Below are 57,671 nucleotides of genomic sequence, written 5' to 3'. Positions count from 1 at the left end.
ACAGCTTCAAATACGAGTCAAACATCAGCGAAACTTATGTCAAACCAAACCCTATCACACACCTTTCATATTCCTGTCATGGGACTTGGATACACAGTCGATACACCTATAAAAGTAGCAAAATATGGAATCTCCAGCGTGGTCTCCATTATGGATGATCATCTGCTGGAAGACATGCGTAAAATCTACTCGAAAAAATATGTGCGAGAATTCATTCCCATCCCAGATTCAGAAGATGACTACCGGGCAAAGCGGATCACAGCATACTTGGATTTGACCCAATCTTTAGTAGATGAACAGTTCAAAAAACTGATAAATGAAGACTGGAAAAGTAACATAGAATTTAGAAAATACCTGGAACTTTTACCTGACAAATCTACAGTCGCTTCACTTTTTTCCCGACTAGCCACTGCATCCTCTACTGAGCATTTACAGTTAAAAGAGTCAATCAAATCTCAGCTTACCATCGGTTCCATCGATGTCAATATTATGACCAAAGTAGACAAGATTAACATCGATAAATCTGGCTATGAATTACCAAGAGAATACTCCGATGCGTTGTCAGCTTTGAGAGGATTTGCCAAGAGCAAAGTAAAGGGATCGGTGGTTTTCTCAGCCGGTATGAACCCAGCATTGTATGGATATGCAGCTCAGTTTTCAGAATTTTACCCAGATCAAAATGGAGAGATTTCCAAAGGAATTATTCTAAAAGTCAGTGATTATAGATCAGCTTTGATTCAAGGGAAATTCCTAGCCAAGAAAGGACTTTGGGTTTCAGAATTCAGAATTGAGTCTGGCCTGAACTGCGGAGGTCATGCCTTTGCCACAGATGGATTTTTAATCGGGCCGATTCTGGAAGAGTTCAAAACCAAGAGAAAAGAGCTTTACCAATCACTTTATCAAACTTGCCAAAATTCATTGATTTCTAATAATCTAAATAACCTTAAAGAAAGCCACACTTTTAAGGTCACTTATCAAGGTGGATTGGGAACAGCCACCGAAGACAGTTTCATCCGGAAGTATTTTGAGCTTGAAGGAACCGGCTGGGGAAGTCCATTTTTGCTCGTACCCGAAGCGACCTCAGTGGATGAAGAAACCCTGGATCGCCTGCACAAAGCCAAGAAATCTGACTTCTTTCTCAGCCATGCATCACCACTTGGAGTACCTTTCAACAACCTCCAAACTTCCTCCGGAGAAGCCCAACGTCGGGAGCGTATTGAGAAAAACCGGCCGGGATCTCCATGCTACAAAAAATTTCTATCTAACAATACTGAGTTCACTGAGAACCCAATTTGCACCGCTTCCAGACAGTACCAAATTCTCAAAACCAAGCAATTTGAAGACGGTGAAATAGAGGTTGACGAATTGGAAAAAGTGAAAGAAAAAGACTGCCTTTGCGAAGGCTTAAGTGCTCCTGCTATTTTGTCAGCGGGAGAAACTCCGAGAAGGAATCTAACTGCAGTTACCATTTGCCCTGGACCGAATCTAGCTTACTTCAAAGGCACCTTCTCATTGAAAGAAATGGCTGATCATATTTATGGAAAATTCTCGCTAACTACTGACGCAGAAAGACCACATGTCTTTGTGAAGGAATTGCAACTCTACGCGAGTTATTTGAAGAAAGAATTTGAAACAAAAATCACTGAAAAAGTCGCTAAAAAGGAAGCTTATTTAGAGAAATTCAGAAGCAATTTGATTGAAGGAGTTAGCTATTATCAAGAATTGATCTGCTCAGTTCAACTCGATTCCGAAGAGATTTTGCAGAAAATGAAGGAGCAATTTTCCAAAATTAAAAGCGAAATAGAACTCTCAAGTAAGTCTGTTGAGGCTAGTCTTACCTAAGAGTTCGAGCTGTTTCAAAACTCACTTATAACCAAGATAAGCTGAAAGCTAATCCAGCCATTTTTCGGCTAATTCCCGCTCTCGCAAAGGAAATGCTTTCAGCTTACTTTTTGGCACCAATCTAGTTAAGACAGCCACTAGGAAGCTTAGCCAGAAACTGTCTGTAAGCATCGCGTATTTGGAAAGCTTTGGTAGCATTTGAATGTCTCCGTGAATGGCATTTTTGAATGCTTCTAGGCTTTCATATCCCTTGAATGAGGTTACGATTGCCAAAACTTTTATAGTCTTATTGGCAGCAAGCTTATCTCTCGCTAGCTGTAACTCGCGCGTGTCATCAACTGTGATGACTCCATCGATCACATAGCGTAGCAGCCCTTCTTCTATAGAATAATTTACCTCCATCTACCTTACTAACAACGATTGAGGCTGTTTTGATTATCGGTCAATAAATATCTAAGAATACTTACTCGGATTTAAGAATGACGGCTGGATTCGCTTTGACTATTTTCCAAATCTGCGAACCAACAGTACCTGCGACTACCAGCAATAGAAGCACCAAACCAGTACCTATTGGCAAAACGCCCACTCCAGAATGGAAAGCAAAAAAACTATCTAGAAAGTTAGAGATAATCAGGATAGAAAAAGCTCCTCCTAATACTCCTGCAATTCCCCAAATAATCAGGTAACGCTTGTACAATTTCACGGACAAATCTCCCATATCGGCTCCAAAAACCTTTCTGACACAGTAATCCTTGATGTGCGAATTCATATTCAAGGAAACCAATCCAAAAAGCCCCAGCGCTGCCAATAGGACGGCAAGAATGGCCGAGAATAATAGAATATTCCTAACTCCCTCCACATCTGAAAATTCCCGCTCAAATACCTCGGTTTGCAATTTTCCCTCAAAAAGTCCTCTAGGAACTGTCTCATGCCAAATCTTTTTGACAGATGCCATAGTCGTCTCAGCACTTCCATCTGTCACTTGGAGGGTTAGGTAGTTAAATGTCGTGTCTGGAGAAGCTCTGATAACCATGGGGTCAATAGCACTTTGGAAGAAAATCGTATGAAAATCCTCCACCACCCCTACGACTGTATAGCTCACACTGTCGAGCGTTATCTTTTCGGACAGAGGAAATTCCAGTCCCAGTTGATTTAAGAAAGTTTGGTTCACAATAACCGATTCCTGCGTATCAGAAATTAAATCAGAATTGAACAAGCGGCCTTGTTTGAGCTGCAGACCCAGTAGTTCAGGATAATTAGCTTCTGCATTTAGGAGGCTTATTTCATACTTTTCTTGGCCAAAATCCAACACTTCTTCCCGTATCCAATTCCCCACATAATCCTGACTTCCGCTAACTTCTGTCACAGTAGCAAGTGCGGAAAGCTTGTTTTTGAGTGGCAAATAGTCCTCCTGATTTGGCACATTCACGATGATCTTATCTGCACTATCGTATCCCCAGTCCCTATTCGAATTGATGTAGTTTGTCTGCACAAAAGCAATTCCGGCTACAATACTTATGATCGCCAAGGTAAATTGAAAAGTGAGCAATACACTGGTAAAAGTACTTTTACTGCCTATTTTCTGATTGCCTTTTAGTATGTTGATAGGCTTAAAAGATGACACATAGATCGCTGGATAAAGACCAGAAATGAGGGTAATAGACACTAACATACCACCCATAAACATCCAGATAAACGGATCTCCAAGCAGATCAATTTTCAGGTTTTTGGAGGCTATTTCATTAAAACCTGGAAGGAAAATAAAGCCAGCTAACAAACAACCCAAAATCATGGCAAATAAGCAGACCATCAGATTTTCGTTCAAAAATTGGAATACCAACTGGCTTCTTCTACTACCTATTACCTTTCGAATACCAATTTCCTTAAGTCTTTTGGAAGCCATTAACACCGAAATGTTGACGTAATTGAAAATTGCGAGAATCAGAATGAATAACCCTATCGCACCAAGCAGTATCTGTGGCCCCAGCCCTAAAAAATCTCTGACACCATTTTCAATTTCACCCACTTTATAAACTAAATCAGAGAAGGCTACCAGTTCTAGTTTCTGATATGGCTTTTCCGGGTTAACTTGATTTTGAATCTTAGTCAAAGAAATAAGTCCTGCCTCCATTTGTGCAATATCAGCTCCCTTCTCCACTTGAATAAAAGTCCATAATTCATCTCTCCAGCTATCTTTAAGCGGGATATCATCCGTAGAAACAGGATGCGTCTCAATATTAACCAAGAGGTCAAAGGTGAACATATCCATATCATGCAGATCAGCCAACACTCCCCCGACTTTGTATAATTTCTCCTCCCCATTTGTCACCAAGGAAAGCTCCTGTCCTATCGGATGTGTATCACCAAAAAGTTTATCTGAAAGTTCATGGGTCAAAATCACTTGATCTGGATCTTCCAATGCGCCCGGATATCCATACTCCATTCGGTACACAAACATCTCCATAAATGTGGGATCTACATATAAGGAACGTTGATTGTAACTTTCATTCTTTTGAATCAAAATAGGAAAGTCGCGCATCACTTGGGTAGTCCGCTGAATCATGTTCAACTTATCAGGAATCATCTCTGCTAGTGGGCGTCCTACTGATCCATAAGTAACCAACCCATTCTCGCCTTCAGCGGTATAGGTCAGTTGATAAATCTCATCCTTGTTGGGCTGGTGAAGGCCTTTGAACCAAATATTTGCTATAAACAAGTAAGCCACCATGCAGCATCCCACTGCAGCGGCAAGGCCAAACACAGAGATGAATGTGGTTCCTTTTTGCTTAACTAGATTTCTCCAGCCAATTTTAAAGTAGTTCTTCAGCATAGCACCTTGATTATAGGATTGATAAGTTGAGTTGGACTTTTTGATATTATTCCATCTGAAAAAGCTGAGTACATGGATAAAAAATCTAAAACGGGCGAAAGCGAGCCCCTTTTCTTCCAGATTCATGTAGAAAAGCTCATAAGCATCTCCTTGAATCTGCTCCAATCGACTGGGAGTGCAGTAGAACTCCAGAAATCGGTCAGGCCATTTGGGAGGAAAATGCTTCTGTTTAGTGTCCATAGGAAAAGTCTAAAGCAAGCGGAGGAATCTGGTCGTACATTTTATTTCGGAGAGTTTTCACTTCCTCAATAGCTGCTCGACCCGTAGCAGACAGCGTAAACAATCGTTTTCTCCTACCACCTCTTTCTTCAGTTGCCCCACCCATTTCTGATTTGAGAAATCCTTTATCCTCCAGACGATTCAAAACCGTATGAATAGCCGAAATGTTAACCTTTCTTCCTGTCTGGTTTTTGATTTCCTCCAATACGGAAACACCATAAGCTTCCTGATCTAAAATCCCTACAGTCAAAAGAATCAACTCTTCCAATTCACCCAAATGATAACCTTTCATATTCGTAATCTATTTTATTTACAAAAGTAAATGTAATATATTACTTTCATATTTGTAGAATTAATGGGTATAAAATAAAAAAGACTACCTCATTACTGAAGTAGTCTTCCAAAACTCATTGTAAACTATAAATTCTGAATTAGTTCTTCTTTACGATCTCTTCTAATTCCTTCTTCATGTTTGCCATTATTTCAGCTTCCGAAGTAGATAGATCTTTCGTTTCTTTAGCATCAAGCTTAATATTGAACAGTTGATCTTCCTTGTCAAAACCTGTTTCAATAATCGGTCCCCAAGGCACCATGTCAGGCCCAGTATTTCCTGGAATGAATTTATAACCATCATTTCGGAGATAAGCTAAATTGCTGAAAAGTGCTTCCTGTACTAAGCCATACCGACCTTGCCCCTCTTTTCCGATCAATACTTCCCAGTGGTTTTCTGTATCAATAGCCTGAGCAGAATCATAAGAAATATTATTCACTGCCGCGAAGGAAGCCAACAAATCCACCTGACTGAATAGTACATCCGATGTGGTCCCAGCCTTGACTGACTTTGGCCACTTTACTATAAACGGCACTCGGGTTCCAGCTTCGAACGCACTGTATTTTCCTCCTCTCAAATCTCCCGCAGCGTCGTGATCAGCGATCAATTCTCTCGCCTGATCCACATAGCCGTCATCTAATACAGGTCCATTATCACTGGAGAAAATCACAATCGTATTTTCTTCCAAACCCTGCTCCTGCAGCAGCTTCATCAGCTCACCTACTGTCCAATCTAGCTGAACAATTACGTCGCCTCTTGGACCGAAATCAGTAGCTCCTTGGAAGCGCTCGTGAGCAATTCTAGGTACATGAATATCGTGGGTAGAAAAGTACATGAAGAATGGTTTATCGGATTCTGCTTTGATAAAATCCGTAGCCTTATCTACAAAAGTCTGTGCAAAGTCCTCATCTCGCCACATAGCTGCTTCCCCACCGGACTGATAACCAATACGGCTGACTCCATTCACAATGCTATGATTGTGCCCATGTGACCACATCATTTTTAAGAGCTCAGGATTATCCTTTCCCGTAGGGCCGTCTCCTATTTTCTCACGATAATTTACGGAAATCGGATCGGCTGGATCTAATCCAACAATATGGTGATCTTCTACAAATACCGTAGGAACCCTATCTCCAGTAGCTGGAATGATGAATGAATAATCAAAACCTATTTCCAAGGGGCCAGGATTCAATTCCCCATTCCAATCAGGCCCTTCGTCACCACCAAGGCCAAGATGCCATTTCCCAATCGCAGCTGTTCTATAACCTGCTCGCTGAACGACTGAGGGTAATGTCTCGACCCCTGGCCGGATTAAAGCAGAAGCATCTCCAGCTGCTACTCCTCGTCCTTTTGCTCGCCAAGCATACTCACCGGTAAGCAGGGAATAGCGAGATGGTGTGCAAGTAGCAGCTGACGCATAGGCATTGGAAAATAGTAAGCCATCAGCAGCTAACTTATCGATATTTGGAGTAGGGATTTTACCTCCATAAACGGAAATATCCCCATACCCTACATCATCTGTATAGATAATTAGGATGTTCGGTTTGTCTTCTAAAACCTCCTCCCTACTTGGCTTGCCGGCGCAGGATACTAAAAGGGAAAACCCTACCAGGGATAGAAAAGAGAAGCGTTTTTTCAATAATGAATTCATGAAATATGACGAATTAATTAGTAATGGATAAGGCCAGAACTAGTCTGGCCTTATCATTTTAGCTATTCTGGTTGATATGAAATCAATAACCAGGGTTTTTTGAAACCTAGATCCAAGTATATTGCTCGTGCAACTCAAGTGGAAACTGCTCATTTTTAAATGCTCCTAGATAGAGCCCTGATTTAGGTGAATTTCATTGAATTAGATATCAATCTAGAAGTGCTCACTTCAATGAGCTATTCTCATGATTATTAAAAATTTAATAGAGAGAATAACATTTGTACTTTTGCACTAATCTAGTGCAATTGTTGAATTTTAAGGCAAACGTCCTAAAAAATTTATTAAAAAATTTAAAGAAGATGTATATTCTTTTTAAAATTAATACCAAAACCAAATATAATTTTACGGATATTCATCCTTGTATACAGAATTAGGTCCTAATAATCGGAATAGCATTAAAGGTTTGCTGCCCTTTGCCCATTGGCCTTTACATTTTGTTATTCTTACTAATTCAACTCAGAATTATTAACAATAAGGCTCATCCTGCCATTAGATGTTATTCTAAGTAATGCATGGAAAATAAGTGGGTCAGCTACTAAAACACACGGATATCATCCCCCTTGGAAAAACCCGGAGTAATCAAAGCAAAATCAACTACTATAAGCTGTTTCTATAAAAAGTTATTTGGCAAGAACCTGCTTTTCATCCAGCAGTACTTTCTCCAATTTCTCATACTGCAAATCCTGCACAGCCACATCTCCATCAATAGCCAGCGATGCCGCCGCTGCTGCAGATTGACCTAGAATCATAAAAACAGGCTCCATTCTGATAGAACCAAAGGCAGTATGTGAACTAGAAACACACACCGGAACGAGCAAATTAGAACATTCTTCTTTTTTCGGAACAAGTGTTCCATAGGAAATCGAATAAGGGTTTTTCGGGTGAACTCCTATATCTCCTTCATTCTGCACATAGCCATCCAACGTCACAAATCGCTGAGCATTGTGCGAATCCAGTGAATAAGATCCCATCCCCACAGGCTCCGGAACTTCCTTTGCTCCAAGTACATCATGCTCAGTCATCACATAGGCACCTATCATTCTTCGGGCTTCGCGCACATAGATCTGGTGAGGCCAGTTGTTATTATCGACAAATTCATCTTTTGCCAAACCCCAATTTGCCATCTCTGCTCTCACCGAATCTGGCACTTTTTCATTATGAGACATGAAGTAAAGTAAGCCTTGTTGGTAGTCGGTATGCTCCTTTAAGATTTGCTTTCTTTCAGCGTAACTCGCTTCTGGATAAGCATAGTTTTTCCCTATATAATCTGTAGAAAATGGCCCATGATTATTGGTGTCCGTCTTCAAATTTGGGATTGGATCGTATTTATCAAAAGTTTCATCCCAACCAGCAGCATAGACTCTAGCAAGCAATTCATAGCGTGCAGGATCATATCCTTCAGGTTTTGGGAAAGGAACACGATTGTCGGGGTGCCTACTCATCGCCAGACGATAAGTATAGGCCTGAAGACGTTTGTCAACTGATCCGTTTTCCCCCGGTGGATCTGCTGAGATCTCCGGCAATAAGCCGCTGGTAGAATCTCCGGGAATCATATAAGCACTGATGTCATTTTTGAAATAGTGTCCGTGTTGATAAACACCCACCTGTACCCCGTTCCAGGTCTCGCCATAAGTATCATTTGATTCCCGTCCCACGTGGTAGCTAACTCCAGCTGCTGCCATTAGATCACCTTCGTAGGTTGCATCTATAAAAACTTTTCCCTGATAGATATGACCAGAAAGTGTTGAGATCTGCATGATTTTGCCATTTTCCAGTTTAACTCCAGCTTCTCGATCCAGCCATTCATCACGATGGATTTCCAGGTCATTCTCTTTTACAAAATCCTCAAACACACGTTCTGCTGCATGGGGCTCAAAAATCCACATAGTTCTATTCTCCCCATCCATCGCTGGCGTACCTTGACCTTTATTTCCGTATTCCTCTTTTTTCTGCCACTTCCAAGCCGAATCCTGCTGATAATGAAGGTAGATTCGATGATAAAACTCCCTAGCCAATCCTCCTATCACAGACTTATTTCCAGTATCCGTGAAACCTAGACCTCCGGAAGACAATCCTCCTAAATGCATATCAGGAGAAACAACAATGACTGATTTGCCCATTTTTTTTGCCTGAACTGCAGCGGTAATCGCTGCCGAGGTCCCTCCATATATAATGATGTCAGCCTCAAACTCGGAGGTATTCTCAGGTTTGCAGGAAAATAGAATTAAGAGGATAAGAAGGCTAGGTAAAAATCTCATGATGAGTGGATCTTGGGAAAATTGATTTTAACAGTACTCGAGTTCAACTTCCAAAATAATCTATTTTATCCAAGTCTGCTAAAAGATTGCTTCTAAGTCACCAAAGATCAATTACACCTAGATGATCAAGCCAATAGTATAGAAACGAGACTTCAGAGATTACCTAAATCTTTTTTACCCTACATTATCTCCCTCTTAGAGAGAACTCTAAAAGAGAATTTATACCCTTCATAGGCTGCTATTCCATAAAACAACAAATCCATTGGAGCAAATGCTTCAGCCATGATTATAAACGTATAGGAATAATCAAAAAGAAAAAGCGTCTCTAAATACCCAAGTCCTTCTTGATTGGCAACAAACCCCAAAACGCTTAAAAAATTACCTAAAACACAGGTGAAAAGTGCGATGGCGCCGCCTGCTATTCCAAAAGATTGATCAACTCCTTTTCCTAAATGTCGGATAGCGAATCCAACTCCAGCTCCAATTGCAATAGCCATATATCCAATTTGAAAATTGGTGGCTACTGTAATCAATCCCCAAAGCACAGCTCCTAACAAACCGGTCAAAATACCACCCGTTATAGCTAAAGGGAAATTTTGATCCATCTGTAACTCTCTGAGCTTAGACGCTGATATATTCTCCACCTGAAATGCAGGCTCATGCAGCTCACTATTTTCCATTTCCAAAGCCGCTCTTTCATCTAGTGTAAAAGTAGGGCAAGCAGCAGTAAAACTTGCTTTATCCCCTGTGAGACCACATACTAATCCTATTTGCATATCCATTTCTCGATGAATACATTTTTTACAATACTGAAGTTGAGCGTCTCTAGTCATAAGATTTATTGGAGTATTTTCTGACGAAAATATGTAAGAGAAAAGCATTAAAAAATACCCTATGAAGGGTATTTTTTAATGCTTTTCATAAACTCTCAAACTAGAATTAATCCACTTTCAATTTCAACTTATAAAGAACAATACCATCATCTTCGGTTTCGGACAACCCTGCGACTTTGGACACCACAAATTCTCCATTTTTATTGACCACCATGGGGCGATTGCTGGCTGCAGGAAAAGGTACATCCGTGGCAAGCTGATTAAAGTCCTTATCGAAAATTGCTGCAAAATACGGATCCAATTTTTGAACGGCCAACCTAAAAGCATTCTGATCTGAAGTTTGATCCGGCACCTTTTCTTCAGGAATGCCTTTAGTATAAACAGCGATGTAATAATCATCTGATACTAGAATCTCAACCAGATTTCCGCTCTTTTGATTGCTATTCTGCTGGTAAAACTGACCTGGGTCTTCAGATGAATTTGGGATATAAGCAACCCAATCTTGAATAGATAAATCCACTGTTCTCTCGTAGTCAAATCCACGCCCTCCATCTTTAAACACATATATTTTAGGTTCAATCCAGTTACTCAACAGCAGCAAATCCTCTGTTTGAGTGTAGATCGGAAATAGCATACCGTGCATTTGTCCATCCAACAGGGCAGAAGTCTCTGGCAGTTTGACCGATTTAATGGTGTCTCCAGTAGCGAGGTCTTGCCCCTCTATGATCGCTGATCTATAAAGTGCCTGATAAAATTCACCTCCACCCGGTGATAAATTGGAAGAACTTGGCAACGGCTTTGGGTAATATGTTTTACCCTCATAATTGAAAACTCCCAGCTTCGGATAAAAAGTATAAGGCTGAAAAGAATACGGAACTGTGATCTCTCCTACTTTCTTTCCATCCCGAAACTTCATGTATTTCCCAGTTTCGGAAAGAATCGTCACATCTCCCTCCAAATAGCCAAATCCGAGCACTGAAGCCACAGCATCTATGCCGTCTGGAGTAAGTTCATGATGATTGCGAATTTCACCAGAGGTATTTACTTCAAGGTATTTATCAAATGCATCAGTGGAAAGCAGGTATTTATCTTGCTTGCCATCATAACCCATCAGCATCATTTCACCCAGAAAATCCACCTGAACAGAGTCAGTGATTTCAAAAGAGAAATTGAGGGGATCATTTACTTTTTCGGAATTACCTCCACATGAAAACAATGCTAAAGCTACTAAGCCTTTTGCCAGGTGATTTTTAAAAAAATTCATTGAAAAGAATTGAAATGGTTTTTAGATTAATCAACTAAAAACCAATTTAACCAATTTGAAGGCTTATCAAAAATTAACTAATCAACTTTCAATTTCAGCTTATAAAGTATAATCCCTTCATCCTCGGTTTCGGACAACCCAGCGACTTTGGAAACGACAAGCTCACCTTTTTTATTAACCACATTTGGAAAATTGCTGGTGATTGGAAAAGGGACATTCGTGGCCAATTGATTGAAATCCTTGTCGAAAATCGCTGCGTAGTTAGGGTCTTTTTTGCGTGCAGCTAGTCCATCTCTAGTCGGAGGCCCAAGCTGAGCTTTATCCTCTTCCGAAAGTCCTTTATTGTAGATAGCAATGTAATAGTCTCCTGACACCAAAATATTAGTAAGATTGCCAGGTCTTTTCTTCTGATTTTCTATAAAAAACTGCTCTGCTTTATCCAATGGAACAGAAGTAGTGGGAATCCAATCAGGAATATTTACATCCACTGTTTTTTCATACTCAAATTTATCACCCACCTTATTATACACATAAATCTCTGGCGTAAACCACATGCTAAGCAACAGCTTTTCTCCATCCACCGTGTACACTGGAATAGGAAAACCTTTCACTTCATCATCTAATAATGCCGAAGACTCTGGCAAACTTAATACCCCTAGCGTATCTCCAGTCTCCGTATCCTGAGCTTCTATGATAGGTAGATGAAGCAAAGATTGGTAGAATTCCCCCTCCTCAAAGTTAACAGCCAAAGTCTCAGGCCAAGGCTTTGGGTAATAGATTTTACCCTCTGACTCGAACATCCCAAGTTTGGGATACATCATAAAAACCTGATGAGGATAGGGAATCGTCACCTCACCAACTTTACTAGAATCCTGAAATCTATAGTAGCCCTTTGGTGGGTTAAAAACCGTCACATCTCCATTGAAATATCCCAAACCTAGCGCTTGCCCCACAGGATCGATTCCTTCTTCACTGAATTTATTGTGATTAAGAATCTTTCCATCCTCATCCACTTCTACGTATTCATAATAAGAATCCGTCGCAAGCAAGTACTTATCAGTCTTGGGATCATAGTCTAGCAACATCATTTCTCCCAAGTAATCTATCTGAACAGAATCAGTGATTTCTAGAGAAAAGGATTTTGTAATGGAATTATTTTCTGTTTTCTCTCCACAGGAAAGAAGACTTATAGCTATTGAGCTGATAAGAAAATGAGTGAATTGGAGTTTCATGGCAAAAATTAAAAAGGGGTTGTAGTGGTATGATTTTCAGAATCCTACCTAAAAAGCTAAATACTAAGAATAACTACAACTAAATAAGAATTTTTAACAAAATCTAGCTAGCGATCAATTCATGAACGCGCTCACGAAGTGTAGGCACTACTTCCTCCTCAAACCAAGGATTTCTTCGCCTCCACATGAGATTTCGCGGAGAGGGGTGTACTAGTGGAATAAACTCCGGTAAGTACAATTCGAAATTTTTAACAGTCTCCGTCAGTGTCTTCTTTTTCCTATTCCCCAAGTAATATTTCAAAGCATACTGCCCAATAAGTAAGGTCAATTTCACCTCCGGCATACGCTCATTCATTTGCTGGTGCCATAAAGGAGCGCATTCAGGTCTTGGTGGCAAATCCCCTCCTTTTCCCCTGCCAGGATAACAGAAACCCATAGGCATGATCCCAAAGATCTTAGGATCATAAAATTGCTCACGATCCACACCCAACCATCTTCTTAATTCATTTCCGCTCGCATCATTCCAAGGGATCCCAGTTGCATGAACTTTGGTGCCAGGAGCCTGTCCTATAATCAAAATCTTACTTTTTGGATGTATAGAAAAAACAGGCCTTGGTCCAAGAGGCAAAAACTCCTTACAAATTTTACAAGCCTGAGCATCAATAACTAAAGACTCAAAACTATCCATCAGACGACATTTATCTTATTTATCACCACTTTTTGAATATAAAATAGAAATTATATGAAAATCGGTTAATTATTGTAGGGAAATTATATTAAATTATTAGGCTAGTTTATTGAACAACAACAATTTACTCTAAACAATGAGATGTTAATTCTAGTTAAATCCACCTGACCATCTTTGTTCGTATCTTATTGACATACCAATCAACCATCTACTCCCATATGCCATGAAAAATACCTATTTACTCTTTGCACTCATTATTTTTATTTGTGCAGGATGTTTTTCCTCCAAAGATTATGTAACCGATTACGATTACAATTATCAGGCTTCCTTTAAAAGGTATAAAACTTTCGCTTTTGTGGTTCCTACTGAAAAGGACACCAGCCTGATCTCACCCGTATTGAGCGCTACAATTGGCGCTAGACTCGGATCTCAGGGATTCAGAGAGCAAGACACCAAACCTGATTTATTGGTTAGTTACAAGATCTTCATGGACTCTATAAAATACCGTGGATACGTTCAACCTGAGTTTGACTACTGGCTCACTCGGGTGGGTAACGTACCTGAGAAAGCTGACGGAGAACTAGACAAGGAACAGGAAAAAGATGAGACCTACAATCAAGTGAGATACACTCAAAATCAAGGTATGCTGGTAATCTATGTAATCGATAGCAAGAGAGGAAATACGATTTGGCAAGGGTATACCGCTGCAAACTTCGATGCTGAGTCTCCAAACTTTCAATCTGACATCACTAGGGCAGCCTACCGTGTCATGAATGAGTTCAAAGTATTGAATAGGCAACTTGAATAAACGGAAATTCCACTGAGTATTTAATTAATCAACCTGTGGATGCATTCCCCAGTTTTTTGAAGAGGTCCTGTATTAAGTTCAGGGCCTCTTCTTTTTGCAAAAACTAGCTTCAGCTTCTCTACTGGCCTATGTTAGGGGCTTTGGGGAGAAATAGTAGACGAAATTCAGTTGTGGCAATTCCTTTGAAATAGTTGATTCAAATACAAAGAAATCAACTATGAAAAAATCACTTATTGTTACCGGACTTTTGAGCGCCACAGTGATGGTGTCCTGTGTTTCCAAAAAGAAATACACCGAACTAGAAGGCAATCTGTACAAAACCCAAACCGAACTTGCAACTACTGAGCAGGAGAAAGCGGAGCTTGAAGAGAAAATGCAGATCATTGAGAATAGAGTTGCAGAATACAATGCAAGAATCAATTCTCTACGTGATACAAATGATGCGTTGACTGTACAGAATGAAGGAATGTATTCTTTGGAAGGAGCTACGATGATGTCAAAAACATCAAAAGAGAAAATGAAGCAAACACTAGCCAATGTGGACCAAGCTAAACTTGCTCAAGCTCAAACTTTGGAAGATTCTGTGAATCTTGCCGTAGAATACAATTTGAAAAAGAACATCACAGAAACTACCGTAGATGGTGAAGAAGATGATGTGAACATCAGCATCGACCAAACCGTGGTTATGATCTCTGTATCTGACAAGTTACTTTTCAATACAGGCAGCTACAGAATCAATTCTAAAGCCGATCCGCTTTTGCAGAAGCTTGCTGAAGTGATTAATGCTGAGCCTAGCCTACAAGTAATGATCGAAGGTCACACTGACCCAAGAACAATCTCTACCGGAGTAGTTCAGGATAACTGGGATCTTTCTGTGAAAAGAGCTACAAGTATTGTGAGAAAACTTCAGGAAAGCTATGATGTAGCACCAGAGAAAATGATTGCTGCAGGTAGAGCTAGCTACATGCCTATCGTAGAAAATGATTCTCCTGAAAATATGGCTCTCAATAGAAGAACAAGAATCGTTTTGATTCCAGATTTGGACATGTTCTTTGCGATGCTTTAATATCGAATTACCAAGTTGCTTTAACCACCACACCCTAAAAAGCAGGCTCTAGAGCCTGCTTTTTTTGTTTGAATTTTAGTGAATTTTATGAACTTGTGGTTTTTTGTGGTAAATAAAAACACCTCATAACAACTAGAAAGCATTGCTTAAATTATCAACATTAAAACCATGAAATCTATGCGGATCCTATGTGGTCAAACATGTAAACGAATTCAATCCAACACATCAAGTGTGCCCAACGCATGCTGCATCAATACCTCCTGGAAGAACAAGGTATAAACCGCCTGAGCCTGATCAGCCTGAGCACTTACCAGTTGCTGATTGGCGGTAGCTAAGTCTACGAAATTGGAAATACCCAATCGAAAACGCTCTGATATCGCATTTTTCGCTTCTTCAGCTGCCAAAACCTGCACACCGGTATTCCCCTGTTTTTTCACAGCCGCCAAGTAATTTAAGTAGGCAAGTTTCACATCCTGATATATTTTTCTATCCAGAGACTCCTTCTGCAAAATCTGATTCTTATAGGCAACTTTACTACTGGCTACACTTAGCTTATTCTGGAAATTATTGAAGATTGGAATATTAAGACTAAGCCCCAAGGTATTTTGAGGGTAAACTTTAAGAAGCTGATCCTGTAGATTTCTATCATCTAAGGAAGTGAAAAAAGTATTGTAATTATAAAACGCTCCAAGTCTAGGATAATACATTGCTTTAATTGCTTGCATATCCTTTTTATAAGAAGTTACCAAAAGATCCTGTTGCGTTCCATCAGCACGGTTTAATTGAGCTATTTCATACAACTCCTGCATATTCATTCCTTCATATCTCAACCCTTCGCTTCTAGGATCCACTGAATCCAAAACAGGAACTACTCCAGGCTCCAATTGCAAATATTCCGACAAATCCCATACATCATTTTGGTATTGCAATTCTGCATCTACCAACACAGATTCCAATCTTGCTACTTCTGATTGCTGATTATACTTGTCTGATAATGTGCGAAGTCCGGCTTGTACAAAACCATCTATCTGACGCAAAGTCTCCTTTTGATTCTCAAGATTTTCAATTGAAATTCTCAACAGCTCTTCATCCAACAACACTTGCAGATATCTTCTGGCTACATCAAACATCACTTGCTGGGAAGCTCTATCAAGACCCTTCTCGCCTGCTTCATAAGCCAATTTTGCAGATTGGGTATCCAATATTCTTCTGCCAGCATTAAAAATTGGCATATTCATATTCAGCCCAGCATTGACCACTTCATTTTTCACATTGGTCACCACTATCTCCCCTTCTATCTGCTGGAACTGCTGCCCAGACTGCTGGGAAAATGAGCTACTTATGTTTGCATTTGGAAAATGTGAGAGCAATGCTGACTGCTTCTGCACCTTCAACACTTCCATATTGTTCGAAAGCACTTGGTAATCCACATTTGCGGCCAACGCCAAATCTACAGCCTCACGAAAATTAAGTCTAAGGGTGTCTTGAGCCTGAATTTTCCCCACTATAAGTGCTACTACAAGTAGCGTTATGTACTTTTTATACATGAACAATCGCTTCATCTTTTTCTATTTTACCATCCAGCATATCGATCAATCGAGTCCCATAATCCGCATTTTCCCGGGCATGAGTTGCCTGAATTAGTGTAGTTCCTTCTCTGTGCAATTCCTGAAATACTTCCATGATTTCCTTTGCTTGTCCAGAGTGCAAATTTCCCGTAGGCTCATCAGCCAAAAGCACTCTAGGCTTACCAGCCACTGCTCTGGCTATACCTACCAACTGCTGCTGACCTCCGGATAATTGAGCAGGGAAAAGATCCTTTTTGGCCACCATGTTAAAGCGATCAAGCAAATTTGCAATAATACTTTTCCGCTCGTTGGAAGACACGCCTCTATACAAAAGTGGCGTCTCAATGTTTTCATACACCGTCAATTCATCAATCAGATGATAGGCTTGAAAGATATATCCAAACTCATTCTTATGTAGGGCTGAACGCTCGCGTTCTTTCATTTTGGCCAGATTTCTATCACCAAACCAATATTCTCCTTCGTAGTCTTCATCCAGTAAGCCTAGGATATTTAATAGCGTAGATTTTCCCGCTCCGCTTGGCCCCATTATGGTTACAAACTCTCCCTCGTTGATCGTAAGGTTTATTCCCTTGAGCAAAAATATCCGCTGAAAACGTGATTCTATATACTTGTCTAAATTCTTAAGTTCTATCATTAATGTATTGGAAGATTGTAAAATTGAAATATTGTAAAATTAAACTAACCCGACATCTCACCTAGTTCAAATATATTCACAAACGAAATGGCAGCCTGTTTTCCTTACTACTTTAGACTGCTCCTGACCCCTATGATAACTATCGGGACATCACTCCTCTTTTCCACTTTTATGCCATAAAAAAATGCCTCTGAATAAACTCCAGAGGCATTTTTATACTTTTCTCCTATTTACTTTCTCGAACATTTTTGTTCGCTGGCGAACAAAATAAATTATCAATGGTCAAGTTTCAAATTCAATGTTCAAGTATAAAGTCAACTATCAAAGCAAGCGTCCCAAGCTATAAGTATCGCGTATTAAAGACTTGAGCATAATTGAAAGGTCCTCAACTCCGTTCGGACTGACACTTCTTACCCTTTCTAAAACCTTGACTTTTGATTCTTTATTCTCAATACTTGGCTCTCAACTCTTGAATCTATAATCTTATGTCTTGATACTATTGTCTTGTTACTAGAATTTGCGATACTTTCCTTTCAAGAATTCATTCGCTTCTTTCTCATCGAACTTGGCTTTTTTGCTATTCCAGTGAAGTGTTTGATTTGGGAATCTACCTGCAATCACACCAAGCAAAATCGTCTCAGTCAATCGGGCAGCGTATGAGAATGGCGCACTAGTTTCCGCTTTGCCCATACATGCATCGACGAACTGATGGTAATGCTTTTTGCTTTCTCCCTCGTAATCCTTCACTGGTTTGCCCAAATTGAAAGATTCAATATCCATCTCCACGTACTTTCCGTCCACGATTTTACGTGGAAGCTGCTGGAAGTGAGGCAAAAGTAATCTCCCCTTGTCACCCATAAACATCGCTCCCTGATCCGGTAATTCATCACCATTTGGAAGTATCAAATCTGGATGCTCAGAAGGTGCTCCAGGTCCATCGTACCATATCCACTTAAGTTTCTCAGCAGTATATTCTGTACCCGGAAATTCGTAAGTCACCATATTGTGCTCTGGAAATCCAAAACCTGTAGATAGACGACATTCGTTGAGAATCGTCTCTGGTACATCAAGCTGAAGCGCATTGTATGGGGTGTCAAAAATATGGACTCCCATATCTCCTAAGGTTCCACAACCATAATCCATTATTTTTCTCCAGTTTCCTGGGTGATAATAGCCTTCCTTGAATGGTCTTTCAGGAGCAGTCCCCTGCCATAAGTTCCAGTCTAATGTAGCTGGCACAGGATCAGATCCCGTTGGTTCTGGACCATCATACCCCCAATTTTTAGGAGACCAAGCACGAACTGTATGAACTTTACCAATAATCCCAGACTGAATTAATAGCGTGGCAAGCTTATAATCATAGAACGAGTGAACCTGAATTCCCATTTGGGTGACGAGGTTCTTCTTTTCTGCAATTTTCTTCATTTTACGAGCCTCTGAAACATGATGCGTCAATGGCTTTTGACAATAAACAGGCTTGTTCATTTTCATTGCCATCAAGGAAGCAGGTGCATGGGTATGGTCTGGAGTAGACACGACTACTGCGTCGATCTCGTTTTTCATGTCCTTCAGCATGATTCTATAATCAGTATAGATCTTTGCGTTCGGATGTAGTGCATGAGCTTTCGCCAGATTTTCGCTATCCACATCACATAGGAAAGCTACATCTACTAATTCATGGGATGAAATGGCTCCCAAATCAGCCATCCCCATACTTCCAAGACCGATGTGCGCAGTTCTCAAACGCTCTCCAGCTTTCAAATTGGCTAAAAATGACGGTGCTAGAGCGGCAGTCAATAAGCCTAAACCACTCTTCTTGACAAACTCCCTACGGTCAATACTTTCTATATTTTTACTCATGTTTCGGTAAATTTATTACTGGGTTATTTTATAATTCTTTAATGCTGATATTTCTAAAACGGACTACATCCCCATGACCTAAAAAGCCAATGTGTCCCGAGCTACGCTGCAATCCCGGATGATCTTTGTGGTCTCGTGTGCCATTTTTGCTGGCTTCCAAATAGTCTCCATCCACGATGGTCTCTCCATTCAGAATGATTTTAATATGAGGATGATTTACAATTACTTCCTGCGTGTTCCATTCTCCTACAGGCTTCAAAAATCCACGTTTAGCCGCTATCACGCCATATACCGAGCCATGGTACTGGTATTCTTGCAGGTCTGCGAATTTATCTGCCGTATTATCCAAAATCTGCAATTCCTTACCAACATAGGCAGCATCTCCTTCCAAAGGCGCATGGATTCCCAAGCCATTGTTGGCTCCGGGAGTCAATTGAAACTCAAAGCGAAACACAAAATCTCCATATTCCTTTTCAGTGAAGAGATTTCCTCCACCAGTGCCTTTTGGATCAATGACTATCATACCGTTCTCTGCCCGGTAGGAAGTCTTATTGCCTACCCAGCCGTCAAGATTTTCTCCGTTGAAAAGAGAGGTAAAACCAGCTGTGGAACTGCTTTTTTGACTACTGCACCCTACTAGGATATAGCTTAATAGAAATACTGAAAAAATAAAAGAATTTGATTTGGTCATAAGGTGAAATTTAACCTAAATAATTGGCACAAGGATATTTTTGAAATGCAATTTAATGGTTCATATCAATTTGAGGACAAAAAACTTAATTAAAAATTTTATTTACTTCATTGGTTATTTATTGATTTTTTTGGAAAAGATGGATTGGCAATAAATCTCTCTTATCCCATTTAATAAAAAATAGACACCTTCCGTCCGGATCATTTCATCTCCTTTTTCGTAAGCTAAACTGCCAGTATATTGAAAGCAAATGGAGAAAACAGAGGCAGAAAACTATTTCAAGGGGCGTGGTTCTCAGATCAAACCAGTCAATAAATTCCTGAAAAACCGATACGTGAGCGAGCATATCGAGGGAATTGATGAACCTCTAATTGAATCTCCGCAGACGAAAGTTTTTCATGAACACTCGAAGACCATCGTCAATAAAGTGACGAGTCCAGATGTGGGAATGATTTATTCGCTCAATCCTTATCAGGGTTGTGAGCATGGATGTAGCTATTGCTATGCCCGAAATACACATGAATATTATGGTTTCGATGCTGGGTTGGACTTTGAGAGCAAAATCATCGTCAAAGAAAATGCTGCCCAATTGCTTGAAAAGCTACTTCTAAGCCCCAAATGGCAACCTGCTCCTATCAGTCTCTCGGGTAATACGGATTGCTATCAACCGCTGGAGCGAAAGAAGGAGATGACCCGAAGCTTATTGAAGGTATTTGCCCGCTACCGTCATCCCGTAGGAATGATCACCAAAAACAGTCTAATTCTCAGGGATCTTGATTTGCTAAAGGATCTGGCGGAAGACAGGTTAATTAAGGTCTATATCTCTATCACTACACTTGAAGAAAATGTGAGACGGGCGATGGAGCCACGAACTGCCAGTGCAGCAAAGCGACTCCAAACTATTGAGGAGCTTTCAAAAGCTGGAGTTCCCGTTGGGGTCATGTGTGCTCCGATTATTCCTGGGCTTACAGATCATGAGGTTCCAGCCATTCTCAAAGCTGCTGCAGACCATGGCGCTCTTATGGCAGGAATGACAATAGTCAGACTGAATGGAAGTGTGGGGCAGATCTTTGAAGACTGGATCTACAAAAACTTCCCAGACCGAGCTCCAAAAGTCATCGCTCAAATAAAATCCGTGCATGGCGGTCAGCTGAATGACTCGGATTTCGGAAGGCGGATGCGCGGAGAAGGAAAAGTCGCCGAGATGATCAATCAACTGTTTAAGACCTCCCAAAGGAAATATTTCGCAGGCAGAACTATGCCTGAATATGATCTAAGCAAGTTCAGACGGGGCGGGAATTTGAATTTGTTTTAGAATAGATAAGTACAAAGTATTATGTACAAGGTACCAAGTAGTCTTAAAGCTCCTTCTTCTGTCCCCTTAAAAAAGGGGAATTGGCTCAGAAGTACCTATAAACTTAAATTTCAAAGGTGACAAATTTCAGTAGATCTGATTGAAGTTCAATTGAGGCAATTCCCCCTTTACAATGGGGGTTAGGGGGATTAATAATTAAAAGATTTATAAATTGATTAATGCATTTTTTACCCTATAACAAATCTCTAAAAGAGTTTTCCCGCGAGCTTAGAGCACATAGCACACTCTCTGAAGTTTTACTGTGGCAAAAATTGAGAGCAAGCCAATTCCGGGGTTATAGTTTTAATAGGCAAAAGCCATTAGATAATTACATAGTAGATTTTTATTGTAAAAAATTGAATCTGGTTATTGAAATTGACGGCGATTCACACTTCAGTGAAGAAGCAATAATAGAAGATCAAAAGCGTCAGAAAATTTTAGAAGATTTTGATATAAAATTCTTAAGGTTTATAGATATAGATGTTAAAAAAAATATGGGATTTGTATTGAATGAATTAAACTATTATGTGGATGAATGGGAGGATAAAAATGAAATTTCAAGAAGTTTTTTTCAGTAGTAAATCCCCCTTGTCCCCTTAATAAGGGTGAGTCACCTCAACTGAACCTCAATGCTAAACTTCAAAATTGGATCATTAAGAAGTTGATGACAAAAGTTACGTTGAGCCTATTCCCCCTTTACAAAGGGGGTTAGGGGGATTACAATCCGACATCTGACATCAAAAACCCCAAATACACCTACTCACTTTTCAGCACCTTTGCTGGGTTGGTTTGCGAAGCTATATAAGAATGAATGCCGACGATAAGCAAGCAAATCGCCATCACTCCTAAGCCTGCAGCAACAAATAACAGATAAGGCATATCTACCCGGGTATTGAATCCTTTTAGCCAATCATTGAGGAAATAATATGCAGGGAATATTGCAATTAGGAATGAAACTCCCACTAAGCTCATATACTCTCTTGAAATCAGGAAAAGAATCTGCTGTAGAGTAGCTCCCAATACTTTTCTTATGCTAATCTCTTTGGTACGCTGAGCAATGGTAAAACTGGAAAGTCCAAATAATCCCAGACAGGAAATCAAAATCGCCAAGCCACAGGCAAAACCCAGGACATTTTTGATTTTCACATCTTCCTGATAAAACCTATCGATTTGAGCATCGAGAAAGTTGAACGAGACAGTTTCGTATGGATAGACTTCCAGATAGATCTGCTCCAATCTCTCCTTAGCAATCGCCAGATTTTGGTCTGAATTCAGCTTCACGTTCACTGACTGAAAATATTCTGGATTGTAGGTAAACAATAAGGGACGTATTTCTTCACGCAAGGTCCTTGAATGAAAATCTGCAACCACACCAATAATCTTCACTTTCTCTTGGCTATAGGTGACTTCTGAACCTACTGCAGCCTCCGCAGTTCCAAACCCTGCTTCTTTTACAAACTGCTCATTTACCAATATCTCATCTGCTCTATCTATTGCATCAGTACCAGCCAGCAGAGGAATTCCATTCACTTTCACAAAAGAGGAATCCACATTCATCACCTGAATGTACATCTCTTTTTCTGTGGTGTCCGCAGGTACTTTGACATCCGAAGTCCAAAGGCTCGTAGACGATACAAGGCTACCGCTTAGACTTGCACCCTTCACAATTGCTTCCTGATTGAAGCGATCCTGGAGTTGCAGCATTTTATCCGGATCGGACATAAATGGCAGTCTGGCGTACATCACAGCTTCCTTATCGAATCCCAGTGGCTGGCTAGTCACAAAATTGAGCTGGTAGTTCAATACCATCACTAGAATAATGAAAGCAATGGAAGATGATAATTGAATGACGGTAAGATTTTTTCTCAAAAACACCCCCAAAGAGAACTTTCCACTTCTGATCACTTCCCCTTTCAAGGCGCGCTGAGGATCATAGTTGGACAGGATCAAAGCAGGATAAATCCCTGTGATCAGCGTTAATAGTATTGGGAATGCTGCATAAAACAGCATGTTGGAAAGTGAAAAGTATTCAATCCTGAAATCCCTCGGTAAGTAAGTTGAAAACAGCAATTTCAGCCCTTCTACTATGCCTAGAGCTAGTATAGTGCTAATCAAAATAATCATAAATGTCTCTGCGAGAAACTGGGAAATTAATTGAAATCGCGTTCCTCCAATCGTCTTCCGTATGCCAACTTCCTTAGATCGGCTGATCGCTTGAGCTGTTTCCAAATTCACAAAATTCAAGGTAGCCAGCACCAGAATAATCATACCTATAAAAATTAAGCCATTTAGGAATGTTTTGGAAACGTGAGTACTTCCATAATTTGGCTGAAAATGCATCTCTGAAAGTGGTTCAGTGAAAAAGCTCGTGGCGTATTTACCATCCTCTTCGGACTTCATGTTTTTTTCTATCAATGGCTGAAATGCTGCATCCACAGATTCGGGGGACACTTCAGGAGCGAGTTTGACAAAAAGCTGACTACTTGAATTCACCGAAGTCCAGTCATGTAGCCCATACCATTCGATCTGTTCTTCCGTTCTTATCGTGCTGTAAGAAATAAAATCATTGAAGATAAAGTCCGTATTATCGGTGTAAGAAGCCACGACTCCAGTGACTTTCGCATAGATAGAATCTGAATCCACAAACATCAATTCCTGACCCAGAACATCTGAAGCTACCGAGCCAGGGAAGTATTTATGCAAACTCGCTTCCGAAATCACCACTGATTCAGGTTGAACCAATGAGGTTTCGGGATTTCCGGCTAGCCATTCTCTAGGGAAAATCTTGAAAAATCCAGGATCAGCAAAAGTCACATCATCAGACCTTCCAAACACTTTATTTGTATTTGGCAAAGCCACCAAAGTCTCATACAGGGTGTAAAGCCTGCCTTTTTCTTCTATTCCGGAGATCTCATCCCTGATCACTTCTCCTAGTGGCCCAGGAGTCCCCGAATTAGGAAAACTCCCTCCATCTCCCCAATCAGTAAGGGTATTAATTCGAAAAATCCTATCCTTATCAACATGGAACTGATCAAAACTATAGGAATGCGTCACCACATTGAAAATCAAAAAGCAGGTCGCAATGCCAACCGACAAACCCAAAATATGGATTGTTGCTCTTAGCTTATTTCTACGGAGATTTCTCCAGGCGATTTTGAAGTAGTTTTTTAGCATGATTTATATGGATTGAAAAATTGGAAGATTGGAATATTTTAAAATTGATTTACAGTTTGTGGTTCTTAATTCTCGGTTTTTGGTTTTTGGTTCTTAAAATCTTGAATCTTGATACTTAATACTTACCACGCTATTCATCTTTCAATGTCTTCACCGGATTCATCTGAGTAGCACGATAAGACTGCGCAGATACAATCAGTAATGTAAATACTATCCCAGCAATGCCCAAAACCGTAAAATTAAGCCAGGAAGGCCAGGATTTTATAGCAAACTGAGCTATCCAGCTTTGCATAAAGTACAAACTCAGTGGCAGAGCAACCAAAACTCCCACTACGGTAATTACGAGAAATTCCTTATTAAACATCCAAGAAATACTCCAGCTGGAAGCTCCTAGTACTTTTCGTATACCTATTTCCTTGGTACGTCCTGCTATGCTCAAAGCAGCCATGGCAAACAATCCCATTGCAGCAATTAAAATAGCTATGCACGCAGCCAAAAACACCATTTTACCCAAGCGCTCATCAGCAACGTATTGCTTCTGAACTGTCTCATCCAGAAAACTAAAACTGAAAGTCTCCAAAGGAAACACCTGTTCCCATTCATTTTCAAGTAAGGTTCTGAATGTTTCGAAGTCAGTTCCATTTCCTTTTACCATCACTTTCGGATTAGTCGCCGAGTGAATCATCAGCATATTGATGCCACTGAATATCGTTTCAGGGCTTTTGGCAAGAATAATGGGTTCAATATCTTTATAAAGAGAGTTGTGGTTGAAGTCCTTCACTACTCCTACGATCTCATGATTGCCAATTCTCTTGCTTGGCAACAGTTCTCCCAATGGATCATCCCAATTCATAGCTTTGGCAAAAGTCTCGTTGATCAACACCGCACTGCTATCCGATCCCGGCGTAGGATTCAGATCTCGGCCTTTTGCCATCTCCAAACCTAGCGTTTTCACATAATCTCCGCCTACGAAGTTCAGACGGAAATTAAATTGCTTGCCATCCTCTGTAGGAAAGCCCCCATCCCAAAACGCATCATCTCCATAGGTAGCAATGGTGATCCCTGCAGACTGGACTTCAGATCTTCTTTGCAACGCTTGCCTGTATTTTTCAGCTTGCGCAAAACCTTCATTGATCGAGGTCACAAAACTGGTGCTCGGCACATCAGGCACATCGACAAGCACCACCATATTTTGATCAAAACCCAAATCATAATCCCGTATAGCCTCCATCTGATTCACCATTATCAACGTCGAGGCTATCAGCATAAATGAAATAAAGAACTGAAATGCCACCAACCCCTTTCTTAAAGCTTGTTTACCAAAGCGGATAGAAAGATTTCCTTTCAGTACTTTGATCGGCTTGAGACTGGACATGAAAAATGCTGGATATGCTCCTGCCATGGCTGTTATCAGCATCACCAAACCCGTTAAAATCAAGATTTGCGTAGCTCCATATACCAAATTCAGTTCCTTCTCAAAAAGATCATTGAAGGTAGGAAGTAAAGTTTCTGCCAGAATCAACCCTAAAATCAATGCTGCAATGGTAGTCAGAAATGCCTCTGTCAAAAACTGAAATACCAACTGACCAAAATCCGCCCCCATGGTTTTTCTTACCCCCACTTCTTTCGCTCGGGTAGTCGAACGACCAATCGCCATAGTTGTAAAATTGATACAGGCAATCAACAGAATCAAGAATGCAATTCCTGCAAGAATCCAAAGCAAAGTTGGACAGGTAGACTCCACCATTCCTGAGTCAGGACTTTCCGAGAGGTGCATCTCAGTTATAGGCTGCAGTGTAAACAAATATTTGCCTTCCTCATATTCCTCGCCCAGCACTTTCTTCATCATAGCCTCCACCCCTGCTTCCACAGACGCTTTGGATTGCCCTTCATTGAGCTTCAGGTAGGTATCTCCATAGACATTGAACCATGAAGTCTGACTTTCCTTGCCGACGCTAAAATCAAGATTTTGATCGTTCATCAACATCTCAAACTGTATACTTGAATTTGCCGGCAAGTCTTCCAAAAGTCCACTTACTTGATATTCTTCGAAGTTATCTCCCATTCTCATCCGAATGGATTTCCCAATTGGGTTGGCATCTCCAAAGTATTTCTTGGCAACCTCCTCTGTGATCACAACACCGAACTTATCCTGCAATACTTTGTCCTTCGCCCCCTGAAGCAACTTAAAACTGAATACCTCAAGAAAGTCAGGGCTAACCATCAGAAAAGTTTGGTTCTGGGTAGTTTGTTCATCCAGAAATGCCTGCGCTGAGCTGCCTATCATGCGGGTGGTGTATTTCACCTGCGAAAATTCACTGGCGAAAGTCGGTGCGGTGATGATAGGAGTGGAAAATGAAGCATGATCCCCTTCTTCATCGACCTGATGGCGCTCCACGCGAAAAATCTGGCCACTTTGTTCATGAAAATCGTCAAAGCTCAGCTCGAACTGTACAAAAAAGAAAATCAAAATACTAACCCCAAGACCTAGAGTAAGCCCGATCAAATTGATCCCTGTGTGCAACTTGTTTTTAGAAAGATTACGGATTGCGATTTTAAAATAGTTCTTCCACATAGGAAATAGTGTTAGGTTTTAGTCTTGGAGGAGGCCTTTGTCCTGGACATGCTACATTAATCCAAAAAGCATAAAACCCCCTACCCTTACTATCAAATTTCTGTGCCAGTTAAAAAATGGCAAAAAAGCCCTGAAATGCCTGATAGTTTGCTTTTTTAAAAAATCGAACGGACGTTTTTGTTCGCTAGTGGGCAAAGTGCTTTAAACCTGATTACAATCTAAAATGGTGTAATCTCTTCAAAATTGAGGAATTGCCTGGCCCTCAATAAGGCATTAGTCGGCAAGATTTTTAAATTTACTTTTCGATACTTTTCCTAGCCCCTAACCATGTCAAAAACTGACAAGAACAGCTCAAAGAAAAAACTCAGCCTCACCCAAGATAGACGCGCATTTTTGCAGAAAAGCTCACTTGCAGCTATGTCAGCTATGCTAGGGACAAATATCGTCCATGGATTATCTATGCCAAAGGATTACATCCCTGTAGCTCTTCAGGCAGATTTTGATCCTATGAAAGGGAAGAGTGAAGGCATGATCATACGCAATGAGAAACCTTGGAATGTTGAGCCAGTGCCACATCTTTTGAATGATGCAGTCACTCCTTTCGCCAGTATTTTCATTAGAAATAATGGGCTGATTCCAGAAGATGTCGATGCAGCAAGTTGGACGCTTACCATAGGAGGAGAATCGGTGGTAAAGGAAAAAACCTACACGCTCGACGAGCTTAAAAAGAAATTCAAATCCTACACTTACCAGCTCACACTTGAATGTGGTGGAAACGGTCGAGCAGGTTTTTACCCTCCAGCATCCGGAAATCAATGGGAAGAAGGAGCTGTATATTGCTCGGAATGGACTGGAGTAAGACTGAAAGATGTGTTGGCGGATGTAGGCCTCAAGTCAGATGCGGTTTATGTTGGTTATTACGGCAAGGATAAACATCTCAATGGAGATCCAAACAAGATTGTGATCTCCCGAGGCGCTCCGATGTCAAAAGTTTTGCAGGATGAAACACTCCTGGCTTGGGCATTAAATGGAAAAGATATTCCTCTACAACATGGCTATCCACTTCGCTTGGTTTGTGGAGGTTGGCCCGCATCTGTTTCAGGAAAATGGCTGCATAAACTGGTGGTAAGAAATCAGGTACATGATGGTGAGAAAATGATGGGTGATTCTTACAGAGTACCCAAATATCCTGTAGCTCCGGGACAGGAAGTTCCTGATGAGGATATGAAAATCATAGAATCCATGCCCGTAAAGTCAATCATTACCTATCCAAAATCGGGGGCAATGTTCGACACTTCAAAGAAGCTCATGGTTCAGGGACATGCCTGGGCGGGTGAGTACGAAGTGAGTGCGATGGAGGTAAGCACAGATTTCGGTGCAACTTGGAAAAAATGCACTTTGAAAAAACCAGTCAACAGACTCGCTTGGCAGCAATGGTCCATAGAATTAAGCTTTCCACAAACTGGCTATTACGAGATCTGGGCAAAAGCAACTGACGATCAAGGAATATCCCAGCCTATGGTGATTCCTGGATGGAACCCGAAAGGCTACCTAAACAATGCCTGTCATAGAATTGCAGTAAAAGTTAGCTAAGGCCATGAAAAACGCACCTGACAATAATTCCTCTAATTCTACTCAGGAGAAGGAAAAACTTTTCAACGGACTGATCAAATCCGTAGCTGGATTGATGGGAGTGGTCATCCTACTCGTGGGGCTGGTTTTCTTAGTGCTATTTCAACCTGAAATTTCTGAAAAACTTAACTCTTTTACTTCCGAAACTTCTGAAGAAACACCAGCGCCATTAACAGATTTTTCTACTGAGCTAGTCGATGGAAAAGATGTGGAAACTGGCTTACTAGCGGGAGATGGATTGGAGCTAGTGAAAGCGAATTGCACTGCATGTCACTCCAGTGCCCTGATTCTCCAGAATCGCTTTACCCGTGAAGGTTGGCATTCAAAGATTGAATGGATGCAGGAGACTCAAGGATTATGGGATCTTGGCGGAAATGAGGCTATGATTTTAGATTATCTGGCCGCAAACTATGCTCCGGAAGCTCCGAAGGGGAGACGAGTTCCACTGACTGGTATAGAATGGTATGAGTTAAAAGACTAATCCATCAAGGCAAATCACCTTCTGAAAATGGTTATTTGATTTCAATTTGCACAACCCTCTTTTTCAATTGTGTAGGAAAGAAAAATAATCTGCCAAGCCTCTTCCCTCTTCATCAAGGTAAAGACATCTACACCGCAATGCGAGAACTCTCCGTTCAGTTTAAACTCATAGGGGACCCAAGCCATGGCTATGCCTTCATGGATCTTCACATCCATGCTCAAGGGAGTTTCCAGATAGGAATTCTGAGAAATAAGAGTCTTCAAATCATCACTAAATGACCTCATGCGCTGTCTGGCTGGACTTACGGTATTATTAACCGTCCAGATTTGCCCTTCCATAGAAGCTACTTGTTTTAACAAAACGGTATCCTGCTTTTCTAAGGCCTCAAAAAACTGATTGACCACAGCGGTTACAGCTGCAACTTCTGTCTTGTCTACTTCCTGTGAAAAGCAATCAAAACACAGCGTCAGCGCGAGAATTAGGACAAGTTTTTTCATGGATTTCAGTTTTACCCAACTAAGATAATTAATCTTGACTCATACAGCAGCCCTTAAACTTCTTTCCACTACCACAGGGGCAAGGATCATTTCTCTCGATCGTTCTTTTCAAGGTATTATCTCCATTCTGCCTAGTTGCTAAATCGGTTTGAAAAACTTCAGATAGAACGTCATACAATTCAGGGTGTTTTTCCTTGAAAAGCTTTGGTCTCTCAAAAAAGTACTCGCTTGCTACCGCCAGAAACTCCTGCTTATTTGTTGCTCCGTAGATATTGATATCGCTTCTTCCTGACAGCATTTCCTTCGTATTCTCGCTAATCAAATGCAGCCAAGGCAACACGGCCTGATTCTTCATAATTACCGTTGGGATACCATCAATATCTCCATCCTGCTTATCAAACAAGTGCACAAATTCATGAATTCCCACATTCATTTTATCACTGGCATTCTCAAACCCCTGATGTAATGCAGGTTTGGAAAAAATCACCACATGGTGCATCACACCACCACTTCCCACCATACCTGAAATATTCCTTTCCTGCTCGCTGAAATCATATTTCTCCGTAAATAAATCAGGGTATAAGAGCACCTCATGCAAAGAGCTATACTCCCAATCTGGAAAGGCGAAAACCGGGATAACAGCACTGCTGGCCACTAAAAGTCTGTCTTCATCATCCACTGTAGTTTTGATACCGGTGATCCTCACTCGTTTTAAAAAACGTAGAATATCGGCTTCAAAAATAGCTTTATCATCACCGTCCAGTGAAGCGTAAAAATTCACTTGCTGAAGGAGAAAAAGTCTCCATTTCTCAGGAAATACTTCCGGTGCATTATATCCACTTTTTATTTTCTTTGGGCGAAAAAGCAAATACAAGATTAGAGCGATGAATAACCCGACTAAGATTTTGGTGAACAAGGCAGTTATGTTTTAGAGTTTTGTCAAAAAAAACATTGAGAATTAAATTCAGAGTGCAAAGTGAAAAATGCCGGCAGAAACGGAAAAGGGACGATATCAAATAAAAGTGCACCTATAAATACCAAAAGATATTGCCACCACATGCTTTATGAGTTTTGATTTATTAGTAATTACATATCTGCAATGATGCCAGTAGCAGTAACATCTTCGTTTGCTGGCCTGAAGACCGATGACTGAAGCTGCCCCAATGCTTGCTTTAGCTTCCCCTTTTATTGCTTTGAGTTCCCTACTGGCAGGGAAGAAGGTCGACATATAATAAACAATCTATATGTTATGTTTTGCTGGGAATTTACGGAATTCTAAAATAGCAAGGCCAATAAGACTAATTGAGCTTAGGTCCGCTATCCAGATCTACATATTCTAAAAAACCGGATTTGATACGACATTAGTAATTCAACTTCCGTTCTTTTAAAAGCTCTTTTAAAGCTTTATCATTTTTAGAATTATTGAATAGCTTGAATGCAAAAATCAGCGGGATTAAAGTGAATAACCCTATGGTGTTTTTCCAGATGCTAAAAATTATCACCCCAATCATAACCCCAATAAAAAGCGCATTTATCAAGGAATTCGTTTTCGTTTTTTTAGCCTTGTCTAGCAGTTCCTGATCTGTTAATGCAGATAGTTCTTCTTTTGTCATTTGGTTGTTTTCTGATTATGGTTAGAAAAATAAGACTTATGCGTGGTAACCCAAGAGCAAATTTCAATAGATAAAGTTCTATTACCTAAACTGCATAGGTTTCAGATTATCACGAGCACTTTCCGCAATTTCCGCAAATCTCTTTTGCCTTGTTTCTGGTCTTTTGGCAGAAAGCACCCAATGAAGCAATATCTTCTTATTGGATTTACTAAGACTATCGAAGTACTCAAAGGCACCTTTGTGATTCGCTAGTTCTTTCTTTAAATCTTCCGGAATTACCAAAGCTTCAATTTCATCCAAAATTTCCCAAGACCCATTTTCTTTGGCAACTTCAATACTTTTATAGCCTGCTTCCATCATATGTCCTTGATCAATTAAAGCTTTCACTTTATCCTTATTTATCCTGGACCAATTACTTTTTGCTTTTCGCTTGCTGAAATACTGCATGAATTTCTCATTGTCAATTGGCCTTCTGGTGCTATCAATCCAACCAAAACAAAGCGCCTCATCAACTGCCTCACTCCAACTTAGGGTAGTAACTTCTGATGATGCTTTATAATAAACAAGCCAAACAGACTGCTGTGACTGATGATTTCTTATTAACCATTCACGCCAATCTGTTCGGCTTGTGGGACAGTATGTTTCTGGGTCCTTGTTAGGCATTATGTTTTCAATTGTCTAAGGGTTGGGTATTTGAGGTGACTTAAAAGTTATTCTAAAATTTAAAGATTATTTTGGTCAATAAATTCTGCTAATCCTCATATTCACAGCCACTTAATATTGGATAAATTTAATAAGGATAGTTTTTTTTCTATTTCAATATTCTTTAATCCAAGGTTCTTTGCTATAAAGTCAGAGAAGAATATTTTATGACCGTCATTAAGAACAATTTCCGTGTAATTGTAAAAAAAGGTTGGTAGAGCATACGTCATATTTTCCTCGTCCCATTGTCCCTTAAACCTAATGATTTTATTTATGTCTTTAAATCGAAATTCTTTTTCAAGCTTACCATTATGCTCAATTCTAATTGTCTGCTTTGAATGGTTTACTATAATTTTTTTCCTTCTGTCATTCAGTTTGTATTGAAAATGTAAAACCAATTGAGGTAGCGCGAATAACAGAAAACCAAACCCTAAAAAAAGTCCAATATCTTCTTTAGTTGCGAGAAAGTAAATAAATCCACTAAGTGTCCCAATGTGAAAAATAATTGATTTTCTAAAAACTCTCCATTCATTTTTTGGGTCAAAATCAAATTCTATTTTAAAGTCTTGCCCCATGTTTTAATCGATTCTGTGTTTTTTCAAAGTTGGAGTTAATGACCCAAGCTTAGCAAGCTCCGATAAAGCTAATGTATCTGCCGGTACTCCCAAAGTATCCAAGTAGCACAGTGCACATAAAGATGATAAATCCTTTGAGCTGAGCTTAGTAGAACGTACCGATTTTTACCAACCGCAGATTCTTGGTGAAGTTCGCACTGAAATCTGAAAAGTGGCAGTTGGCGCATTCCCCCTCAGCGATTGTTAGCAAATGTATTATGTCGCACCTTTTCTTTCCCGAATTTCGATTGCAATGAGTGTAAAGACAGTAGCGACCAATGGTATTAGGCCGAATGCTCTGTTCAATTCTCCCTTCGCTCCTTTCTCAAAAATCCCCAATATCATGGGTTCGCTACCAATCCCAACAGGCCCAAGTTCGTAAATTGCAATGTAGACGAGCATTCCAATTAACATGGTGTTCGCCGTTGTTAAATGTTTTCTAAAGAATAGGCTGAGTAGGATCCCAGTAGTTAACTGGATTAAAAGAAATATTCCAAGTAAAAAAGGAGCCATACCTACTTCTCCACCTGGCAAGTTGGTCGTTCCAATCCAAATCATGAAGAATACAATTGTTAAGCCTGCTTGAAGAAAAAGGTATTTTATCATGAGTTCAGTTCTCTGTGCAAGGAATGTTTGCTAACTGTTTGCCTATAGTGCGTATCACGCAGGGTATGCACTATAACCGTTGTGGCTAGATTTTTATTTTTAAATACTCTCCTATTTCAGAGAATCTATATTTCAATTCAATTATTGGTGTTAATGGTTTCATCACATGAGGTAGCCGGCATTCTTCTATTATTTCAATGGAGTTCGGATAAAGGGCAAATTGATTAAGATTAAAGGTGTTGTCGCACTCATTATAATATTCAATCGCAGAATCATATTCATCTTGAGTTAATCCCCAATCAGAGTCGTTAACAACATCTTTAAGTTCAAGGCTTGCTTCATTATACTGCTCCTTCTTGTCTTTGAAAACCATTTCCCTGAATAACCCTGTAGTGTCAACAATCGAGTTAATATCAAGCCATTTTCCCGTTTGTGTCGAATAATTGAAATAATCTGTCCAACTAGTGCAATACGCTCCACAACCTTCGGCACTTACATTGATGATAGAATTCCATTTTGATTGTAAGTAACTTGAAAGCCAAGAAAAACAATTTCGTCTCCTGCCCATCTTGTCAGAGTCGGATCAAGATTGTCCGTTGGATATTCGTTGTCTGTAAAGCGATTCTTTAGGTCGGTATTTATCAATGAGTCTACTTTCTTATTACCTGAACTAATAATTGGAAAATTCATCTTGTCAGATTGAATATCCTTAAATCGCTCACTTATCTCAAGTCGAAATATGTCGATTTGAACGCTTTGTCCAAAGGCAATTGTTCCTATGAACACCAATATTATCGTTAGGATTCTCTTCATTTTTAAATTAGCCACAACGTTTGGCGGCTACCCGAAGGTGGCGATTTCGGAGCGATTCACTGTCAACCAAGCAGAAACTTTGATTGAAGCGCAAAGCTTGATTTAACCACTGAACCGCCACTTTTGGGTAGGTGCTGTTATGGCTAGTTTTTATATTTCTGTCATTACAATTGTTAGTATTATAAGTCCCGCAAAAGTCAAAATGTAATCTAGAGGATTTAATTTTCTATTGTCCTTTGGAGAGAACCAAGTCGCCATCATAAATTCTTGCTTCGTGGTGAGTAGGCTTAAAGTTCGAAAGACTGTAAAAATTATAATCATTGCTAATAGATTCAAATCATAGTCAGCGAACGTACCTATTGCTGAATTGAAATCAGGGTTGCTTTTAAGTTGGTCTACAAAATACCATTGAAATATTCCAAGTACAAACCAAATTAATGATACTGTCGGAATACGAAGTCTTTTATAATACATTAAAAACAATGAGAATGGTCCTCCAAAAGTCAGCGCAAGCAAGATCATATTTATATTCTCTTGTCTCAGTAAGGAGAATTTATATGAAACCCATATAAACGCCCCAATAAACATATATAGTGCGACTACAACATAGTCTATTTTATCAATTCTCGTTTCGTTCATTTTTAAAATTAGCCATAACGGTTTTGTATAACCGCCAGTTATGGGGTTATATGCGTTAATATCCGGTTGAGCATATTCCGAGTGGATTTGGACTTAGTAGAATCTGCCGTAATTGCGGTTATATAATGTTGCACTAAACCTTCGGTAGTTTCAAGAACAGCCAAGAAGCGGTAACTTTTTAGATCATTACTTAACTCTTATTAATCATGAAAAAAAAAGGAAACCATCCTCCAGGCTGCCTCTTCCAAGATAGCTGGATTTGCTGAACTATTAGCCAAGTTTGAGCAGAAAATTGTCGTCGCCGGAAAAAGCAAAAGTACACTGGCAAACTATGCGAGACATCTGGCCAAATTGGCCATTCACTTCAATGAGTTGCCCACTGAAGTAGATCCGGATCGGATCAATGACTACCTCCATCTAGTTAAAAAGAGTCATACTATCCCTTCAGAATCCTACTTTAAATTTACCGTTTATGCCCTTCGGTTTGCCTACCGAATCGAAGGAATGAAGGATAAGCGGATCGAGCTACCTACCATCAAGCGAAGTAGGAAACTTCCTGTTGTCCTAAGTCAGGAAGAGGTCCGTAGACTTCTTAAGGCTCCCAAACTGCTCAAACATCGCGTCCTGATAGCCTTACTTTACGGCTGTGGGCTTCGCTGCTTTGAGGTCAGGAACCTGAAGATTGCCGATCTTGATTTTGACAGAAAAATACTTCACGTAAAGGATGGCAAGGGAAAGAAAGACCGCTATGTTCCGCTGGCTGATTTACTGATCCGTGGAATTAAGACTTACCTGGAAGCCGAACAGCCCCTTGAATGGCTGTTCAACAGTAAAGGTGAGCAGATCATTGGTCGTGCCGGAGGAGACTTTGACGGACGTTACTCCCAGCGAGGGGTGCAATGGGCGGTGAATGAAGCCAAAAAGAAAGCAGGTATCCTTAAGCCGATGAACGTCCACACGCTCCGGCATACCTATGCCACCCACCTGTTGGAAGAAGGACTTGATATCCTGACCATTAAAGATTTGCTGGGGCATGAATGCATCGACACCACGATGATCTACCTGCATGTGGCCCAGACAGAAAAATGCCGTGCCTTCAGTCCCCTGGACAGACTCTACCTGTCCAGAAAGTGAAAGCACGCTTTGAAGTGACCCATGTGCTCAAGCAACACTGGGCAGAAGTGGAAAAGCACCCACATATCAACAGCTGGCAGTTGCGGACCTTGTCGGCATTGAAACGCTGCAGAACTGCAGATCTGGGAGGGCATGTGGATGCATGCACCGAGTGTGGCTCGATGCGTATCAGCTACAACAGTTATCGGAACAGGCATTGCCCCAAATGTCAGGGTAAAAACAGAGAAGATTGGATCTCCAAGAGGGAAGCCGAACTACTTCCTGTACCCTACTTCCATGTCGTTTTCACTCTGCCGGACACGTTGTATCAGCTGGCCATGTACCAGCCCAAAGCGGTGTATGATAGTTTGTTTGAAGCTTCTTGGAAAACAGTGGCATGTTTTGCCAAAGACCCGAAGCACTTGGGGGCAAAGCCTGGGATGATCGCCATTCTCCATACCTGGGGTCAGACTATGACGCTTCATCCACATCTACACTGTATCGTGCCGGGAGGGGGACTGACCAAAAAAGCCAATTGGAAGACCGTAAAAAGCAAAGGCAAGTACCTGTTTCCGGTCAAGGCCATGAGCAAGGTATTCAGAGCCAAGTACGTAAAAGCACTTAAATCCAAGATCAACACGGAGAAGGAACTGATCAATGCTTTGTTTCAAAAAGAATGGGTAGTCTATGCCAAACGGCCGTTCGGACACCCCAAAGCCTTACTCGAATATCTAGGAAGATACACCCACAAAGTAGCGATATCCAATCATCGGATTCTGGACATCGATCAACAGCGGACGATATTCAGCTACAAGGATTATCGTCAAGGCGCTCAGAAGCTGGAAATGACTCTGGATAATCTGGAGTTTATCAGAAGGTTTTCTATGCATATCCTACCCAAAGGATTGGTACGGATCCGGCACTTTGGTATACTGGGAAGTTCATCCAAGTTGATCACAATACCACTCATTCATCAGGAACTTGGAATTCCGATTCCAGAAAAAGAGCCCCGCATTCTGGAGACCTATAACCCACGATACTGCCCCTGCTGCCAGAAAGAAAGTATGGTAAGTATTCAGCGTTTGCCCAAACGAGGACCACCAAAGGCCGTCTTTTCCGCTCTCACAAACCAATTTTAGTTCCTGATTTTACTCGGGCTAGGAAGCCTATGCCCATGCAATAAAAAAAGCCTTTCCAAAAGGCATTGGAAAGGCTAGAAACAACAATACTTTTTTTGAATCGATACCGAATCTACTCGTAGGTATTACTTTTTAATCTAATTGGAAACCCCATTTCCTTCAAAAAATCTCGACTCAATCCCCATAAGAACCTCTCCGGTTCCGTGCAACAGCGGTTTCATCGTTCGTGCTACGCACGCGACGAAAACCTAGTTGTTGGCAACAGTTACTCTAATTCATATACCTTTTTTCCTTCTTTTATAGATTCTAATACTTGAATGTCGTGAATTTGCATTGGGTCAATTTTAAGTGGGTTTTTATCTAAAATCACAAAATCAGCTAATTTGCCAACTGTAAGTGTACCTTTTCTCCCTTCTTCAAAGTACTGGAAAGCTGCCCAATCTGTTAAGGTTTTCAATCCTTCATAAACTGTAATTCTTTGGTCTGCACCTAGTACTTTACCGCTTCGCGTTACACGGTTAACAGTAGCATCCAATACGCGCATTGAGTTAGGAAAGGTGACTGGTGCATCGTGATGTGAAGTGATAGTAAGTCCAGCGTCAATCACATCTCTACAAGGAGAAATATAGTCTGCTCTTGGCTCTCCCAATACAGACTCTTTATGCCAATCTCCCCAATAAAAGGTATGCATAGGAAATAGAGAAGGAAGGATACTTAATTCAACCAATTCAGGAATTTGATCTTTACGTAAGGTTTGCCCGTGAATAAGTACAGTTCTGTGATCTAGGTATCCAAATTCTTTTTCGGCAGCCCCTACAGCTTTTATGTATTGATCTATAGCAGCATCTCCATTACTATGACATAAAATTTGCCATTTGTTTTTAAAAGCCGTTTTTACATATTCGGTTGCTTTATCGTCATCCATAATCGGATAACCTTCATAGCACCCTGTTCTACCTTCAGGATTCACATGATAGCATTTGGTAAGCCAAGCTGTTTTTCCTTGTGGAGAACCATCTAAAGTTAACTTTACACCTCCTAATCTAAACTTGTTTTTATACTGGTGTGTTGGTGTATAAGTTCCTTCTGCAACTTGTTCGATGCCTAAAGTTATATCCGGGTAGGCAACGACATCAATATAATAAGCTTGTTCATCGGCTGCTTTTCTAAGTGCAGCAAGCTGATCTGTTGTCGTTCTACCATCTTGTGCTGTTAAGTAGCCTTTTTTGGCATATTCGTCTTGACCTTGCTTAATACACTTGGCTGCCATATCATCGTCAATTTTCCCTAATACAGGGAATAAGACTTTAAAAAAAGCAGCTTCTTCTAAGACTCCGTTTGGATTTCCGTTGCTATCTTTTCTTATGACGCCTCCATCGGGGTTAGGTGTATTTGCTGTGTAGCCCATTAGCTCTAATCCCTTGGAGTTGATAGAAGCTAAATGTCCCGATTGATGAATAATAATAACAGGCAGATCGGTACTTACTTTGTCTAAATCAGAAGCTTTTGGATGATCTTTTTCTGCTAATTGAGAATCATCATAACCGTTACCAATTATCCATCCCAATTTTTCTAAAACATATTTACCTGTTTCTGTTTCCTTGTATTCATTTAATGTTTCAACTACAGAATTAAAGTCTACACCAGGACCATCAGGTGTTGGTAAAATATTCGCACACATAGCTGTAAAGCCTACATTGTAAAAATGCCCATGTCCGTCCAGAAATGCCGGAAGCATTGTTTTTCCTTCCAAATCCACTTGATTTGCTTTGTTGTAATTTTCCGATGCCTCGTCTTTGTTTCCTACAAAAACGATTTTTCCATTTTCTTCTACAACTGCTTCTGCATAAGTTGGCTCATCGCTTTCCATTGTAATAATGTCGCCATTGTAGTAGATTGTAGCCGTTTTTTCAACTACTGAAGTTTCTTTTTTCGTTTGATTGCAGGAAATAAAAACTATAGCAATCAAAATTGTCATTATAAGAAATTTAGTTTTCATATCGCTGTTTTTATAATTGTTCAACACTTGTATATACGCAACTGCGCTTTTTTCTTTCTAAACCTACTAAACTTTACTAAAACCCTAACCACCTCTTAAGACCAATAAACATACTTTATCCGACAACAAACGGATACTATCGAATACAAACGACTAGCTACCGACTTAGCGCTGACCGATCCCCCAACTTTGGTTCATAAGTTTTTCCTCTGGCGAAAACGACAAACAAATTTTCTAACCAAAACAACAAACATTATGAGCACGCTAAGAAACAAAGTACAGCTAATCGGACGTCTAGGATCCAAAGTAGAAATCAAAAACCTGGAAGGCGGCAAGACCTTGGGTAAAGTATCCCTCGCTACTAACGAGTATTACAAAAACCAAAAAGGTGAACGCGTAGAAGAAACTACCTGGCACAACATCGTGGCCTGGGGCAAGCAAGCCGAATTACTTGACAAGTACACTGACAAAGGTTCGGAAATCGCCATAGAAGGCAAACTCAGCAACCGCTCTTACGAAGACAAAGAAGGTGTCAAGCGCTACATTTCTGAGGTAGTGGTACAAAACATCCTACTGATGGGTGAAAGAAAAGCAAACGTGTCTGAAGAAGCGGATCTTCCTTTCTAAGATAAATCCTGAAATCACTACAGTTGAAAGGCTGGGAGTATTAAACTTCCAGCCTTTTTCTTGTTGTACCTTTGATAGAGCAAATGCTGAAATCCTTTCCGTAATATCCCTGATCACTAAGTTTGATTTACGGACTTTTGCACCTTACTTAAGCTCCTAATTCAATTGACGCAAAAGATGAACCTAAGATATTGCCTTGCCTTCCTGTTTTTTCAGATTTCCGCTTTCGCTTTTTCCCAATCAAACGAGTCCCCCGCAGATTTGGTAAATCCTTATGTAGATAGTAAAAATTCCCGCTGGTTCTTTTTCAATACTGCCACTAGACCTTTCGGGATGGTCAATCTCAGTCCTGACACGGATACAGGCGGAGCTTGGGGATCGGGGTATCGATATGACAGTGATTCCATCAAAGGGCTTAGCCATGTGCATGCTTGGCAACTTTCGGGGCTTTCGGTACTACCGGTTTCTGAGGTGAGTTTGGAGGGGAAAAGAAATTTTGCTTCTCCCTTTTCCCATGAAACTGAGATAGTGCAGCCAGGTTATCATCAACTTACACTTGATCGCTATGGGATCAGAGTGGAACTTACTTCCACCTTACGTACCGGATTTCACAAATATACCTTCCCTAAAGAAGCAAAGCAGCAAGTCGTGATCAGACTTGGTGGCATGCTGGGCCCCTCGGACATCATCGACGGAGAACTCACCCAGGTAAACAAGACCACTTTAACTGGTCATCTGATTAACGGTCCAACGGTGAGAAGACCGAATGACACTCCTATCTTCTTTGCTATCAAACTCAATAGAAATATCGCTGAGATTAGCGGTTGGTCAGAAAATGGAGTCACCTCTACCCTGTCTGAAATCAAAGGAAAAGATTCTGGCGCGCTACTGACTTTTGATAAATCTACGGAGGAACTACTCATGAAAGTAGGGATATCCTACGTCAGTGTGGAGCAGGCAATGTTGAATCTGGATACTGAATTAGCGCATTGGGATTTTAACCGAATACGGAATGAATCATTTGCAGAATGGAATAGCTATTTGGGAAGAATCAAAGTAGAAGGTGCTACAGAAAAAGACAGAAGAAGGTTCTATACTGATCTTTTCCATGCGCTACAAGGCAGAAGAACAATTTCGGATGTAAATGGCAAATATGCTGACCTGACCAGCGGAACGCATTTGACCAAGCAAATTCCGCTGGACGAAGCTGGAAAACCCAAATTCCGACACTTCAATTCAGATTCATTTTGGGGAGCTCAGTGGACTATCAATACCCTTTGGCACTTAGTTTATCCTGAGATCACGGAGGAATTTGTTAATTCCATGCTGCGATACTATCAAGACGGAGGCCTTATTCCACGAGGGCCTTCTGGAGGTAATTACACTTACGTTATGACGGGGGCTTCGAGCACTCCATTTATCGTCAGCGCTTACCAAAAAGGGATTCGAGGCTTTGATATTGAGCTGGCTTATGAGGGACTAAAGAAAAATCACCGTCCTGGAGGAATCATGGAAAAAGCCGGGTATGAGCATAAAACTTACTTGGGCGGCGGCTTTTCTTATTACTTAAAGAACGGCTATGTGCCGTGGCCAATTCCTGAAGGAAACTTCGGTTACCATCAGGATGGACCAAGTCTGACATTGGAATATGCTTATCAGGATTGGACATTGGCTCAATTGGCAAAAGCATTGGGAGACAAAGCTGGTGAGCAGGAATTTTTGAAAAGATCAGAAAACTACAAAAACACCTTTGATGCTGAAACAAGCTGGATGCGTCCAAGGAATGTAGATGGAACCTGGAAAACTCCTTTCGATCCTTACGAATACAATGCAGGTTTCAATGAGGCAAATGGAAGTCAGGGAACTTGGTTTGTTCCACATGATCTGGATGGACTTGCCGAATTAATGGGAGGGAAAGAAAAAGCCATCGAACGATTAAACACTTCCTTCGTAGAATCTGAAAAACTTGGTTTCACCTCAGGCACTTCGCACTCACAGGAAACACATCCAGAATATCGAAGAATTCCAATCAATTACGGAAATCAGCCTTCGATTCAGACGGCATTCATTTTCCACAAATTGGGAAGACCTGATTTGACTCAGTATTGGTCAAGGGCGATTGTGAGGAGAATATATTCTGACCTCAGCCCTGAAAACGGTTATAATGGAGATGAAGACCAAGGATTGATGGGAAGTCTAGCGGTATTAATGAAGATTGGATTGTTTCAAATGAACGGAGGAACGGAAGCAGATCCAGCTTATCAAATTGGCAGTCCTATTTTTGATAAAATCACCATAGCACTTAATCCAGATTATTACTCAGGGAAGGAATTTATCATCAAAACTGAAGGGAATAGCCCTTCTAATGTCTACGTAAACTCTGCGAATTGGAAGAATCAAACCTTGCGTCATCTTGAGCTTTCCCATAGCCAGATCACCTCTGGTGGAGAGTTGAAGTTAGAAATGAGTGAAACTCCCAAAAAGTAGAAGTACTAAGCCACCGTTCGTGTCACACGAACGGAAATAAAAATGGGCTCCATGTCCACCTTCTGGAAAAGCTGGATAACCTAGAGTGAAAAACCATAATCTTAACAGAGTTTCAACTCTATTCACGATCTCTTTGGATCATCTACCTTCTATTTCGCTCTTTCAGAGCTTTATTTCTATTTCAACTTCTCTTGCCCAGCCCTATCGAGCTAGGGTTAGTTATTTAGGACTTTCAGCCCTTATTCTGATATAACATCAAGTCTTGCTTCTGAAAAAGCAGGACAACTCTAAATTGCGCCCTCTGCGTGACCCTCTGCGACCTCTGTGGTTAACAAAAAACCTTGAACTTAGCAGATAGATCTACAAAGTCTAGCTTCTGAAAAAGCAGGATAACTCTAAATTTCGCCCTTTGCGTGACCCTCTGTGTCCACTGCGGTTAAATAAAAACCTTGAAATTCGTAGATAGATCTACAAAGTCTAGCTTCTGGAGAAGCAGGACAACTTTAAATTGCGACCTCTGTGTAATCCTCCACGCCCACTGCGGTAAAAAACGACAAAAAAAATGAGGCTCTTGCGAGCCTCATTTTCATTCAAATCATCTTGGCCAAACATTGTCAGCCGTGTCTTTATCCGGGAATCGTCCATGAGGATCTAATGTTATTTTCTTGATTTTCGAATCACCTAACTCCATCACCGCATCAAAAGTTTTGCTTCCATCAAACCAAGCCGAAACTGGCCAAGTCAATTCAATCGTAGTATCATTGATCTTTTTAGCATTTGGCATCTTTACATTTGCCGGCCCTTCAAACTCAACTTGAAGCACAACTGGAGAAGGCATTTGCCCTGCCTGATGTACCGTTACGGTCGTTTTACCATTTGAAGTAGTTACATTTTGGATAGATCCTTCCACAGATTCCGTGGTAAACAACCAATAATACCAGAACCACTCCAGATTTTGTCCCAATTCATTATTCATGAAGAACATGTAATCCCAAGGCGAAGGATGCTTGAACGCCCAAGTTGCTGTGTACTTTTTCATTGCATTGATCACCGCTTCATCACCCACGATTCCACCAAGCATGGATAACATCAATGGCGTCTTCGAATAAGTCTGGAAACCATACATATTTCCTGCGTCATTCGCACTCCACATCATCGGTGCTTCATCTTCAAATCCGCTTACACGACCATAGCTTTGTCCCAATCCATCCAAATTATAATCTATTCCTCTGCTATCTGCACCGGAAAGAATATTCATGTATTGGTTAAAACCTTCATCCATCCAGCCGTAGCGGGTTTCATTCGTTCCTACCATCATAGGCCACCACTGGTGTGCTGCCTCATGATCTGCTGCTCCCTGATTGGAATTGATTACCATCGGGTATTCCATACCAGCACTTGGTCCATCTTGAAGCGTAAGCTGAGGAAAAGGATAAGGTGCCCAAAGCTTGGAATAAAACTCCAATGCATGCTTGGTATTTTCTCCTGCCTTTTCGAAAAATTGAGCTCTTTCTGGAATGAAAACCATGTAAATCGGAACAGGTCCTTTGCCGGGAATGTCCGCTTTGGTTGCTTTCCAGATAAATCTATCTGAAGTCGCCCAGGCAAAATCATTGACTTTATCTGCCACAAAATGCCAAGTCAATTTATCCCCTGCCTTAGTCGCTTTTCCTGGTCCTTTTTCATCTTCACCTACTAGGGTAACTTCCCCATCAGATTTAAGAACATTAGCAAATCTCTCCGCTACAGTCGGAGTCAAAACCTCTGTCGGATTTTGCAAAACACCAGTACCACTTACGATCCATCCAGCTGGAACAGTGATAGACACATCAAATTTTCCAAAATTGTTATGAAACTCAGCCGGACCTAGGTATAGGCTGGTTTCCCAACCTCTCAGATCATCATACTTTGCCAATCTCGGGAACCATTGAGTTGGCTGAAATAAGGTGCTGTCAAATCGCTGGGTCATTCTATGACCTCTTCCGTTATCTCCACCCGGCAATTTCGTATGCCAGTCAATCTCCACCTCTGCGGCAGTTCCTGCTTTGATAGGATTTACCAAGGAAATCGTAGCAACAGTGCTTTGCAAACCCCTTACACTCAATGTTGCAGGTTCATTTCTACTGCGTCTTGGAGGAGCGTTCAGATCAACTGGTTCTCCCGCCACTTTTATTGCAGTCACGATCATACCCTCTGTGTTTTCCGCAGGAACTGACGATCCACGAGGCACATCTCCCCTAAAAATATTATGATCCAATCGCAGCACTATGGAAGTCATATCCTCTTTGCTATTGTTATGTACCAAAATCTTTTCGGAACCTGTGATAGTCTGCGTACTTGGATCTAGGCTAGCCTTGATCGTAAAATCAGTTTCAAGTTGCCAGTAATTTGGACCTGGATTCCCAGAAAAGTTTCTTGAGCCTTCTTCGAAAGCTTTGCGAATTGAATTCGTCATCGGGACATCCTGCCTGATAGCACGGGTATCCGTTTCTATAGATGATCGCAGTGGTTTGGTTTCTTGCTGCGCAAAAGCAACGGAACTGCTCAGGAGCATGAAAAAGAGTATTTTTCTCATAAGTAAAGGTGGGTTTTATTCAAGTTGGAAAACTCAGCAAAAAATCCTCTTCTCCGACAAACAATGGGTATATCCGAAGCATGGAATTAATAAGCTGACTATAAATTTAATTTTTATTGGTACAATTTATACTATAAACATAAAACCTTCGAGGTTTTAGAAACCTCAAAGGTCAACAAACTGAATACTGCGACTGATCATTGGCTATTCCCTCTTCCCCGGAGCATATCTCTCCTCCATCCTAGCTTCCACATCTTCTCTATAAAATGCTACAACCTTGAAATCCCCATCGACATAGTCCTCAGTTTGATCGTAGAAATGCGGAGAATTTGGATCTGAGCTCTGACCACCGGCAAGAATGGATTTAGCTTTTACTTTCTCCCCAAATTCCACTACAGCTACAAAACTATTTCCTCGGTAACCATACAATCTCTTCGTTCCAGGGTAAGTTCTCGCTCCGAAAGCTGCCAAAGCACCCCAGGTTCCAGAAGCCAAACCAACCGGGCTATACTCCTTTTCATCATCAAAAGGCAGATCGATTTCTCCTGTCAATCGCTGAAATCTATTAATCTCTGACCAAGGTGTATTCCATGTTCCAAAATCGGCATTCATCTGATCCAAAGTCTGCGCAAAAGTTGCCAGCAATTCTGTTGGCGAAGGCTTAGGAACATTGGTGTTTTCATCGATATTAAATGGGATCAAATTATTGATGTTGCCATGATTTCTCATGAAATTCATCCCAAAAAAATGAGCCAAAGACATCGCAACAGATTCTTTAGTCGTGCGGTAATCCCAAGCTTCCAAAATCTTAATTGGCTCCATGAATTGAGGATCTGCCACGCCACGCTTTTCATAGGCTTGAAGTAGCATAGGAATCAAATGCTCAAATGCCGGCAGATAGGGATCGTAGGCCAGTTCAATCATACTCTCCAAAGTCAAACCAGAAGCTTCTTTTAGCACATTTACTGCATGAATCCCACGGAAATTCTCCTGATCTGGAGCCATATAAAATGGATAATCTTCCTTCTTTGGGCTGAATTCAGCAGCAGAAGTGAATGGTGTGGAATTACAGTTCTGTATCCAACCAGTCCCCGGGTTTAAGACCATGATACTTTCATCCACCGTATGCAGGCCCTGCCAATCCGAAGCCGGATCAGAACCATCCACAGGCTCTGAAAAGTCAAATCCTTCATTTCTTTTAGGAATGAAATTCCCATGGAAATAGGCTATGTTTCCATCTGCATCTGCAAAAACTGTATTGTTTGAAGAGTTGGTACGAATGTCCATCATCTTCTTAAACTCAGCGTGGTTGCTCAGCTTTGTCCTCGTGAAGCTTTGGATCAGCGCATTGACAGGATCCCAATTGATCTTAGTCGCCACCCACTTCTCTCCAATCTTATGTGTGATCGGACCATGGTGAGTTCTATAAAAAGTGAAAGGTTTCTCTTTCATTTCCTCACCTGATTTGTATTTCAATGAAACCTGAAACTCCTCCACTGCACGGCTCTCTTTTCCATATTGGTATTCATATTTCCCATCTTTCTCTGTCACCTCTTCCACAAACTCATCGATGAAATCCACTTGAGTAGAAGTATGCATCCATCCTGTTTTCTCATTGAAACCTTGGTAAACAAAGAACTGTCCCCAGGTCACTGCACCATAAGCATTCAAACCTTCTTCGCTAACCACGTGAACTTCAGGCCTGAAGTAAAAGGAGGTGTGTGGATTGATGAGTAGCATCGCATTGCCTGAAGCCGTCATCTTACCGTTTACTGCGATACCATTGGAACCTTTTGGTTCGTCTAATAAAGCCTCTCTGGTAAATTCTTCTTCATATGAAGCCATTACGTCTGGCTCTTTTTCAGCATAAAAAGCCTGAATTCTGCGAGTTGGAATCTGCTCAATATCTCCACCGATAGACCCTTCACTGAAGAACATTGGCATCCAAGGTTCGTAATGCGTAATCACTTGGGGTGTCACTTCCGGATGTGTTGCTAAGTAATAGTTTACGCCGTCTGCAAAAGCAACACAAAGTTCCTTCAACCAATCAGGTGCTGTTTCATAAGCAGCTTTTGCTTCTGATTCAGTCATGTAGAGATTTGCTCTCAAATCACTGTAAATAGCTTTCGGACCTTCCAACTCAGCTAAGCGTCCGGTAGCCCAGATATAATTTCGTTCTACTCTCCTGAAATCATCTTCGCACTGCGCATAGAGCAAGCCGAAAACTGCATCGGCATCGCTTTTCCCATAAATATGAGGAACGCCAAAATCGTCTCTAATTATTTCAACCCGACTAGCGGTATCTTCCCAACGTTCGGCTTCGGTAAGCTCTTTTGGTTCGCAAGACCAGATTACAACTGGTATTAGAAAAAGTAACAGTCTAACTTTCATATTTGGGTAATTTTAAAGCAAGGATAAAATATAATCTTCCAAAATAGACTTTTTGAAGTCTCTAGGCAATCGGAATTTTATCTATGCTGCGAGTAGCTGTTTAGTGGTATTTTAGCAGATATATCGGTCATTAAATCATCCGAAATCATTTCATGCTGCTGATAGGCAAAAATCATTTTTTCGACCTGCTGAACCGAACTTGCTCCAATCACTATAGCACCCACCGCTGGCTGTATTAGACCAAAATGAATTAGAAAAGCTTCCGGAAGCACTCCAGAATCCCCAATCAACTCGCGTACTTCCTTTACTTCGGTAGCAGAATAATCAAGAAATGGCTCAGCAGACTTATTGATTAAAAGTCCTTTTGCAAAAGCACCTCGAACCAAAACTCTTGTGTTAGAATCAGCAATTAATGGAAATGCTTCTTCTTCCGGTCGACGATCCAGAGGATTGTATTGCATCATAATTGTAGCAGGACTACTCATTGCTAGGACTTTTCGGATCACATTTGGGCGAATGGAAGAAATCCCAAAAGCCCGGATTTTACCCTGACTTTTAAGAATGTCAAAAGCTTCCAGCGTTTCATCCCAAGGGTCCTCCAGCGTGCCTCCATGCAGTTGGTAAATATCAATATAGTCTGTCTGTAGTCTTTTCAAACTTTCCTCAAGAGCTTTCAGAATGTAAGATTTCCTAGTATTCCAGTCCCATCCATTTCCATCCGGACGTAGCTGATTTCCAACTTTGGTGGCTAGAACGAGCTCCTTTCTCCTATTTTTCAGTACGGCACCTACAATTTCTTCATTGATACCTTTTTGGTACAAATCTGCTGTATCAAAGAAATTGATTCCTCCTGAAACTGCTGCGTCAATGATTTGTTGATCTTCTTTTAAACTGCCTTTCAAAGACATACATCCAAGTGCAAGTGGACTTATTTCAAATGACAAGGCAGGTAGTTTTCTCTTTTCCATACTCCCAAATTCACATTATTAATGCTGGAATTCAAACTGCTTAACTTTTTAGCTTTTATTAAAGGTTTAATAATTTGAGAAACTGGAAGCATTGTTTCATTAATCCCTATTTTTGGGATCTTAAACCTATGTACAATGAAATCGAGCATAACTCAAAAGTCACTCTTAGGGACGATTTTTTTTAAGATGCGAGATTCCACATGACCATTGAAAAACAATTTTAGCATATGAAGAAAATAGCAGTTTTTACTTCTGGAGGAGATAGTCCTGGCATGAACGCTTGCGTGAGAGCGGTCGTACGCACAGCCATTTTCAAAGGATTAGAAGTTTACGGGATATACCGTGGGTATGAAGGCATGATCGACGGTGATATTAAACGCTTGCAATCTCACTCTGTAAGTAATATTGTCCAGCGAGGAGGAACTGTCCTTAAGTCTGCCAGGTCAATGGAATTCAAAACTCCAGAAGGAAGAAAGCAAGCCTACGACAATCTCAAAGCACATGGCATAGAAGGGCTGGTCGCAATCGGCGGAGACGGTACTTTTACTGGCGCAAAGGTGTTTTTCGAAGAATATGGTATCCCAACTATCGGATGTCCGGGAACGATTGATAACGACTTGTATGGAACTGACTATACCATTGGATTTGATACTGCCGTAAATACAGCTTTGGAAGCAATTGACAAAATCCGTGATACTGCAGCTGCCCATGATCGTATTTTCTTCATCGAAGTAATGGGCAGAGATGCTGGATTTATTGCAATTGAATCTGGTATAGGCGGAGGAGCAGAATTTGTGATGGTTCCAGAAACAAAAACCAATTTGGATGATGTGGTAAAGTCATTGAAAAACAATAGAAAAAACAGATTCTCCAGTATTGTTGTTGTAGCTGAAGGTGATGATGCGGGGAATGCTCAGACTGTTATGGAAATAGTCAAACAAAAAGTAAATGATCCTACTAAAGATTTTAAAGTTACTACCCTTGGTCACATTCAAAGAGGCGGAAATCCTACGGCCCGTGATCGGGTTTTAGCTAGTAGATGTGGAATGTCTGCAGTAGAAGGATTACTAGCTGGTCATCAATTTCACATGGCGGGGATAGTAAACCAACAAGTTGTATATACACCTTTCGCAGACTGCATTGGTAAGACAAAGCCCCTGATCGAAGATCACCTTAAATTAATGAAAATCTTGAGTATATAAGATGGGTTTCATACCACTATTCATCATGCTAGGAGGAGGTGCTCTCCTGTTTTACCTTACCGTAAAAAATGCCTTGCAACGCAAACTCAATAGCCAGAAAGAGTTACTTTTCAAGTTGAATTCATTGAATCCAGCCTTGGGTATTTTGGTAAATGATTCTTCAGATCCTGATCTATTGATTGCTGCGCTCAAGGAAAGACAACTCGAAAAGGGAATTGCTGAGAAAGCACTGAAAATCATACGGGATCTAAAAGTCAACAGAATCCAATACAACCAACTTCTAAAAAAAGCACCGTACAATTGGGTTGGAAAAATAGCCCGTTTTCAGGCCATTTGATAGGCTAGGAATTCAAGGATACTCTCTTTATTTTCTGGAGAAAACCATTTGATTGACTCGTCTTTTTTGAACCAAGTTAACTGTCGCTTTGCGTATCGTCTTGAGTTTCTTTTGAGCAATCGAATGGCTTCTTCCTTATCATACCTCCCCTCCAAAAACCCGAAGATTTCTGAGTACCCCACAGTTTGCAATGCATTCAAATGCCTTTTTTCGAAAAGTGCATCTGCCTCCTGAAATAAACCGGCTGTGATCATCTGGTCCATCCGCAAATCAATGCGTGCATACAACTCTTCGCGGTCTCTCTCCAAACCTACTTTGATCACCTGAAAAGGACGCTTTTTAACAGATTTCACACGAAAGGAGCTGAATTTCTTCCCCGTACCTCTATAGATCTCCATGGCTCGCATCAATCGTTGTGGGTTCTTTTGGTCAACTATTTCAAAATATTCAGGATCATTCTGTGCCACTTCCTCTTGCAAAAAGTCTAGCCCTTTTTCAGCGTATTCCTGAATAATCTGAGCCCTTACTTCTGGTGCAATTGCAGGCATTTCATCCAATCCATTCACAATTGCCTCAGCAAATAATCCAGAGCCACCGGTCATAATTACCACCTGATTTTTCAAAAACAAAGTCTCAAGAAGCACTATGGCATCACGTTCAAACTTTCGCACATCATAATCATCTTCTATAGAAAGACTATTGATGAAATGATGAGGGACCTCGCTGAGTTCTTCAGAGCTGGGTTTGGCAGTCCCCAAGTTCATTTCCCGATAAAACTGTCGACTGTCGCAGGACACAATTTCAGTCTTGAATTTTTTGGCTAGATTTAGACAAAGATCGGTTTTGCCGACTGCAGTGGGCCCTACCACTAAGATCAAGAATGATTGATTTGACAAAATGAGAGTGATTAGCTAAGGGCAAAAATCCAAAGTAAAGTAATGAAAAGCAAAAAGGTGTTGATCGTGGACAATAATGACTTGACCAGAAAGCTTATAGAAAGCTTGATAGGTCAGTTATGTAGTTTCGTGTCAGTCAAAACAAGCCTGAAAGCAGTTGAACAAGCCTCAGCTATCAAGTTTGATTTAATACTCATGGACCTTCAACTACCCGGCTCCGATGGGATTTCAACCCAAAAAAAAATAAGAAGACAGTCTGCTTTTCTATGCCCTATCATAGCCATCTCTACTTTTTCTACTGACTCCACCCGTGAATGTTTACTGGAATCAGGCTTTGACGAGGTAATCACCAAGCCCATCCGTCCTAAAGAACTATTGGATATTATTTCTGGAAAATTAACCGGAAAAGAAGAAAAAAACCTTGAAATAGCACCGCAACAAGAGCAAGAGGAGGTCTTAAACAAAAAGGTGTTAAATCAACTTTTAAAATACAATACAGCAGAAACCATTAAGTCTATTTACCTTGATTTTTTAGTAGAATATGATGAATTGATGGATAAAATAAACCCAGCATTTGAAAGTAAAGACCAGCAATCCCTTATTGAAAGTTTACATACTGTCAAGGGTAATTCAGGGACTTTGGGATGCAGTGCCATTTTCAAATTATCAAGTGATGCAGATCTGCACGCAAGAGCTCAAGACTGGAAATATTTGGAAGAGAAGCTTATAAAACTAAAAATTGAGCGTATTTTATTGGAGAAATATATCAAAGAAGAAACTACTTTTATCCCATGAATAATCCGAAAAAAATCCTCGTTGGAGAAGACAGTTCTGTCATACTCAACTTGACTAAAAGTATCCTGTCCTTTGAAAAGTATCAAATGACAGCGGCGAAAAACGGCAAGCAAGTATTGGAGATGTTGGAGAAGGAGGATTTTGACCTTATTCTGATGGATTTGAATATGCCGGTGTTAGACGGTGTCACTTGTACTATAATGATCAGGGATCTTGAAGATCCAGTCAAATCTAAGCTTCCGATTATTGCTATTTCCGGCAACATCAATAATTACACGATGGATGAATTCAGGAAACTTGGGTTTGATGATTTCTTGCAAAAGCCACTTGACTACGATAAATTATTGGCTACGGTAAAAAAATTATTGAGTTAATATGGCAATTAAACACACAAAGCACTTTTTAGATAAACTTGAAAACCTCTTTGCATCCTCAGATTACATGCTGCGGTACGAAAAGGGCAATTTCAAATCTGGCTATTGTGTATTGAATGATGCCAAAATTGTAATTGTAAATAAGTATTTCCCCCTAGAAGGAAAAATCAATGCACTCATTGATATTTTGATTGAACTTAACTTAGATCCTGCGGATTTTAAAGACAAAGCAAATCATGATTTCCTCACCGAATTAAGACAAACCCAGTTAAAATTTTGAAAGTTACTTTTTTAGGAACAGGAACTTCACAGGGCGTTCCAGTGATTGGTTGCACATGTCCAGTCTGCAGTTCTTTGGATTTCAGAGACAAGAGATTCAGGTCATCCGTCCACATCCAAATCGGAAAATTAAGTCTGGTAATAGACACCGGACCTGATTTCCGAAGTCAGATTCTCAGAGCGGGAATTTCGGATCTTGATGCGGTAATTTTCACCCACGAACACAAAGATCATACGGCAGGACTTGACGATATCCGACCCTTTAATTTCAAGCAGCAAAGAGACATGCCTGTCTTTGGGAAGCCTCAGGTATTGGAGCAAATCAAGCGTGAGTTTGCCTATATTTTCACTGGAAAAAGATACCCTGGAGTGCCGCAAGTGGAAACTGTAGAAATCAATGAAAGCCCATTCACTATTGAGGGGATCACAATCACTCCTATTCCAGTGATGCATTACAAGCTTCCAATTCTGGGGTTTCGAATTGGTGACTTCACCTACATCACTGACGCTAATAATATCCCTGAGGAATCGCTGCAATTGATCGAAGGCACAGAAATCCTAGTTCTAAATGCACTCCAAAAGGAGTCACATATTTCACATTTCACCTTAAATGAGGCAGTGGCAATGGCTAAAAAAATAGGCGCCAAACAAACCTATTTTACGCACATGTCCCACAAACTTGGCCTTCATAATTCAGTGGATGAAGAATTACCCGAAGGAATCGCCTTGGCCTATGACGGGCTTCAGCTAACTTTGGACTAATGCATCTTAATTATCACTTCCTGAAATACCTCTGCCCTGAGCTGGAAAAAGCATTTTTGGGCAAAAAAATAGTGACTTGTTTTTCACAAAACAAAGATGAGCTAATTATAGAAACTGAAGATGCCGTAGAGTCGCGATTCATGCGAGCACATTTTCTTCCTCCACAGATCTACCTTTCCTTTCCCGGGAATTTCCAACGTGCGAAGAGAAACAGCATCAACTTGTTTCATGAATTACTGGGCGATGTGATCACTGGATGCCAAGTCTTAAATTTTGAGCGGGCATTTATTTTCAACCTTAGTTCAGGAAAAATTCTACTTTTCAAATTGCATGCAAACCGCAGTAATGTTTTGCTTTATGAGCAAGATGGAACTCAACCTCTAAGATTATTTAGGAACAGCATCAGCGAAGACCGAGATTTGGACTGGAAATCCCTGAACAAAAGCTCTGATTTAAGTAAAGAAACATTCGATAGTTTGGAAGGCAATGCTTCAAAATTTCTCCCTACTCTTGGGGCTATTCCACGGAATTGGCTGAAAGAAAGAGGTTTTATCGACGCTGATTTAGACAACAAATGGGACCTAATGCAGGAGCTTTTAGATATGTTGGATACACCACTATTTTCTTTGGTAGAAAAGAATGGAGAGATCCACTTGAGCCTTTTGCCAGAAGATACTCCAGTCAAAAGCTTCTCAAATCCTATTCTGGCAGTCAATGAATTATTTTATTTGGCCTTGGTTCGACGCAATTTCGAAAAGGATAAAAATGCGCTGCTCAAAAAATACCAAGAACAACTCAAACGCACCAACTCTTATATTGAGAAATCTTCGATTAAGCTAGATGAGCTTCGCAATTCTCCCCCTCCTTCCCAACTAGCTGATGTAATCATGGCTAATCTACATGCTTTTCAAGACGGGAAATTAGAAGCTGAATTAATGGATTTCTATACAGGAGAAAATATCCTCGTGAAACTCAAACCCAACCAAAAACCGCAAGATCTCGCAGCTTCACTATATAGGAAATCTAAAAACAGGAAGTTGGAATGGGGTCAACTAGAGAAAACTATCGCAGCAAAAATAACCCAAGCCATTACGTTCGAATCCAAAATAAAGGATCTGAATGAAATCGAGGATTTCAGAACTTTGAAAGGCTTCAAGAAATCGCATGGTGAAGACAAGGTCCTCCAAAAAGATTCAGTTGTGCTGCCTTTTAAAACTTTTGAATTCGAAGGCTTCCCGATCTGGGTAGGCAAATCCTCCTCGGCAAACGATGACATGCTTCGCGGCTACACGAAGAAGGACGACATCTGGCTGCATGCACGCATGGTCCCAGGCTCTCATGTGCTTATTAAGACTTCAGGGCTTAAAAGCATTCCTATGGCTGTATTAGAGACTGCCGCATCCTTAGCTGCATTTTATTCCAAGAATAAAAATGAATCGCTTGCGCCAGTGATACACACGGAAGCCAAATATGTCAGAAAAATAAAAGGATCACCAGCTGGATCTGTGATGGTAGAAAAGGAAAAAGTTTTAATGGTCGTTCCGAAAGGGCCGGAAGAAATTTTCGGGAAAGGAGATTAGATTAGTCCCGATAGCTCGGGATCAGTCACAATTTTCAGTTTTGACCTTTGAGGTTTAGAAAATCTCGAAGGTCTTTAAACAAAAAACTTCTTTATTATTTTCACAGAAATGTAAAAAGCAAAAAAAGAGTCCCGGTAACCCAAGACTCTTCTTATTTATTTTTAGAATCTACTTATTCTACAATATGCACTTTCAGCATATTAGTTCTGCCGTTTGATTTCAACGGCATGCTTGCAGTGTTGATGATGATATCGCCAGAATTGACATGTCCATCTTCCTTCAAGGTATTCTCAATATCCACAAACGTAGCATCAGTGGAAACCTGATTTTCATAGAAATATGCCCTAATTCCCCAAACCAAGCTCATTTGAGTGATCAACGGCTTGTTTCTAGTGAATACAAAAACACCCGCAGAAGGTCTGTGAGAAGCAATTCTAAAGCCTGTGAAGCCTGAAGAAGTGATTCCTACAATAGCCTTAGCTTTCACGTTTCTAGAAAGTCTGGAAGCCATCAAAACCAAGTTATTGCTTAGGAATGTATCGTCATCTTCTGGGATCTTGTATAGATTATGGTAGATGTCTGCATTTTCCTCCAAGTAGCTAATGATACTACTCATTGCTTTTACAGCATTCACAGGATATTTTCCTGATGCAGTCTCAGCAGAAAGCATTACTGCATCTGCGCCATCAAGCACTGCAGTAGCAACGTCGTTTGTCTCAGCTCGTGTAGGACGAGGATTTACGATCATGCTCTCCATCATCTGAGTAGCTATGATAACTGGCTTACAAGCCACCTTACATTTCTCAACGATTCTTTTTTGCCAAAGCGGAACAATCTCCATAGGAACTTCCACTCCCAAATCTCCCCGAGCAACCATGATAGCATCTGTAGCTTCAATGATTGCATCGATATTTTCTAACGCCTCAGGCTTTTCAATTTTCGCAACGATTTTACAAACCTTGCCTTTAGCTTCAATTCTTTCTCTTAGGTCAATAATATCCTCAGCAGATCTAACGAATGAAAGTGCGATCCAATCTACTTCCTGCTCAAGGCCGAAAGCCAAATCTTCAATATCCTTCTCAGTAAGTGATGGAGCACTTACTTTCGTATTCGGAAGGTTGATTCCTTTTCTAGACTTTAGGATACCTCCGTGTATTACAGTACAATTGACATTTTTGCCATCGGTATCATTAACCCTAACTTCAAGATTACCATCGTCAATTAGGATTCTATCGCCAGTCACTACATCATTAGGAAGGTTCTGATAAACCGTGCTCACCAAATGGCTAGTTCCAATTACTGGATCATTTGTAATCGTGATTGATTCTCCAGGCTTGATCTCAACGCCATTATTCTCTACTTCACCTACTCGGATTTTCGGGCCTTGTAGATCTTGGAGAATTCCGAGGTTTAGCCCTTCATCGGCATTGATCTGTCTGATTATCTTCGCTACTTCAGCGTGAATATCATGAGTACCGTGCGAAAAGTTCAATCGAAACACATTAGCGCCGGCTGCAGCCAGACTCTTGATTGTTTCATAGTTATTTGAAGCGGGGCCTATAGTTGCTAGAATCTTAGTCTTATTGAAATGGCTCATTAGGGGATTAATAAGTTAATAGGTTTTCTTTTGATTTAAGTTTACTTACGTCCAGCTTCATTACATTCTGGATGTACCGATTTTTAGCCAGCTGGTTGGCAAATGTATTAATACTTATTTGAAAGGTCTCGTCTTGTACCAAAAGGAAATAATCCATTGATTTCAATTCTGGAATCAAATAAGAAACTTGATTTGTCGAATTCAATGCCTTATTTCTTAAAAGCTGAACAAATCCGTGTGGTAAAGAAAGGAAATATTGTGCGATTTTCAGGCTTGGTAGGGTCATAAATTCCAACAAAAGATCATCAGATTTGATGAGATTTAAGTCCAAATCTCTATTGATCAACCATGCCATTTTATAGTCCTTAACGGGCGATACAAGCCCCAAAAGCTCGAAATCATACGTATGTTCAATCAGTAATTTGGCCTTCTTCATGCATTCAAAAAATGAATCAAAACAAAGTTAGAAAATATAATCCAACTTCTACGGACAACGATTTGTTTAAAAATTTACTTCAATCTTTTCTTTGTCAATTAGGCATTAAATATATTTCTTTGCGAAGTGTTATTAACTAAACTGATCACAAAATGTCTGAAATTGCACAAAAAGTAAAAGCCATCATAGTTGACAAACTAGGCGTAGAAGAGTCTGAAGTTACTTTGGAGGCGAGCTTTACCAATGATCTTGGTGCTGATTCTCTTGATACTGTAGAATTGATTATGGAATTCGAAAAAGAATTCAACATCTCTATTCCAGATGATCAGGCTGAGCAAATCGGAACTGTTGGACAAGCAGTTACGTACTTGGAAGCTAACGTAAAATAATAATTCCTAAATTCATTCTATGAATTTAAAAAGAGTTGTTGTAACAGGTATAGGTGCCCTCACACCAATAGGCAATACCGCAGAGGAATTCTGGAACGGTCTGGCTAATGGTGTGAGCGGTGCTGCGCCGATTACCAAATTCGATGCATCACTTTTCAAGACTCAATTTGCTTGTGAGGTCAAAAACCTGGACGTAGAGCAATTTATTGACAGAAAAGAAGCTCGGAAAATGGATCCTTTCACCCAGTATGCCATGATTTCAGCTGATGAAGCCATGAAAGATTCAGGGTTGGATCTTGAAAAAATCGATAAATCACGAGCCGGAGTAATCTTTGGATCTGGAATTGGAGGGTTGAAAACCTTCCAGGATGAAGTGACTTCTTTTTCCACAGGAGACGGAACACCACGATTCAATCCATTCTTTATCCCAAAGATGATTGCTGACATCAGCGCTGGCTTCCTATCTATTAAATATGGTTTTCGCGGTCCAAACTTTGTAACGGTTTCTGCGTGTGCCTCAGGTACCAATGCCCTTATTGATGCATTCACGTACATCAGAATGGGTAAAGCTGATATTTTTATCAGTGGTGGTTCGGAAGCAGCAGTTACTGAAGCAGGAATTGGTGGATTTAATGCCATGAAAGCTCTTTCTCAACGGAACGAATCCCCTGAAACTGCCTCTCGTCCTTTTGATAAGGATAGAGACGGATTTGTATTAGGTGAAGGAGCAGGAACATTGATCCTGGAAGAATTAGAGCATGCAAAAGCACGTGGAGCCAAAATCTATGCAGAACTTGTAGGTGGTGGAATGACTGCCGATGCGCATCATATCACTGCTCCTCACCCAGAGGGTTTGGGCGCTAGTAGTGTGATGAAAATTGCTTTGGACGATGCTGGACTTCAACCGGAAGACATCGATTATATCAATGTCCATGGGACATCTACTCCACTTGGTGATGTAGGTGAGACCAAGGCAATCCAACAAGTATTTGGAGAGCATGCGTACAAGCTGAATATTAGCAGTACTAAGTCTATGACTGGGCACTTGCTAGGTGCAGCTGGTGCTATTGAAGCCATTGCATGTATCTTTGCTATAAATAATGGCATTG

51 protein-coding genes (1 of these 51 cut by a window edge) are annotated in these 57,671 nt (G+C 40.6%); 20 read left to right on the top strand and 31 right to left on the bottom strand.

Going from position 1 to position 57,671, the window contains the following annotated elements:
- The first annotated feature begins 36 nt into the window (after positions 1 to 36).
- Positions 37 to 1,842 (top strand): hypothetical protein, encoded by a 1,806-nt coding sequence (locus AACZ87_RS09125; protein ID WP_339866581.1) that lies wholly within the window; start codon positions 37 to 39, stop codon positions 1,840 to 1,842.
- A gap of 48 nt (positions 1,843 to 1,890) precedes the next feature.
- Here AACZ87_RS09125 and AACZ87_RS09120 read toward each other — a convergent pair whose 3' ends face one another.
- From AACZ87_RS09120 to AACZ87_RS09080, 9 genes are all read right to left on the bottom strand, one after another.
- Positions 1,891 to 2,244: an STAS/SEC14 domain-containing protein gene (locus tag AACZ87_RS09120; protein ID WP_339866579.1), complete on the bottom strand. Its 354-nt coding sequence runs from the start codon at positions 2,242 to 2,244 to the stop codon at positions 1,891 to 1,893.
- Between the two features lie 61 nt (positions 2,245 to 2,305).
- The gene (locus AACZ87_RS09115) at positions 2,306 to 4,912 is read right to left on the bottom strand and encodes an ABC transporter permease (RefSeq protein ID WP_339866577.1); all 2,607 of its coding nucleotides are present in this window, start codon (positions 4,910 to 4,912) and stop codon (positions 2,306 to 2,308) included.
- Positions 4,902 to 5,243, bottom strand: coding sequence for a helix-turn-helix transcriptional regulator (locus AACZ87_RS09110; protein ID WP_339866575.1), 342 nt, complete (start codon positions 5,241 to 5,243; stop codon positions 4,902 to 4,904). Before AACZ87_RS09110 ends, AACZ87_RS09115 begins: the two co-directional genes overlap by 11 nt.
- A 139-nt stretch (positions 5,244 to 5,382) precedes the next feature.
- The gene (locus AACZ87_RS09105; protein WP_339866573.1) at positions 5,383 to 6,933 is read right to left on the bottom strand and encodes an arylsulfatase; all 1,551 of its coding nucleotides are present in this window, start codon (positions 6,931 to 6,933) and stop codon (positions 5,383 to 5,385) included.
- A gap of 680 nt (positions 6,934 to 7,613) precedes the next feature.
- Positions 7,614 to 9,251, bottom strand: coding sequence for an FAD-dependent oxidoreductase (locus AACZ87_RS09100; RefSeq protein WP_339866571.1), 1,638 nt, complete (start codon positions 9,249 to 9,251; stop codon positions 7,614 to 7,616).
- Between the two features lie 179 nt (positions 9,252 to 9,430).
- Positions 9,431 to 10,084, bottom strand: a complete 654-nt coding sequence (locus tag AACZ87_RS09095; RefSeq protein ID WP_339866570.1) for a hypothetical protein — start codon at positions 10,082 to 10,084, stop codon at positions 9,431 to 9,433.
- 106 nt (positions 10,085 to 10,190) lie between these two features.
- Entirely contained in the window at positions 10,191 to 11,348 is a 1,158-nt protein-coding gene (locus AACZ87_RS09090; RefSeq protein WP_339866568.1) for a hypothetical protein, read from the bottom strand.
- A 77-nt stretch (positions 11,349 to 11,425) separates the two neighbouring features.
- Positions 11,426 to 12,580 carry a hypothetical protein gene (locus AACZ87_RS09085; RefSeq protein WP_339866566.1) on the bottom strand — a complete coding sequence of 385 codons (1,155 nt, stop codon included), beginning with the start codon at positions 12,578 to 12,580 and terminating at the stop codon, positions 11,426 to 11,428.
- A gap of 103 nt (positions 12,581 to 12,683) precedes the next feature.
- Positions 12,684 to 13,268 carry a uracil-DNA glycosylase family protein gene (locus AACZ87_RS09080; RefSeq protein WP_339866565.1) on the bottom strand — a complete coding sequence of 195 codons (585 nt, stop codon included), beginning with the start codon at positions 13,266 to 13,268 and terminating at the stop codon, positions 12,684 to 12,686.
- 223 nt (positions 13,269 to 13,491) lie between these two features.
- On the opposite strand from AACZ87_RS09080, the gene AACZ87_RS09075 reads away from it, so the two are divergent.
- Positions 13,492 to 14,076: a DUF4136 domain-containing protein gene (locus AACZ87_RS09075; RefSeq protein WP_339866564.1), complete on the top strand. Its 585-nt coding sequence runs from the start codon at positions 13,492 to 13,494 to the stop codon at positions 14,074 to 14,076.
- Between the two features lie 217 nt (positions 14,077 to 14,293).
- On the top strand, positions 14,294 to 15,142 hold the full coding sequence (locus AACZ87_RS09070) for an OmpA family protein (RefSeq protein ID WP_339866563.1): 849 nt from the start codon (positions 14,294 to 14,296) through the stop codon (positions 15,140 to 15,142).
- 212 nt (positions 15,143 to 15,354) lie between these two features.
- On the opposite strand, the gene AACZ87_RS09065 is transcribed toward AACZ87_RS09070, so the two are convergent.
- The 4 genes from AACZ87_RS09065 to AACZ87_RS09050 form a co-directional block, all read right to left on the bottom strand.
- Positions 15,355 to 16,704: a TolC family protein gene (locus AACZ87_RS09065; protein WP_339866561.1), complete on the bottom strand. Its 1,350-nt coding sequence runs from the start codon at positions 16,702 to 16,704 to the stop codon at positions 15,355 to 15,357.
- Positions 16,682 to 17,365 (bottom strand): ABC transporter ATP-binding protein, encoded by a 684-nt coding sequence (locus AACZ87_RS09060; protein WP_339866559.1) that lies wholly within the window; start codon positions 17,363 to 17,365, stop codon positions 16,682 to 16,684. The genes AACZ87_RS09065 and AACZ87_RS09060 overlap by 23 nt, the downstream gene beginning before the upstream one ends.
- Positions 17,366 to 17,875: 510 nt before the next feature.
- Positions 17,876 to 19,225 (bottom strand): Gfo/Idh/MocA family oxidoreductase, encoded by a 1,350-nt coding sequence (locus tag AACZ87_RS09055; RefSeq protein WP_339866558.1) that lies wholly within the window; start codon positions 19,223 to 19,225, stop codon positions 17,876 to 17,878.
- Positions 19,226 to 19,253: 28 nt separating this feature from the next.
- A complete protein-coding gene (locus AACZ87_RS09050) occupies positions 19,254 to 19,916 on the bottom strand; it encodes a DUF1080 domain-containing protein (RefSeq protein ID WP_339866557.1) in 663 nt (220 codons plus the stop codon).
- 250 nt (positions 19,917 to 20,166) lie between these two features.
- Here AACZ87_RS09050 and AACZ87_RS09045 point away from each other — a divergent pair, with 250 nt between their 5' ends.
- Complete coding sequence (locus AACZ87_RS09045; RefSeq protein WP_339866556.1) at positions 20,167 to 21,231, top strand: PA0069 family radical SAM protein; 1,065 nt, start codon at positions 20,167 to 20,169, stop codon at positions 21,229 to 21,231.
- A 218-nt stretch (positions 21,232 to 21,449) separates the two neighbouring features.
- Positions 21,450 to 21,848 (top strand): endonuclease domain-containing protein, encoded by a 399-nt coding sequence (locus AACZ87_RS09040; RefSeq protein WP_339866555.1) that lies wholly within the window; start codon positions 21,450 to 21,452, stop codon positions 21,846 to 21,848.
- A 178-nt stretch (positions 21,849 to 22,026) separates the two neighbouring features.
- Here AACZ87_RS09040 and AACZ87_RS09035 read toward each other — a convergent pair whose 3' ends face one another.
- Both AACZ87_RS09035 and AACZ87_RS09030 read right to left on the bottom strand, forming a co-directional pair.
- Positions 22,027 to 24,444, bottom strand: a complete 2,418-nt coding sequence (locus AACZ87_RS09035; protein ID WP_339866554.1) for an ABC transporter permease — start codon at positions 24,442 to 24,444, stop codon at positions 22,027 to 22,029.
- 130 nt (positions 24,445 to 24,574) lie between these two features.
- Positions 24,575 to 27,019 (bottom strand): ABC transporter permease, encoded by a 2,445-nt coding sequence (locus tag AACZ87_RS09030; protein WP_339866552.1) that lies wholly within the window; start codon positions 27,017 to 27,019, stop codon positions 24,575 to 24,577.
- Between the two features lie 327 nt (positions 27,020 to 27,346).
- On the opposite strand from AACZ87_RS09030, the gene AACZ87_RS09025 reads away from it, so the two are divergent.
- The gene (locus AACZ87_RS09025) at positions 27,347 to 28,612 is read left to right on the top strand and encodes a sulfite oxidase (RefSeq protein WP_339866551.1); all 1,266 of its coding nucleotides are present in this window, start codon (positions 27,347 to 27,349) and stop codon (positions 28,610 to 28,612) included.
- A 4-nt stretch (positions 28,613 to 28,616) separates the two neighbouring features.
- Entirely contained in the window at positions 28,617 to 29,132 is a 516-nt protein-coding gene (locus AACZ87_RS09020) for a hypothetical protein (protein ID WP_339866550.1), read from the top strand.
- Positions 29,133 to 29,173: 41 nt separating this feature from the next.
- On the opposite strand, the gene AACZ87_RS09015 is transcribed toward AACZ87_RS09020, so the two are convergent.
- The 9 genes from AACZ87_RS09015 to AACZ87_RS08975 all read right to left on the bottom strand — a co-directional run bounded on the left by AACZ87_RS09015 (position 29,174) and on the right by AACZ87_RS08975 (position 34,616).
- On the bottom strand, positions 29,174 to 29,629 hold the full coding sequence (locus AACZ87_RS09015; protein ID WP_339866548.1) for a hypothetical protein: 456 nt from the start codon (positions 29,627 to 29,629) through the stop codon (positions 29,174 to 29,176).
- A 28-nt stretch (positions 29,630 to 29,657) separates the two neighbouring features.
- On the bottom strand, positions 29,658 to 30,545 hold the full coding sequence (locus AACZ87_RS09010) for a zinc-dependent peptidase (protein WP_339866547.1): 888 nt from the start codon (positions 30,543 to 30,545) through the stop codon (positions 29,658 to 29,660).
- Positions 30,546 to 30,990: 445 nt separating this feature from the next.
- Positions 30,991 to 31,242 carry an FUSC family protein gene (locus AACZ87_RS09005; protein ID WP_283412936.1) on the bottom strand — a complete coding sequence of 84 codons (252 nt, stop codon included), beginning with the start codon at positions 31,240 to 31,242 and terminating at the stop codon, positions 30,991 to 30,993.
- An 81-nt stretch (positions 31,243 to 31,323) separates the two neighbouring features.
- Entirely contained in the window at positions 31,324 to 31,905 is a 582-nt protein-coding gene (locus AACZ87_RS09000; protein WP_339866545.1) for a YdeI/OmpD-associated family protein, read from the bottom strand.
- Positions 31,906 to 32,006: 101 nt separating this feature from the next.
- Positions 32,007 to 32,519, bottom strand: a complete 513-nt coding sequence (locus AACZ87_RS08995; RefSeq protein ID WP_339866544.1) for a hypothetical protein — start codon at positions 32,517 to 32,519, stop codon at positions 32,007 to 32,009.
- A gap of 255 nt (positions 32,520 to 32,774) precedes the next feature.
- On the bottom strand, positions 32,775 to 33,164 hold the full coding sequence (locus AACZ87_RS08990; RefSeq protein ID WP_339866543.1) for a hypothetical protein: 390 nt from the start codon (positions 33,162 to 33,164) through the stop codon (positions 32,775 to 32,777).
- Between the two features lie 85 nt (positions 33,165 to 33,249).
- Positions 33,250 to 33,537: a hypothetical protein gene (locus AACZ87_RS08985; RefSeq protein WP_339866542.1), complete on the bottom strand. Its 288-nt coding sequence runs from the start codon at positions 33,535 to 33,537 to the stop codon at positions 33,250 to 33,252.
- Positions 33,538 to 33,656: 119 nt separating this feature from the next.
- Positions 33,657 to 33,977, bottom strand: coding sequence for a hypothetical protein (locus AACZ87_RS08980; protein WP_339866540.1), 321 nt, complete (start codon positions 33,975 to 33,977; stop codon positions 33,657 to 33,659).
- Positions 33,978 to 34,127: 150 nt separating this feature from the next.
- Positions 34,128 to 34,616: a hypothetical protein gene (locus AACZ87_RS08975; RefSeq protein WP_339866538.1), complete on the bottom strand. Its 489-nt coding sequence runs from the start codon at positions 34,614 to 34,616 to the stop codon at positions 34,128 to 34,130.
- A 351-nt stretch (positions 34,617 to 34,967) separates the two neighbouring features.
- Between AACZ87_RS08975 and AACZ87_RS08970 the strand changes: the two genes are divergently transcribed.
- Positions 34,968 to 35,750 carry a tyrosine-type recombinase/integrase gene (locus AACZ87_RS08970; protein ID WP_339866537.1) on the top strand — a complete coding sequence of 261 codons (783 nt, stop codon included), beginning with the start codon at positions 34,968 to 34,970 and terminating at the stop codon, positions 35,748 to 35,750.
- Complete coding sequence (locus AACZ87_RS08965; protein WP_339866623.1) at positions 35,702 to 36,868, top strand: IS91 family transposase; 1,167 nt, start codon at positions 35,702 to 35,704, stop codon at positions 36,866 to 36,868. The genes AACZ87_RS08970 and AACZ87_RS08965 overlap by 49 nt, the downstream gene beginning before the upstream one ends.
- Before the next feature lie 265 nt (positions 36,869 to 37,133).
- On the opposite strand, the gene AACZ87_RS08960 is transcribed toward AACZ87_RS08965, so the two are convergent.
- Positions 37,134 to 38,867, bottom strand: coding sequence for an amidohydrolase (locus tag AACZ87_RS08960; protein ID WP_339866535.1), 1,734 nt, complete (start codon positions 38,865 to 38,867; stop codon positions 37,134 to 37,136).
- A 255-nt stretch (positions 38,868 to 39,122) separates the two neighbouring features.
- On the opposite strand from AACZ87_RS08960, the gene ssb reads away from it, so the two are divergent.
- Entirely contained in the window at positions 39,123 to 39,494 is a 372-nt protein-coding gene (gene ssb, locus AACZ87_RS08955) for a single-stranded DNA-binding protein (RefSeq protein WP_283412945.1), read from the top strand.
- A gap of 177 nt (positions 39,495 to 39,671) precedes the next feature.
- Entirely contained in the window at positions 39,672 to 41,981 is a 2,310-nt protein-coding gene (locus tag AACZ87_RS08950; RefSeq protein WP_339866530.1) for a GH92 family glycosyl hydrolase, read from the top strand.
- 595 nt (positions 41,982 to 42,576) lie between these two features.
- On the opposite strand, the gene AACZ87_RS08945 is transcribed toward AACZ87_RS08950, so the two are convergent.
- The 3 genes from AACZ87_RS08945 to AACZ87_RS08935 all read right to left on the bottom strand — a co-directional run bounded on the left by AACZ87_RS08945 (position 42,577) and on the right by AACZ87_RS08935 (position 47,915).
- Entirely contained in the window at positions 42,577 to 44,556 is a 1,980-nt protein-coding gene (locus tag AACZ87_RS08945; protein WP_339866529.1) for a M1 family metallopeptidase, read from the bottom strand.
- Between the two features lie 204 nt (positions 44,557 to 44,760).
- On the bottom strand, positions 44,761 to 46,947 hold the full coding sequence (locus tag AACZ87_RS08940; protein WP_339866528.1) for an acylase: 2,187 nt from the start codon (positions 46,945 to 46,947) through the stop codon (positions 44,761 to 44,763).
- Between the two features lie 77 nt (positions 46,948 to 47,024).
- Positions 47,025 to 47,915, bottom strand: a complete 891-nt coding sequence (locus AACZ87_RS08935; RefSeq protein WP_339866527.1) for an aldo/keto reductase — start codon at positions 47,913 to 47,915, stop codon at positions 47,025 to 47,027.
- 227 nt (positions 47,916 to 48,142) lie between these two features.
- On the opposite strand from AACZ87_RS08935, the gene pfkA reads away from it, so the two are divergent.
- A complete protein-coding gene (pfkA, locus tag AACZ87_RS08930) occupies positions 48,143 to 49,117 on the top strand; it encodes a 6-phosphofructokinase (protein WP_339866526.1) in 975 nt (324 codons plus the stop codon).
- A 1-nt stretch (position 49,118) separates the two neighbouring features.
- Positions 49,119 to 49,454, top strand: a complete 336-nt coding sequence (locus AACZ87_RS08925) for a hypothetical protein (RefSeq protein WP_339866525.1) — start codon at positions 49,119 to 49,121, stop codon at positions 49,452 to 49,454.
- On the opposite strand, the gene miaA is transcribed toward AACZ87_RS08925, so the two are convergent.
- Positions 49,442 to 50,350, bottom strand: a complete 909-nt coding sequence (gene miaA, locus AACZ87_RS08920; RefSeq protein ID WP_339866524.1) for a tRNA (adenosine(37)-N6)-dimethylallyltransferase MiaA — start codon at positions 50,348 to 50,350, stop codon at positions 49,442 to 49,444. The two genes, AACZ87_RS08925 and miaA, sit on opposite strands and share 13 nt — an antisense overlap.
- A gap of 42 nt (positions 50,351 to 50,392) precedes the next feature.
- On the opposite strand from miaA, the gene AACZ87_RS08915 reads away from it, so the two are divergent.
- The 5 genes from AACZ87_RS08915 to AACZ87_RS08895 are packed head-to-tail and all read left to right on the top strand — an operon-like array spanning position 50,393 to position 54,140.
- A complete protein-coding gene (locus AACZ87_RS08915) occupies positions 50,393 to 51,145 on the top strand; it encodes a response regulator (protein ID WP_339866523.1) in 753 nt (250 codons plus the stop codon).
- Positions 51,142 to 51,519: a response regulator gene (locus tag AACZ87_RS08910; protein WP_339866522.1), complete on the top strand. Its 378-nt coding sequence runs from the start codon at positions 51,142 to 51,144 to the stop codon at positions 51,517 to 51,519. Before AACZ87_RS08915 ends, AACZ87_RS08910 begins: the two co-directional genes overlap by 4 nt.
- 1 nt (position 51,520) lies before the next feature.
- On the top strand, positions 51,521 to 51,799 hold the full coding sequence (locus AACZ87_RS08905; RefSeq protein WP_339866521.1) for a hypothetical protein: 279 nt from the start codon (positions 51,521 to 51,523) through the stop codon (positions 51,797 to 51,799).
- The gene (locus AACZ87_RS08900; protein ID WP_339866520.1) at positions 51,796 to 52,560 is read left to right on the top strand and encodes an MBL fold metallo-hydrolase; all 765 of its coding nucleotides are present in this window, start codon (positions 51,796 to 51,798) and stop codon (positions 52,558 to 52,560) included. The genes AACZ87_RS08905 and AACZ87_RS08900 overlap by 4 nt, the downstream gene beginning before the upstream one ends.
- Entirely contained in the window at positions 52,560 to 54,140 is a 1,581-nt protein-coding gene (locus tag AACZ87_RS08895) for an NFACT RNA binding domain-containing protein (protein WP_339866519.1), read from the top strand. The genes AACZ87_RS08900 and AACZ87_RS08895 overlap by 1 nt, the downstream gene beginning before the upstream one ends.
- Before the next feature lie 172 nt (positions 54,141 to 54,312).
- Here AACZ87_RS08895 and pyk read toward each other — a convergent pair whose 3' ends face one another.
- The gene (gene pyk, locus AACZ87_RS08890; RefSeq protein ID WP_339866518.1) at positions 54,313 to 55,737 is read right to left on the bottom strand and encodes a pyruvate kinase; all 1,425 of its coding nucleotides are present in this window, start codon (positions 55,735 to 55,737) and stop codon (positions 54,313 to 54,315) included.
- A 7-nt stretch (positions 55,738 to 55,744) separates the two neighbouring features.
- Positions 55,745 to 56,173, bottom strand: a complete 429-nt coding sequence (locus tag AACZ87_RS08885; protein WP_339866517.1) for an IPExxxVDY family protein — start codon at positions 56,171 to 56,173, stop codon at positions 55,745 to 55,747.
- A 152-nt stretch (positions 56,174 to 56,325) separates the two neighbouring features.
- Here AACZ87_RS08885 and AACZ87_RS08880 point away from each other — a divergent pair, with 152 nt between their 5' ends.
- Positions 56,326 to 56,562 carry an acyl carrier protein gene (locus AACZ87_RS08880; RefSeq protein ID WP_057940051.1) on the top strand — a complete coding sequence of 79 codons (237 nt, stop codon included), beginning with the start codon at positions 56,326 to 56,328 and terminating at the stop codon, positions 56,560 to 56,562.
- A gap of 19 nt (positions 56,563 to 56,581) precedes the next feature.
- Positions 56,582 to 57,671 carry the 5' portion of a beta-ketoacyl-ACP synthase II gene (gene fabF, locus AACZ87_RS08875; protein ID WP_339866515.1) on the top strand. 161 nt of this gene lie beyond the right edge of the window, so only the first 1,090 of its 1,251 coding nucleotides appear in the window; it begins with the start codon at positions 56,582 to 56,584; the stop codon falls past the right edge of the window.

The organism is uncultured Algoriphagus sp. (assembly GCF_963974365.1).
Taxonomy (GTDB): domain Bacteria; phylum Bacteroidota; class Bacteroidia; order Cytophagales; family Cyclobacteriaceae; genus Algoriphagus.
Note: the sequence above shows the minus strand (reverse complement) of the source record. Positions and strands in the feature narration are given on the sequence as shown.

Coding starts and splice junctions, on each gene's coding strand:
- AACZ87_RS09125 (WP_339866581.1), top strand. CDS start 37: ATGTCAAACCAAACCCTATCACACACCTTTCATATTCCTGTCATGGGA.
- AACZ87_RS09015 (WP_339866548.1), bottom strand. CDS start 29,629: ATGAAAAAACTTGTCCTAATTCTCGCGCTGACGCTGTGTTTTGATTGC.
- AACZ87_RS09025 (WP_339866551.1), top strand. CDS start 27,347: ATGTCAAAAACTGACAAGAACAGCTCAAAGAAAAAACTCAGCCTCACC.
- AACZ87_RS08945 (WP_339866529.1), bottom strand. CDS start 44,556: ATGAGAAAAATACTCTTTTTCATGCTCCTGAGCAGTTCCGTTGCTTTT.
- AACZ87_RS08935 (WP_339866527.1), bottom strand. CDS start 47,915: ATGGAAAAGAGAAAACTACCTGCCTTGTCATTTGAAATAAGTCCACTT.
- AACZ87_RS09120 (WP_339866579.1), bottom strand. CDS start 2,244: ATGGAGGTAAATTATTCTATAGAAGAAGGGCTGCTACGCTATGTGATC.
- AACZ87_RS09055 (WP_339866558.1), bottom strand. CDS start 19,225: ATGAGTAAAAATATAGAAAGTATTGACCGTAGGGAGTTTGTCAAGAAG.
- AACZ87_RS08980 (WP_339866540.1), bottom strand. CDS start 33,977: ATGAAGAGAATCCTAACGATAATATTGGTGTTCATAGGAACAATTGCC.
- AACZ87_RS09005 (WP_283412936.1), bottom strand. CDS start 31,242: ATGACAAAAGAAGAACTATCTGCATTAACAGATCAGGAACTGCTAGAC.
- AACZ87_RS08925 (WP_339866525.1), top strand. CDS start 49,119: ATGGGTTTCATACCACTATTCATCATGCTAGGAGGAGGTGCTCTCCTG.
- AACZ87_RS09070 (WP_339866563.1), top strand. CDS start 14,294: ATGAAAAAATCACTTATTGTTACCGGACTTTTGAGCGCCACAGTGATG.
- AACZ87_RS09040 (WP_339866555.1), top strand. CDS start 21,450: ATGCATTTTTTACCCTATAACAAATCTCTAAAAGAGTTTTCCCGCGAG.
- AACZ87_RS08895 (WP_339866519.1), top strand. CDS start 52,560: ATGCATCTTAATTATCACTTCCTGAAATACCTCTGCCCTGAGCTGGAA.
- AACZ87_RS09060 (WP_339866559.1), bottom strand. CDS start 17,365: ATGATAGAACTTAAGAATTTAGACAAGTATATAGAATCACGTTTTCAG.
- AACZ87_RS08950 (WP_339866530.1), top strand. CDS start 39,672: ATGAACCTAAGATATTGCCTTGCCTTCCTGTTTTTTCAGATTTCCGCT.
- AACZ87_RS08885 (WP_339866517.1), bottom strand. CDS start 56,173: ATGAAGAAGGCCAAATTACTGATTGAACATACGTATGATTTCGAGCTT.
- AACZ87_RS08915 (WP_339866523.1), top strand. CDS start 50,393: ATGAAAAGCAAAAAGGTGTTGATCGTGGACAATAATGACTTGACCAGA.
- AACZ87_RS09095 (WP_339866570.1), bottom strand. CDS start 10,084: ATGACTAGAGACGCTCAACTTCAGTATTGTAAAAAATGTATTCATCGA.
- AACZ87_RS09035 (WP_339866554.1), bottom strand. CDS start 24,444: ATGCTAAAAAACTACTTCAAAATCGCCTGGAGAAATCTCCGTAGAAAT.
- pyk (WP_339866518.1), bottom strand. CDS start 55,737: ATGAGCCATTTCAATAAGACTAAGATTCTAGCAACTATAGGCCCCGCT.
- AACZ87_RS09085 (WP_339866566.1), bottom strand. CDS start 12,580: ATGAAACTCCAATTCACTCATTTTCTTATCAGCTCAATAGCTATAAGT.
- AACZ87_RS09000 (WP_339866545.1), bottom strand. CDS start 31,905: ATGCCTAACAAGGACCCAGAAACATACTGTCCCACAAGCCGAACAGAT.
- AACZ87_RS09115 (WP_339866577.1), bottom strand. CDS start 4,912: ATGGACACTAAACAGAAGCATTTTCCTCCCAAATGGCCTGACCGATTT.
- AACZ87_RS08960 (WP_339866535.1), bottom strand. CDS start 38,867: ATGAAAACTAAATTTCTTATAATGACAATTTTGATTGCTATAGTTTTT.
- AACZ87_RS09050 (WP_339866557.1), bottom strand. CDS start 19,916: ATGACCAAATCAAATTCTTTTATTTTTTCAGTATTTCTATTAAGCTAT.
- AACZ87_RS09075 (WP_339866564.1), top strand. CDS start 13,492: ATGAAAAATACCTATTTACTCTTTGCACTCATTATTTTTATTTGTGCA.
- AACZ87_RS09045 (WP_339866556.1), top strand. CDS start 20,167: ATGGAGAAAACAGAGGCAGAAAACTATTTCAAGGGGCGTGGTTCTCAG.
- AACZ87_RS09110 (WP_339866575.1), bottom strand. CDS start 5,243: ATGAAAGGTTATCATTTGGGTGAATTGGAAGAGTTGATTCTTTTGACT.
- ssb (WP_283412945.1), top strand. CDS start 39,123: ATGAGCACGCTAAGAAACAAAGTACAGCTAATCGGACGTCTAGGATCC.
- AACZ87_RS08910 (WP_339866522.1), top strand. CDS start 51,142: ATGAATAATCCGAAAAAAATCCTCGTTGGAGAAGACAGTTCTGTCATA.
- AACZ87_RS09090 (WP_339866568.1), bottom strand. CDS start 11,348: ATGAATTTTTTTAAAAATCACCTGGCAAAAGGCTTAGTAGCTTTAGCA.
- AACZ87_RS08965 (WP_339866623.1), top strand. CDS start 35,702: ATGCCGTGCCTTCAGTCCCCTGGACAGACTCTACCTGTCCAGAAAGTG.
- AACZ87_RS08990 (WP_339866543.1), bottom strand. CDS start 33,164: ATGATAAAATACCTTTTTCTTCAAGCAGGCTTAACAATTGTATTCTTC.
- AACZ87_RS09105 (WP_339866573.1), bottom strand. CDS start 6,933: ATGAATTCATTATTGAAAAAACGCTTCTCTTTTCTATCCCTGGTAGGG.
- AACZ87_RS08975 (WP_339866538.1), bottom strand. CDS start 34,616: ATGAACGAAACGAGAATTGATAAAATAGACTATGTTGTAGTCGCACTA.
- AACZ87_RS09020 (WP_339866550.1), top strand. CDS start 28,617: ATGAAAAACGCACCTGACAATAATTCCTCTAATTCTACTCAGGAGAAG.
- AACZ87_RS09030 (WP_339866552.1), bottom strand. CDS start 27,019: ATGTGGAAGAACTATTTTAAAATCGCAATCCGTAATCTTTCTAAAAAC.
- pfkA (WP_339866526.1), top strand. CDS start 48,143: ATGAAGAAAATAGCAGTTTTTACTTCTGGAGGAGATAGTCCTGGCATG.
- AACZ87_RS09065 (WP_339866561.1), bottom strand. CDS start 16,704: ATGAAGCGATTGTTCATGTATAAAAAGTACATAACGCTACTTGTAGTA.
- AACZ87_RS08905 (WP_339866521.1), top strand. CDS start 51,521: ATGGCAATTAAACACACAAAGCACTTTTTAGATAAACTTGAAAACCTC.
- AACZ87_RS09080 (WP_339866565.1), bottom strand. CDS start 13,268: ATGGATAGTTTTGAGTCTTTAGTTATTGATGCTCAGGCTTGTAAAATT.
- AACZ87_RS08880 (WP_057940051.1), top strand. CDS start 56,326: ATGTCTGAAATTGCACAAAAAGTAAAAGCCATCATAGTTGACAAACTA.
- AACZ87_RS08985 (WP_339866542.1), bottom strand. CDS start 33,537: ATGGTTTTCAAAGACAAGAAGGAGCAGTATAATGAAGCAAGCCTTGAA.
- AACZ87_RS09100 (WP_339866571.1), bottom strand. CDS start 9,251: ATGAGATTTTTACCTAGCCTTCTTATCCTCTTAATTCTATTTTCCTGC.
- AACZ87_RS08995 (WP_339866544.1), bottom strand. CDS start 32,519: ATGGGGCAAGACTTTAAAATAGAATTTGATTTTGACCCAAAAAATGAA.
- AACZ87_RS08940 (WP_339866528.1), bottom strand. CDS start 46,947: ATGAAAGTTAGACTGTTACTTTTTCTAATACCAGTTGTAATCTGGTCT.